The organism is Aeromonas sp. 603757 (assembly GCF_049171255.1).
Lineage (GTDB): Bacteria > Pseudomonadota > Gammaproteobacteria > Enterobacterales > Aeromonadaceae > Aeromonas > Aeromonas veronii_A.
Genome location: NZ_JAAKOE010000005.1, coordinates 1 through 56,415, shown reverse-complemented (window position 1 = coordinate 56,415; position 56,415 = coordinate 1). Strand labels below are relative to the sequence as shown.

Below are 56,415 nucleotides of genomic sequence, written 5' to 3'. Positions count from 1 at the left end.
GGCGGCGCCAACAGTTCAGCCAGCGGTGAACCGGCCAGCAGCCCGCTCTCCACCAGCAGGGTCACGAACCAGAGGCTCACCCCGAGGCTCAACCCAAGATAGACCCCCTTGCGATTGCCGTGACGCCAGTAGAGGCCGAGCAGCAGGGCCGGCGCAAACTGGGCCACCGCGCCAAAGGAGAGGTAACCGATGCGCGACAAGCTGGTGAGATCGCCGAGCCAGAGGTAGAGCCCCCAGGCCGCCAGCAAGATCAGCAGGATGGCGCCACGGCGCACCTGCAACAGCAGCCGCACCAGCCGCTCGTCACGCCCCTGCCGCCAGAAGCGGCGCAGCAGCACCGGCAGCACCAGATCATTGCTCACCATGATCGCCAGTGCGATGGTGCAGACGATCACCATGCCGGTGGCCGCCGAGGTGCCGCCGAGAAACGCCAGCATCGCCATGCCATCGAAACCGAGGGCCATCGGCAGGCTGATCACATAGGTGTCGGAGGCCATGTCAGCCCCCACCCACTGTTTGCCCGCCAGTGCCAGCGGCCAGATAAAGAGCCCCATCACGAACAGGTAGAGCGGGAAGATCCAGCGCGCCCAGTGCAGATCCTGCCCCTGATTGTTCTCCACCACAGTCACATGAAACTGGCGCGGCAGGCAGATAACGGCGCACATCGCCAGCACCGTGTAGATGGCAAGCTCCAGCAGGTTGCTGGGGCTCACCGCCACCACCTGCGCAAAAAAGTCGCGGGTCACCTGTTCGTGAGCCTCGCCCGGTTTGCTCAGGATCAGCCAGAGGGCAAAGCCCCCCACCGCGATAAAGGCCAGCAACTTGACCACCGACTCGAAAGCAATGGCCACCACCATCCCCCTGTGGTGCTCGGTGGCATCGAGATGGCGGGTGCCAAACAGGATGCTGAACAGCGCCAGCAGCAGAGTGACCCCGAGCGCCAGCTCGCTGGTATTGCTGGTCGGGCTGATGCCGCCGCTGTTGACCATCAGCAGATCCAGCCCGGTGACGATGGCTTTGAGCTGCAACACCAGATAAGGGAGGATCCCCATGATGGCGATGAGGGCGATCACCATGGCGAGCCGCTGGGATTTGCCGTAACGGGCGGCGATAAAGTCGGCGATGGAGGTGATGTGCTCGCGCTTGGCCACCAGAATAAGGCGGGCCAGCAGCCGCCAGCCAAACAGAAAGACCAGCATGGGGCCAAGGTAGATGGGCACCGGCGACCAGGGCGATTCACTCGCCTGCCCCACGGTGCCGAAGAAGGTCCAGGAGGTGCAATAGACTGCCAGCGACAGGCTGTAGAGCAGCGGTTGCCCCTTGAGACGGTGCCGTTTGTGCTTGTCTGCCATGAAGGCGATCAGAAACAGCAGCCCCAGATAGGTGAGCGACAATCCGATCAGCAGCCATCCCTGGTGCATCGATAACTCCTTGTCCATGTTGAGTTTTTGTATACAACCTCGCCAGTCTAGAGAGGCTGCTGCCAAAAGTCATCCCCTTCGGACAGATTGAAATTATCGTTTTTCAATAAGTTTAGCCTTGACTCTATATCGCAAAACGATAAACACTAGCGTCTGTTTATTGATAAACAATAATTTCATGCGCGCACGCTCCATCTTTTTTCTCTTTCAAGCAAGAGGTGAAACGATGAAACACCATACGCTCGGACACATCAGCGACCTTATCGAATGGTGCCTGCTGCTGACCCTGCTGGCAGCACCGTTCATGGCCCTAATCTTTCTGTCACATTCCATCTGGAGATAAACGATGAAACACAACAAGCTCGAACGAATGAGCGGCCTGATCGAGTGGGTTCTGCTATTTGCACTGGTGGCCACCCCACTTATGACCGTCATGGGAGCCTGGTCACACCTGTTGGGTGGCAACGACTATCTGCATCAGGAGCTGGTCGATGCCCTGGCAGTGAATGACGGTTCCACACTCAGTAATGTCCCACTGAACATGCCCTCACCAGTAGTGACCACTACGGCCCCCTCGATTGCCGACTACCCCCTCAATGTGGGTACCCGCCTGCTGGCGACCTTGGTCATGCTGCTGCCTGATGTAGTTTTCATGCTCATCCTGTGGCAACTGCTCCAGCTGTTTCGTGGCTATCGATGCGCCATGCTGTTCACCTTCGACCAGATCCGTCGTTACAAAATGATCGGACTGCTGTTGTGTGCCAGTTTCATCGCCGAGATCATCACCACGCCACTGCTGGATATAGCGCTCACTCTGCAAGGCCCTGAACTGCACGGCACCATCAATATCAGCTCCTCAAACTTTCAGTTGCTGCTGGCCGGATTGATCGTCTTGGCGCTGGCACTGGTCATGCGCGAGGCCAAACTGCTGGCCGATGAACAGCAACTGACGGTGTGAGGAACATATGCCCATTATCATCCGCCTCGATGCCCTGCTGGCCGAGCGCAAAATGACCGCCCGCGAGCTGGCCCAGCGCATCGACATCACCGAGGCCAATCTCTCGATCCTCAAGAATGGCCACGCCAAGGCGGTACGCTTCTCCACTCTGGAGGCCATCTGCCGTGAACTCAATTGCCAGCCCGGCGATCTGCTGGGCTACGAGCAGGAGCACTAACCCCTTATGAGTCGTCATATCACCCTGTTTGCCCTGTGGCTGCTGCCGCTGTGGGCCTGCGCTGGCAATGACGCGAGCGGCCCCCGCTATCTTATCGAGCGGGGCGCCAGCGCCAATGTGCTGCAAGTGCGCCTCACCATGCAGGGCAAGCCCCCTTTTACCCTGCTCCCCGCTCGTCAGTTGCCGGGCAGTGCCACGCCGGTTTCCCCCGCGCTGGTCTGCCTTGCAGACAACCAGCCGGTTGCCCTCAACCAGCCCTTCTCCTGCAAAGAGGTTGGCTGGCAGATCACGCTCACACCGGCTCCGACAGTGGGTGCGGATGCCTCGGCCCAACAGTCGCTTCTGTTCGCTCCCAACCAGTGGCTATTGACCGAATGGGGTAACTTTGTGCGCCAGCAGGGGAGCCGCCAAGGGAAGGTATGTCTGCCGGATGGCAGCTGCCAACCGTTACCGGATGTCAACCAGCCACCGCTGATCTTGCCATTTGGTCTGCAAACTGTGCCCGTCACCAAGCCGGATCCGCGGCTGGTGCTGAGCCATGACGAGACCGCCAATCAGCTCGATCTGCCGGCCTTGCAGCAGCAACTGAATGAGATCATCGACTATCTGGCCTTCCAGCTCGATGTGGATCCACCCACTCACCCGTGGCAACTGGTGTGGCTGGGGCGGGATGTGGCGACCCGCTCTCTCGGCGGCGCCGCTGGAGATCAGGTGTTTGTCGCCAACTACCCCACCGAGGCTGGCAAACCGACGCCACAGGCCCCCTTGCGCCTGCTGCGCACCTCGGCCCACGAGGCGGTGCATATCCTGAGCGCTCGCCACTCTGCTCCACAACCCACCTGGGTCAACGAGAGCCTCGCCGAGTACCTCGCCATCAAGGCGTTGCGCCGCTTTCGGCTGCATCAGGTCACGGCGGTCAACGAGCTGGCCGAGCGGGGCAAACAGCTGCCCCATAGCGAGAGCGGCCTCTATCGGGCGGCTCGCGAGGTGCTGGCTGGCTATCGCTCCTACTACCCGCTCTTTTACGTCAAGGGGAGCGCCTTCTGGGAAGCGCTGGAGCGGGAGCTGCAACACAATGACGTGACGCTGGCCCAACTGCTACCCCAACTGGGCTGGCTGCCGGATGGCCGCTTTGATGCCGCCTCCAATGAGCTGCTTGCCGGCACCATCGGCTCGGATACCTGGCGCCGTCTCAGCCGCCTCTATCTTGGCGAACAGCAGTAACGCGCAAACTGCAGCAACGAAAAAGGGAGAGCCGTGGCTCTCCCTTTTGTTAGGTAATGATTCAAATAGACAGATATCAGGCTGGAGCCCTCTCCTACGCAGAGGGTGCAAAGCGGCGCAGCCGCAGGAAAAACACTGGCAACACCACCAGCACCATCAGGAAGAAGATGCCGCCACCAAGAGGCTCGAACAGCACGCCACAGACCGCCATCAGGGCCGCCACCGTCATGCCGAGGCCAAGGGCCGCATAGAGTGCCTGGGTCGGGATCAACTGCTCGGCGGGCAGCTGGCGAGTCATGAAGCGCACCGCCCCCAGATGACTCATACCGAACGTCACCGAGTGGAGCAATTGCCCCAGCACCAGTACCCACAGCTCGGTCGAGGCCCCGAGCAATACCCAGCGCACCACACAACCGATGGCACCAGCGATAAAGAGGCTCTGGGCGCCAAAGCGCTGCAAGAACCGCTTGTCGGCGGCAAACATACAGATCTCCGCCACCACCCCGAGCGCCCACAAATAGCCGATGATGGTGCCGCTATACCCTTGCGCCTTCCAGTAGATGGCGCTGAAACCGTAATAGGCGGCGTGGCTCCCCTGCAGCAGAGCGGTCAGCAGCAAGAAACGACGTACCGGTGCGCTGCGCAGGGTTGCCAGCAAGGACGCCTTGGCCCGCTCGCCCTGACTATCCTGTGGCGCCGGATAGAGCGGCAGCCAACTGAGCAGCAGCATCAGCACCAGCCCCGCCACCATGGTGTGCAAAATCCAGTCGCTGCCGAAGTTGCCCACCAGTGCCCCCACCAGCGTCGAGGCGACAATAAAGGCAAACGAACCGCACAGCCGCACCTTGCCGTAATCGAGGTGCGCCTGCACCACCATGCGGGTTGCCAGCGCCTCCCCCACCGGCATCAGGGTCGGATAGATAAAGTTCGCCAGCAGGGTCAAACCCACCAACCACCAGAGGTGATGGCTGAGATAGAAGCCGAGAAACGCCAGCAGACTGAGCAGGGAGAGCAACCGGGTAACCGGCAGCAGATGGCCCGCCCCCTTGATCTGCCCCATCACCATCAGGTTGCCGGCAAAACGGATCGCCATCCCCGCCCCCAGCAGGAGACCGATCATCTCGGCGCTGACGCCCACCCCCTCCAGCCAGAGCGACCAGAACGGCAAGTAAGCACCGTAGACAAAATAGAAGGCGCCGAAAAAGAGCGCTAACCAGGAAAACGCGGGCATAGATCCTCTGCAACCGGATGACGGGAGCAGAATGATAACCCATCCTCCCCCGCAGATCCCGATGGAAACCCTGCGCAGAAAACGAAAAAAATTCAATAAAATTGAACTATTACCGAAGAGGTGGGGTCTACCTGGTAACACCTCCTCCTGGTTAGTGTTGCAATCCTTCCACCCGCCCATGGCGGGTTTCTTTTTTAGGCAAACATTTGCTCTGCTCCATCGTCACAACATGGCGGCGACAAAAAAGGGGCCGAAGCCCCTTTGATCATCTGCGTCTGTTGTTTGCTCTTTAGAATACGTATTTGACCCGTGCACTCAGGTTGCGACCCGGTTCGGTCATCAGGCTGTTGTCGGAACCTGCATCACGACCGGCGATGCGCTCGTAGCTGGTGTACTCCTTGTCAAACAGGTTGAAGACCCCGACGTTGAGCTGCAGATCGCTCATCGGGTTGAACTGGGCGTACATATCCACCACACCCCAACCGGCGCTCTTCACGTAATCGTTGCCTTTGCTGTCTTTACGAACTTTGTCCATGTCGTCAGCAAAGCGCAGCGCTGCGTTGAAGTTCCATTGGGCCTGTTCCAGACGCACACCGACCGAGCCGTTGAGCGGGCTCAGGCTGTTGATGTAGTTGCCATCCCCATCCTTGCCTTCGATGTAGGCGAGGTTGCCCCAGACATTGACGATGTCGTTGAGCCAGTAATCCGCCTTGGCTTCGACCCCTTTGGTGGTCGCCTTGCTCAGGTTCTGGTACTGATAGACGGCGGTGCGCCCCTCTTTGCCCACTTCCACCATCTCGATGAAGTCTTCAAACTTGTTGTAGAAGCTGGCTACTTCATAGCTGAAGCCGTTGCTGCTGCCACGCACACCAAGATCGATGCCGTCGCTGCTCTCCGGATTGAGGTTCGGGTTGGGCTCGATGCGATAGCCGTAAGCCTGATGGTTCAGGGTGGAGAAGGCGCTGTCATACATGGGGGCCTTGAAACCGTGGCTGTACTGGGCGAACAGGTTGGCCGCCTCGTGGGCCTTGAACACCAGACCCAGCTTGGGTGACAACTCCCCTTCGGAGAACTTGTGCAGCTTGTCGCCTGTGTAGGCCGGATCGTTGTCCGGGGTCATCCGGTAGTAGTCATAACGGGCACCCGGGGTCAGCACCCAGCGCTCGCCAAACTTGATCTCGTCAAAGGCCCACAGGGCGCTGCGCTCGCTGGTGGTAGCCGGGAAGCTCAGCTCGTTGTAGCCGACAAAATCACCGGGAGTCGTCGGCCCCTTGTAACGGGTACGTTCGTTGTCGGTGTGCTCGTATTCAGCCCCCCAGGCCAGGCGGTGGTTGGCGACCGCCTTGTGGAACTGCAGCTGGGCGCCGATGTTCTTCTGATCGAACACGTTGTGATCCAGCGAGTTTTTGGTCACATAGGGGTTGCCGGGGCTGACCGGATACTTGGATGAGGCGTACTGATCCATCGTCTGCTTGGTGCGGGCGAAATAGACCTTGCTATCCATCCGATCGGCCCAGACTTGATTCAGCGCGATGCCGTGATCCAGCACCACAGAGAGGTTGTCGGTCTGCTTGTCGGTGATGGGCTGATCAAAGACACGGGCAGTACCGGTACCGACCTTGTTGAGCTTGACCGCATCCGGCTCCTCGCCATCGGTCAGGTAGTCAACGGTCAGCTTGAGGAACTGCTCATCGGAGAGGTTCCACTTGCTCTTGAGCAGCAGGGCGTGGGTACCGATATCGAAGTCGTTTTTGGTGGAGTCGAAATTCTGGGTCACACCGCCATCGCGCCAGGTGTAGCGCAGCAGGTTCTCCACTTCACCAGTGCGCAGGGCGCCGGTAAAGCCCGCCATCTTCTGGTGGCTGCTGGAGGCGTAACCGCTGGTCACATCCAGATAACTATCCTTGCCCTTGAGGAAGTCGCTGGCATCCTTGGTGGTGATGGCAATCACGCCACCCAGCGCATCGGAGCCGTAGGCGGCAGACGCCGGCCCCTTGGCCACTTCTACCTGCTTGATCATGTCGGTATCGAAGTAGCTCTGGCCAACCCCGCCCTTGCTGTAGGCATCGTTCTGGCGCACACCGTCGCGCACCACCTTGACCCGGTTTTCCCCCATGCCGCGGATGATGAAGGTCTGCGCATCCCCCTGACCGCCCAGCACGGTCACACCGGGTTCGTAGCGGAACAGGTCGGCGACGTTGGTGACGACCTGCTCTTCAATCTGCTTGGCGGTGATCACCGAGATGGGGCCGGAGACATCTTCCAGTTTTTGCTCCATCCGTGAGCCGCTGACGACCACGACTTCATCCGCCTTCTGGGTGGCAGCAAAGACCTGGGAGGAGAGACCGGCCGCCACGGCGAGGGCAACCAGAGAGAGTGCGTTATGATGGGTCACAGCGAATCCTTATTGAGAACTGTTATCAAACAGGCCGCATATTACCCGGCTCTCGACAAAGATCAACAAGAAACGAAATCATTCTCATTTGTTTTGAACCAAATTGGTTTTACACTGTCGCCCTGTGTTGCCCTTATTCTCTATTAGCCCCCCGAGATGCACCGGCATCCGGGCATATCAGCCGTGAGATCCCATGATTAGACGACTTCCCCTGCTCGCCCTGCCGCTGCTACTGGCAGCCTGTGCCACCCCAACCCAGCCAACCGTGTCATCACAGTTGCAGACGCTCTATGACTACCGGCTAAGCAGCGAGGGAGATGCAGACCTGACGCTGGAGCAGGCAATCGCGCGAATTGCCGACGCCGACATCATTCTGGTGGGCGAGCTGCACAGCCATCCCGCCGTGCATCTGTTGCAATCGCGCCTGCTGAGCGGGCTCTACACCGCAGGTCAGCAGCACGGTCGGCCATTGGTCCTCTCCATGGAGCAGTTCAGCCGCGCCGATCAGAAGACGCTGGATGCCTATCTGGCGAACCAGATTGGTGAAACGGCCTTGATCCGCGAAGGCAACGCCTGGCCCAACTATCCGAGCGACTACCGCCCGCTGGTGGAGTTTGCCAAGGCTCACCGTATGCCGGTGATCGCCGCCAACGCCCCCAAGCCGCTGGTGAGCTGTGTCGGTCAGGAGGGGGCTGAGTGGCTCGACAAACTGCCAGCCACACGTCGCAACCAGCTGGCCCGCCAGCTGACGCTGGGGGATGACCCCTACCGCCAGAAATTTATGGCCTCCATGCACCACGGCGATGCCGACAGCAACGCCCGCCGCTTCGCCGCCCAGACCAGCTGGGATGACACCATGGCCGAGAGCATGGTGGATTATCTCGCCAAGCACCCGGGCCAGCAGATCATGCATATCGCCGGCAATTTCCACGTCGAGGGGGGGCTTGGGCTCGCCAGTCGCATCGCCAGCCGCAATCCTGCCCTCAAGGTGGCGCTGGTCGTGCCCCGCACAGATGAGACCTCTGTTGCAGATCCCGCAGCCGATGTGCAGGTAACCATCATGCCGCTGCCTAAGCGCTGGCAAAACAGTGACGAGATGAAGCAAGATATGGGCGCGCTGCATCAATCCCGCAGTCGTGACTGCAGCCAGTGGCTGCAACCCTAATCTTCCAGGAAACGGCGGGTAAAATATGGATGTGTTACTGATCATCGATGTGCAGCAAGGCTTGTTCAACGAGCCCCGTTACCGCCAGGAGCAGGTGCTGGCCAATATCAATCGGGCTGCGGCCCATGTCAGGCAGCAACAGGGACGGGTCATCTATATCCAGCATGACTCGCCCCCCGGTACCGAACTGGAACCGGGCACCCCGGGTTGGCAGTTGCACAGTGCGCTGCAACCGGCCAAGGGAGAGAGCCGGGTGCGCAAAACGGCCTGTGACAGCTTTCTCGACACCGAGCTCGCCTTCCTGCTGGCCGAGCAGCCGGTCGATCGACTCATTCTCTGTGGCTGCGCCACCGATTTTTGCGTCGACACCACAGTGCGCAGTGCAGCCTCCCATGGGTACGAGGTGCTGGTGTTGAGCGATGGTCACACCACCGCCGATCGCCCCCACCTTAGCGCGGCCCAGATCACCGAGCACCATCACTGGATGTGGCGCCACCTCAGCCTGCCGGAGGGGCGCAGTGTCACCCTGCTCACCACCGACGAGCTGCTGGCAGTAACACCCGCCCTGCAGCCGTGCTAATCTGCGAACCTCGCCTCGTTTCTCACTGGAGTCTGTCGTGCGCCTGTTGTCTGCCACCCTGTTGTTGATTGTTCCCCTGCTGTCGGCCTGCTCCAGCTTGCCCGGACAGAAGTATGACGGGCCGGAACCCCTGTTTCTGACCCACATCAACGAGGAGGGGAGCAAGCGGTTCACCTTTGAAGCCGCACCCAACGACACCTTGCCGCGCGGCCTCTCGGCGGCCCAGAGCCAGCGGCTGCTGGAACAGCGGGAGGCGTTACAGGAGAACCTGCTGACCGAGACCCTGGCGACCAAGCAGTATTGCCGTCAGGGGTACATCGTGCTGAGCCAGACCTCCTGGAAGGTGCGGGGGGAGTGCAACGAAACGGCCACCGACGCCGATCGTCGCGCCTTTCCCAACAAGGCCAGCTGGCAGGATTGAACAGGCCGGATGAGATAACGCAATAAAAACGGGCAGCCCAATGGCTGCCCGTTTTGTTATGACGGCTGTCGTGGTCGACAGGGATCGTCAGACCGGCGCATCGGCCGGGCTGGTGAGCTCGGCACCGGTGTCGATGCGCTTGTGCCCCTCCACCAGATGGACGAAATCAACCAGCTCGTCACCGGAGACCGCGAACGCCTGGCCGAAGCCCTTGACGAACAGCCCCTGCTCCGGCTTGAGGCGGAACAGTTTGAAATCCTTGAGGTTGGAGAGACCCTTGATGATCTCGCCAAAACGCCCCTCCAGCGCCGCCACCGCCTTGCTCCAGCGGGCGTCGTCACGGGCCACCACTTCAGCCACCGCATCGAAGGTCAAGCGCTTGCGGGCAAACAGCTCGCGGGCACCGCTCTCATCCTCGATCAGCATCAGGGATACTCGCGGCACCTGTTGCAGGTTACGGGCGTGGCGAGCGATCTCGGAGATCAGCACATAGTAGCCATCTTCCTGCAGCACGAACGGGGCATAGCTGGCGTTGGGATTGCCTTCGCCATCGACGGTGGCGAGCTGCAGGGTGCGGCAGCTGTCGCGAAACTCGCGGATCTCCGGTTGCAGACGGTTCTGCAGACGCTCCTGACGTTCACTCATGCTTTGACTTCCTCTTGAGAGTTGTGGCGCAGCGCCATGAAACGGGTGACCTGATCGGCCAGCAGCTGGCGTTTCTCGTCGCGACCCAGATAGACCTTGAAAATGCAGCGGCCGGAGTGACCGAAGAACTGGAAGGAGTGCCCCTCCTTGCCCATGAACAGCTTGCTGACCAGCGCAATCCCCACCACGTTGTCGAGCTTGAGGTGACCATGCAGCTCACCGTCTCGGCCCATCAGGTTGTAGTAGCCGCGTGCGTCCTTGCCTTTCGGGAAGGGGGCTTTTACCTCGAAGATAGAACCTTCTGATTCAACGATGGTGGTTACCGGGCCCCAGTCGGCCAGATCTTCCAGCAGACCTTGCGCACGATCGGCGGGCAGCAGGGTCACCAGCTCGGCGGGCAGATGGCGAACCACCTCCCATTCGCTGATGGCAAGCTGGGCCGCCAGGGTGGACGGATGAGCGCCGGGATCCTGCTCCAGCAGCGCGTGAATGCGTTGTGCAATGCTCATGTTTTCTCCCTCTGCGGGACCAGGTCGTCCCGCTGTTTATCATGGCGGCTACTCTAATAAAGCACTGGAATCAATGCAATTGATAATTGCTATCATTATCAGTGCATTTTTTCCAAAGCCTTGATATTCTCGGCGGCACACCCGTTTCATTCACCCCTTCGGAGGTTAGCATGGGCCGTCGTCTTGCCCTCGCCATCACCCTGCTCTGCAGTTCACTGTCCCCCTTCTCTGCCGTTGCCGCCGACGGACAGAAAGAGCGTATCGTCAGTATCGGCCCGGCCACCACAGAACTCATTCTGGCCCTTGGCGGTGAATCGAGCCTGATCGCCACCGATGTCAGCAGCCCCTTGCCAAAAGGGTTGCCCAAGGTGGGTTATCACCGGGCGCTGGCCGCCGAAGGGATCCTGAGCCTCTCCCCCACCCGACTGGTGGGCAGCGACGAGATGGGCCCGGCCCCGACCCTGGATCAGCTGCGTCGTGCCGGGGTCAAGGTGGAGGTGCTGGATACCGCGCCGACCCTCGCCAACCTCAATCAGCGTATCGACACCCTCGCCAGCCTGCTGGGCGATAAAGCCGCAGGCGATCGCCTGAAGGCAGAGATCCAGGCTCAGACCGATCAGCTGGCGGCGCAAGCCAAACAGAACAAACCGCTCAAGGTCGCCTTCCTGCTGCTGCACAAGGGGCAACCCACCAGCATCGCCGGGGGGGACACCACCGCCAGCGCGCTGGTCTCGCTGGCAGGCGGCATCAATCCGGTCGCCGAGTTGCGCAACTACAAGCCGGTATCCGCCGAATCCCTCATCGAGATGCAGCCCGATCTGGTGCTGGTCAGCGGTCGTGACTGGCAGCAGTATGCCGATCCGGCCAAGGTGCTGGCCGAAGTGCCCGCCTTGGCGGCTACCCCGGCAGGCAAGCGCAACGCCATTCACGCCATCGACGGTCACGCCCTGCAAGGGGGCCTGAGCCTCAACTCCCTGCAACAGGCGAACCAGATCGCCCAGTGGATCAAGCAGGGGTCATGATGCGGTTACCCCTCTCCTGGCTGCTGGCCTTCACCACGGCCGCACTGGCGCTGTTGCTGCTCGGTTCGCTGGCAACCGGCCCCATGACCCTCACCCTGGGCGAGAGTCTGCGGGCGCTGTTTGCCGGGCAGGAGAGCGGGATTGAGTCGCACAAACTGCTGATCGTGCAGGAAATTCGCCTGCCGAGAACCCTGCTCTGCATCGCAGTGGGGGGGATCCTCGGGCTCTGTGGCGCCGTGATGCAGGGGCTGTTTCGCAACCCCCTGGCTGACCCCGGCATCATAGGTGTCTCCGGCGGTGCGGCGCTCGGCGCGGCGCTCGCCATCGTGCTGCTGGCCCCCCTCGGCCAGCAGCTGCAAACCACCATCGGGGTTGGTCTGCTGCCGCTGCTCGCCTTTCTCGGCGGCGCGCTCACCACCACCCTGGTCTATCTGCTCGGCACCCGTGAGGGGGGCACCTCGGTCACTGTCATGCTGCTGGCCGGGGTCGCCATCACGGCGCTCTCCGGTGCAGTGATCGGCCTGCTCACCTATCTGGCGGACGATCAGATGCTGCGCAACCTGAGCCTGTGGCAGATGGGAACGCTGGCGGCAGGCAAACCGGCCGATGTGGCGCTGGCCATGCTCACCCTGGCGGCCCTGCTGTGGCTCTTTATGCGCGATGCCAATCCCCTCAATGCCCTGCTGCTGGGTGAAGGAGAGGCCCGTCATCTTGGGGTCAATGTGCAATCCCTCAAACGTCGCCTGATCCTGCTCACCGCAGCGGGCGTCGGGGTGGCGGTGGCGGTAGCCGGGATGATCGGCTTCGTCGGGCTGGTAGTGCCCCATCTGGTGCGCCTGCTGGCGGGCCCCAACCACGTCAGGTTGCTGCCGCTCTCGGCCCTGCTTGGCGCCGCCCTGCTGCTGGCAGCCGATATGCTGGCACGCACCCTGCTGGCCCCGGCCGAGCTGCCGGTGGGCATCATCACCGCCCTGCTCGGCGCTCCCTTCTTCATCTGGCTGCTGGTAAAAGGCCGCCGCGCCCTGTAATACGGACTGTTATGCAACCACTCTCATCCTCACTCTCCTCCCCCCTGTTGAGCTGCACCCGACTCAGCCTGCGTCGTGGCCAGCGCCAGATCCTGGATGGGCTCAATCTCGACCTCGAGAGCGGCACCCTGACCGCTCTGCTCGGCCCCAACGGGGCGGGCAAGAGCTCGCTGCTCAAGTGCCTGACCGGCGAGCTGGAATATGAGGGCACCATCACCCTGTTTGGCGCGGATCGCCGGCAGTGGGACAGCAACCAGCTGGCCCACCGGCTCGGGGTATTGCCGCAAAGCTCCTCCCTCAACTTCCCCTTTCTCTGCGAGGAAGTGGTTGCCATGGGGCGCTTGCCCCACAGTGAACCGGCGGCGCGGCGTGACGATATTGTGGCGGCGGCCATGACCCATGCCGGGGTCGAGCATCTGGCCAAGCGGCTCTATCCCGGGCTCTCCGGCGGCGAGCGGCAGCGGGTGCAGTTTGCCCGGGTGCTGGCGCAGATTTGGCAGGCCCCCTCCCCGACCGAGCAAGCCGAGCAACCCCGCCTGCTGCTGCTCGACGAGCCCACCTCGGCGCTGGATCTGAAATACCAGCATCAGCTGCTCACTATGGCGCGCGCCCTGGCCAGCCGCAATACTGCGGTGCTGGTGGTGCTGCATGACCTCAATCTGGCGGCGCGCTATGCCGATCGGCTGGTGATGCTGGAGCGGGGCAAGCTGATGGCCGATGGCACGCCTGCCGAAGTGCTCACCCCTGAGCTGATCGCCCGGCTCTATGACTATCCGGCACAGGTGATCCACCACCCCGAGAGCGGCCTGCCGATGGTGGTGTGACAAATTCAGAGTGCGGTAATGGTTGGCAGCGCGCGCTATTCATCCCGAAAACTGCAGCGTATAAACCGGTTTTTCACACCCCATGTCGCCCTGCTAACATTCATCATCGCCAGATATGTGGTGTGAATATCCTCACACTTTGCTCAGGCAAAACCCCCGCAGCATCACCGTCTACTTATAATGGCGCCGCCTCACAGAAGGCATAACTCATTGATGCTACGGAACAATTACAATGAAAAATATCAACAAAACCCTACTGGCTGCCGCCATCTCCCTCGGGATGCTGGCTGGCTGCAACAGCGACAACGACTCAAAGGCAGCTGATCCCATGGTTCGTTTTGCCACCTTCAACCTCTCTTTTGACCGCACTGCCGCCGGTATGCTGACAGGTGAGCTGGCCTTGACCCGCACCGAGCAGGATGCCCTGCTGGCCCGCCTCGCCGAAGGGAGCCTGAGCGGCGCCACTGAAACCAAAGCCAAGAACGTGCAGCAGATCCGCAACGTGGCGGAGATCATCCAGCGTACCCGCCCGGATGTGTTCCTGCTCAACGAGTTCGACAACGACGGCAAAGGCGAGAGCACCGCCGATCTGAAAGCCTTCAACGACAACTATCTGGCTCACGCCCAGCACGCAGAGGTGACGGCCATCAGCTATCCGGTGATGCAGAACTTCGCCACCAACACCGGCCTGATGAGCGGTTATGACCTCAATCTGGATGGCAAGGTTAACAGCGGCCCCGACGATGCCTGGGGCTTTGGCAACTACCACGGCCAGTACGCCTTTGCGGTGATGTCCAAATACCCCATCGACACCAAGCAGATCCGCACCTTCCAGAACTTCAAGTGGAAGGATATGCCGGGCGAGCAGAACCCCATCATCGATGACTGCAACAATCCCAAGGTCAAGATCCCGGCCAGCCGCCAGTGTGGTGATGCCTGGTATTCAGACGCAGCCTGGCAGCAGTACCCGCTCTCCTCCAAGAACCACGCCGATGTGCCGGTACGGATCAAGACCGAAAAGGGGGATGAGGTGATCCACTTCCTGATCTCCCACCCGACCCCGCCAATCTTTGCCAATGCGGCGCGCCACACCGTCAAACACAACCGCGCCGAGATCGCCTTCTGGAACGACTACGTCAAGGGGCTCAACTACATGACCGATGACAAGGGCACCAAGGGTGGGCTGGCCAAAAACGCCAAGTTTGTTATCGCGGGTGATCTCAACGCCGATCCACTCACCGGTGACGGCGACCTGACCGCCATTCAGGATTTGCTAAACAACCCGCTGATGAATCAGGCCATCACCAATGGCACCCTGATCCCGGTCAGCGAAGGGGGTCCGGAGTGTGTCAGCAAGGGGACCGACTGCAAACGCAACCTCAATCGCCCCAACCCGGAACGCATCACCAACTCCAGCGTGCTACAGCTGGATCACGTCATCCCCTCCGCCAACCTCAACGCGGTCAAGAGCGGCGTCTTCTGGCCTGCCAGCTTCGAGGCCGGTTATCACCTGGTCTATGATGCGAAACTCGGCATCGCCAAGGGAGTCAGTTCGGATCACCGCATGGTCTGGGTCGATCTCAAACTCGACTAACCCTGCCATGACCCCGCTGCGGCGGGGTCTTTTATTGGCGATGGTCAGCGAACTGAGCTCTGCTTATTAATCCACCAGTTGGCATTGAGTTATCCATCCATAACTCCTCCATAGCCGTTGAATGGGCCTCGCGATCACAGAACCACCTCGCCAATGGTGGTAGCATGCCTCCTCTTGCCATCCGGCCGCACGGCGGATCCGGTGGCCCTCCCTCCTCCGCTTTCACTTTTTGAGGAACGATTTGATGGAACTGCTTCTGCTTAGCAATGGTAAAGCCAACGAATTTCCGGGTCTGCTCGGCTGGGCCCGCGATCGGGTTCAAAGCCTGCTCGTGCGCAAACAGGTCAAGCGCATCCTGCTCATCCCCTACGCGGTGATCCGCAGCGACTGGGATGCCCGCGCCAACGAACTTACCGAGAGCCTCGGGATCGAGACCATCAGCATTCACCACTTCGATGATCCGGTCGCGGCCGTCAATCAGGCCGAGGCCATCTTTATCAGTGGCGGCAACACCTGGCGCCTCAACCAGATGCTGCACGAAAACGGCCTGATCGTGCCGATCCAGCGTGCCGTGCGCGAGCGGGGCGTGCCCTATGTGGGCTGGAGCGCCGGTTGCAACGTGGCGACCCCGAGCATCCGTACCACCAACGACATGCCGGTCTGCAGCGCCGCCGTGCTGCCCGCACTGGGCCTGTTCCCGCTGCAGATCAACCCGCACTATCTGGACGCCAGTATCAGCGGCCACATGGGCGAGACCCGCGACGAGCGTCTGGCCGAGTTCTGCGCCATCAACCCGAGCGAGCACGTGGTGGCCCTGCGCGAAGCGAGTCTGCTGCAAATCACCGGAGAAAACGGCAGCGAGCGTCTGGAGTACTGGAGCGCCCGCGAGCAGGACTTCAAGATCTTCAAACATGGCCAGGAGCCGCAAGCCTTTATGGATGCCGCCCCGCTGGCCGAGCTGACCCCCTTCAAGGTCGGCTGAGCTACTAAGAGCGCTTCACCACTGGCAGGCGGATAGCTCGCGAAACCGCAAAAACGAAAAAAGAGGGATGGCTCAATGCCATCCCTCTTTTTTATCGTCATCTTTCAGCTGGTTGCAGCCTGATTACTCACCCTGCAGGGTCACCAGCACCTTGCGGGCACCACCATCGACGCGATGTTCGCCAAGCCAGATCCCCTGCCAGGTGCCGAGCGCCAACTGACCATCGCGAACTGGCAGCAGCAGGCTCACCCCGAGCAGGGAGGATTTGATGTGAGCGGGCATGTCATCCGCCCCCTCATAGGTGTGGCGATAGTAGGGGGCATCCTCCGGCGCCAGCCGGTGCAGATGAGCCTCCATATCGCTGCGCACGCTGGGGTCGCAATTCTCGTTGAGGGTGAGCGAGGCGGAAGTATGTTGCAGTAGCAGGTGGGCCATGCCGAGCCGGTAATCCGCCAGCATCGGCAGTTTGGCCACCAGCTCGTCAGTCACCAGATGAAAGCCCCGCGAACGGGGCTTCAACGTCAGCAGGCACTGCTGCCACATCAGACATACTCCATAAAGACGCGGGAGGTGAGTTTGGTGATGAGTTCGTAGGGGATGGTGCCAATCTCGTCGGCCACCCGCTCCACCGGCAACCCCTCGCCCCACAGCACCGCCTCGTCACCGGCCTTGTCGGTTGCGCCGGGCCCAAGATCTACCGTGCTCATATCCATGGAGACACGCCCCACCAGCGGCACGATGCGGCCGTTGATCAGCACGGAAGTGCCATTGGGCGCCATGCGCGGATAACCGTCACCGTAGCCGATGGCGATCACCCCGAGCCGGGTATCGCGATCCGACACCCAGTTGGCGCCATAGCCCACCGGCTCGCCCGCCTTGTGATCCCGCACCGCAATCAGCTGGGTCTTCAAGGTCATCACCGGCTGCAGGTCGTAATCGGCCGCCACCGTGTTGGGGAAAGGCGACACGCCATAGAGGATGACGCCGGGGCGAACCCAGTCGCAGTGGGAGTCTGGCCAGGCCAGAATGCCCGCCGAGTTGGCCATGGCCCGCTCGCCCGCCAGCGGTGCGGTCAACTTGCTGAACAAGTCGATCTGCTCGCGGGTAGTAGGCTGCTCCAGCTCATCGGAGCGGCTGAAGTGGGTCATGATGTTGAACGGCTGCACCACGTTCTTGCACTTGCCGAGTCGTTCGATAAAGGCGCGCATCTCGTCGGCACGTACCCCGAGGCGATGCATGCCGGTGTCGAGCTTGAGCCAGGCCACCACGGGCGCTGGCAGCTCAACCTGCTCCAGCGCTTCGAGCTGCTCCCAGGTGTGAACCGCCGTCTGCAGGTTGTTGGCCGCCAGCACCGGCAGATCGTCGGCGGAGAAGAATCCCTCCAACAGCACGATGGGTTTGACCACGGCGCAGGAGCGCAGCATCAGCGCCTCTTCGATACGGGCCACCGCATAGGCATCCGCATCCACCAGGGTGCGAGCGACCGGCAGCAGTCCGTGGCCATAGGCGTTGGCCTTGACCACAGCGATGATCTTGCAAGCGGGAGCGTGGCGCTTGACCACGGCGAGGTTGTGGCGCAAGGCCGCAGTGTTGATTTGGGCAGTAGCCGCTTTCATGGTTTTCCCTTACGAGGGCACAAATGGTCTCCCCCTCATCGGGCAGAAGACCGCCACTCACTTATCGTCGTCGAAGGCCGGACCGGCATAATTGTCGAACCGGGAAAACAGGCTCTGACGGGCTGCCTTGCAGTGAATGGCAAGCGGGTCAGAGCGGTGGTGGCAATCCTGACCACAGGATTGCCATGATTGTTACTTATCAATAATCGTCGTCAAACGCCGGACCGGCGTAGTTGTCGAACCGGGAGAACTGACCCTGGAAGGTGAGGCGCACCCGGCCGATGGGGCCGTTACGCTGCTTGCCGATAATGATCTCGGCAATCCCCTTGTCCGGGCTGTCATCGTGATAAACCTCATCACGATAGATAAACATGATCAAATCCGCATCCTGCTCGATGGAACCCGATTCACGAAGGTCCGAGTTGACCGGGCGCTTGTCGGCCCGCTGTTCCAGGCTTCGGTTCAACTGGGAGAGCGCCACCACCGGGCACTGCAGCTCTTTCGCCAAGGCCTTGAGGGAGCGGGAGATCTCGCCGATCTCCAGGGTACGGTTGTCAGAGAGCGCCGGCACCCGCATCAGCTGCAGGTAGTCCACCATGATCATGGATAGGCCACCGTGCTCGCGTGCCACCCGACGGGCACGGGAACGTACATCGGTCGGAGTGAGGCCGGAGGCGTCATCGATATACATCTTGCCCTTCTCCAGCAGCAATCCCATGGTGGAGGAGAGGCGCGCCCAATCCTCGTCATCGAGCTGACCGGTACGCACCTTGGTCTGGTCGATGCGACCGACCGAGGCGAGCATACGCATGATGATCTGCTCGGAGGGCATCTCCAGCGAGAAGATAAGCACCGGCTTGTCGGCGGTGAGGGCCGCGTGCTCGCAGAGGTTCATGGCAAAGGTGGTCTTGCCCATGGAAGGACGGGCCGCCACGATGATCAAGTCCGAACGCTGCAAACCGGCGGTCATCTTGTCCAGATCGTTGTAACCGCTCGATACCCCGGTCACCCCGTTGTGGGGGGTCTTGAACAACTCTTCAATCTTGTCGACGGTCTGCTCGAGGATGAGCTTCAGGGGCTGGGGCCCCTCGTTGGCGCTGGTGCGCTGCTCGGCAATCTTGAATACCTTGCTCTCGGCAAGATCCAGCAGATCGCCGGAGGTGCGGCCCTGTGGCTCGTAGCCTGCTTCGACTATCTCGTTGGCGACCGAGATCATCTCCCGCACCACCGCCCGCTCGCGCACGATTTCGGCGTAGGCGTTGATGTTGGCGGCACTCGGGGTGTTCTTGGCGATCTCCACCAGATAGGCGAAGCCGCCCGCCTCTTCCAGCTGTTCGGAGCGCTCCAGCTCCTCCTGCAGGGTGATGAGGTCGATGGGGTTGCCCGCGTTGGAGAGGCGGGTCATGGCCTGGAAGATCAACCGGTGCGGACGGCTGTAGAAATCCTGATCGATCACCCGTTCGGCAACCCGATCCCAGGCATCGTTATCCAGCATCAGGCCGCCCAGTACGGACTGTTCGGCCTCAAAAGAGTGGGGAGGAACTTTCAGCTGTTGTGTCTTGGCGTCTTTTTTCGCCGTCACTTGCTCTGCCATACACATAAAAACCGCAGCGGGAAGGGGACGGGAATTTTACAAAAGAAAGCCAACTACGGCGAGCCCTATCTGGCGGCTCATACCATCATAAAGGGCCAAACCAGAGTCTGCTCTACCTTGACCATTTTGATTTTGCTTCGCATTTTGCGCTCCTTGCGACTCAATCTTCTGCTTTTCATCCGGTTTACTCCTCTTGTTTGACGCCGCATCGCGGCTACCTCGTTCATGAATAATTCATGCCAGAGGTGATATTGATGAATACAAGCTGCGACACAATTAGGGACAGGCAGCCTGCCATGCGCCTTGCTGAGCTTGCCAAAGCGGAGCATGCCCCACCCACAGACGAGAGTGAAAAGAGTCAAAATGAAAAAGATGCTGACCCTGTTTGCCGTGATCCTGGCCATTGGCCTGGGGGCACCTCACGCCGAAGCCAAGAAATTTGGCGGCGGCAAATCCTTTGGTAAAAGTTACAAAACTGCGCCGGCCCAGCCTGCGGCCAAACCGGTCGACAACAAGAATCCGACACTGAATGCCCAGACTCCGCCGAAAAAGAGCGGCATGATGGGTGGCCTGCTGGGCGGCCTGCTGGCTGGCGGCCTGTTTGCCTACCTGCTGGGCAGCGGTGCCTTTGAAGGTCTGCAAGGAATGGACTTCCTGCTGATCGCCCTGCTGGCGCTGGGTGCCGTCTTCCTGATCCGTACCCTGCGCAAGGGCAAGGTCGCGACGCCACAGCCACAACAGGCGGCCTATGCGGGCTATCAGCCACCGCAATCCGCGGCCCCGCAGCAGTTTGAGCAGAGCAACAGCGCACCGCAAGCCACCGGCTTTGCCGACAGCGACGTGCCGTTCCGCCTGCCGCCGGGCTTTGACATGAACAGCTTCCTAGCCGGTGCCCGCGATCACTATCGCACCCTGCAAGAGGCGTGGAACAAGAACGATCTGGAAAAAGTGCGCGAGTACGTCAGCCCCGAGCTGTTTGAGCAGCTCAAAGCCGAGCGCGCCGAACTGACTGGCGACCAGCATACCGAAGTGATGTACGTCGATACCCAGCTGGTACGCGCCGACTACGGCAGCGACTGGGCTCAGGTGAGCGTGCGCTTCAGCGGCCGCTACATGGACCGTCAGGAGCAGGTCGAAGAAGACATCAAAGAGGTGTGGCACCTCGAACGCGATCTGGCCAAGAACAATGCCCCTTGGCATATCGTCGGTATCGAGCAGCTGTAAGGTTTAGATTGTCACTACGCAGGAGGCGGCCCATGGGCTGCCTCTTTTCATTTCATACCCTCACCTGACCTCATACAGGCGATGGCTATCGTCATTGATAATTGAAGAGTTGTGACCAATCCCAAGATGACATGTCACCACGCACATAACGACAAAGGGCAGCCACCGGCTGCCCTTTCGCATCACATCTGGAGCTATGCGCCCCGCTGACGAATCAGTTGCACCCTTCGGCAGATGTTGAGTTCAGATAGGTCACCTCATTGGACGGTTGATAATCGGCCACGTTGATCACCTTCTTGATCTCGATGTACTCCTTCAGCACGGCTGCATCCACCAAGCCGGCATTGATGGTATCGATCTTCGGATAGCCGTCACCACCGGAGGCGCTGAAGCTCGGGATCGCGAAGCTGTAGGTTGCTGACGGATCAAACGCCTTGCCACCGATGCTGGTGATATTGACGCTCTTGGCCTGGCAATCCACCGCCATATCGATACCGCCAAACTGGGCATAACCACCGGTATTGCGGGTCTTGGTTGCCACCTGACCCAGATAGGTCGCCAGATCGCTTCCCTTCATGGCCGCCTTGTTGACCGTGTTGCCAAACGGGTGCACCAGCAGCACGCTGCGGTAGGTGATATCACCGGCCGGGATGCTGTCACGCACACCACCTGAATTGACGATACCAAAGTCGACCCCCAGCTTGATGCTGGTCGCCGTGGTGATGAGACGACCCAGGTTGGTCTGCTTGTTGCGAACCGAGTTGCGATCACCAACCAGCAAGCCATCTGCCGAGCCAATGACGACATTCAGCTCTTGCTGACCTTTCTCCTGATAACCCAGCAGGGTGTTATACAGCTCGGGATCCTTGGTGATCTCGTCCTGTACGAACTGCATCTTGGTCGGGTCCTTGGTTACGACGCCGTTAGCATCGATCGCCTCGCCCTTGGCGTTGCGCTTGATCAGGTTGACCGGGATCAGCTCATAGCTGGTCAGGGTCAACTTGCCATTCTGATACTCAAACTGGGCACGGCCCACATACTTGCCCCACTCGTGAGCCTGCATGATCCAGGTGCCGTTTTGCTGGTCCGGTTGGCAGTTATCACCCGGTTTGAAATTGGCGTACTTGTTGGTGGTGCCCGGTTCCATACAGACCGGATTCTGGGAGTGGCCACCAATGATGGCATCCAGAGTCCCTGCCGGCAGTGCACGAGCCATCTCTACATCGCCCGGCGCATTGCTGCCGTGCTGACCATTCTCGTAATGGCCCATGTGGGTGATGGCGAAGACCAGATTGGCCTCCTTGTTGCTGCGGATCTGCTGGCCCAGTTTGGCCGCTTCCGTAGTCGGATCGCGGAACTCCAGAGTCTGCACGTTGTTGGGGTCAACCAGCTGGGCGGTATCTTCGGTGGTCAGGCCCAGTACGGCGACCTTGAGACCGCTCTCCAGCTTGAACACCTTGTAGGGGTCAAAGTAGTGTTTGCCACTCGCCTTGTCATAGATGTTGGCCGAGAGCATGGGGAACTGGGCCCACTTGCGCTGCTTCTCCAGTACGCTGAGGGGGTTGTCGAATTCATGGTTGCCCACTGCCATGGCATCGTAGCGAATGTTGTTCATCGCCATGAAGTCAGGCTCGGCATCCTGCAGATCGGACTCCGGCACCCCGGTATTCACGTCACCACCAGATAGCACCAACACCTCGCTGCCAGCAGCCTTGGCCTCGCTACGCAGCTGCTCGACCAGAGTCTTCTGGGCAGCCATACCATACTCATTTTCAGCGTTGTGCCAGAAACGGCCGTGGGTATCGTTGGTGTGCAGGATGGTCAGTTTGCAGACATTTTCGGTGCAGGGTGCAACGGTGTCATTGCTCGAGGTATTACAGCCAGTCAGTGCAGCAAGCACGGCCAGTGCCACGCCGCCTTTGATAAAGTTATTATTCATTTCCATATCACCTTGATTGTTTTGTTATTTATCAACCCTGTCCAGCGGGTCGGGCGCCAATATAACAAACAACAGATGACCGTTTTTCATCGATGACTCACAAATTCTGCTAATTGTGATCTTCGGCCCAACATCCGGCTTCCTGCTGATTTGTCAGGTTTTTTGTTGAGCTGTCACTCACTTGATCCCCTCCCGCACCAAGGAGACGCCACCCGGACGCGCCTTTATGGCATACTCCCCAGCCAGCCATGCCCGAGGAGATGATTTGATGGCCAAGTACGACAAGATTTCCCCCGAGACCCAGCAGGAGGCGATGAAGATTGCCCGTGCCAACCAGAAGCCGGGGCAAACCAAGGAGCAGACCCAGCTTATCGCGCAAGGGATCCAGAAAGGCATCGACGAATACAAGAAACAGATGAAGGCGCGGGCCCGCGAAGCGAGCCGCCAGAAAAAATTGCAGGCCAAAGCCAGGCAGCCACAGGGCGCGCCACAACCCGCAGATCAAGACGATCAGCTGGAGCTGGTTGAAGTAAGCCATCAGCATCCCCTGCCCTGGATCTTGCTGGTGCTGAGCTGGCTGGGATTTGCGGCAACCTGGTTCTGGTTGCACTAAGACGCGCTAGCAAACCTTTATCCGGGATCCTCTTCACAGCCCGGGCCCGGGCTGCTGGTGATTACCTGCGAAGAGTGGTTAAATCCCGCGCCTCTTGCACCGGACAACCGGTTTTTTGACGATCAGTTTTCAGGAAAGATGTTATGAACCCCGCTCCGCTCTATCTGCTGGCCCCTTTTGTACTGTTCCTTGTGACCATGCTGCTCTATCGCATTTCGCCGCTGCGAGCGGTCGCCGCCGGCGGGGTACGCTGGTTTATCCTCCCCGCCTTCACCCTGTTTATTTTGCTGATCATCATCAACGGTGCCGCCGATCCCACCCTGCGCGATCCGGCATTCCACTGGTTGATGCCGGGGCTTGGCTTTGCCCTGAGCCTGTTTCCGGCCCTACCCAAGGCGCTGGTGCCACGGCTCGCCATCAAGGAGGGGGCCTTTGCCGCCCTCGGTCTGATGCTGATGAGCCTGGCCATGGTCTACTGACCAACCGGCCACAGCCGTTAGCATGATGCAAGGGGCGCTCTGTGACGTGCCCCCCTTGTACAAACAATGGCCTGCAGGCATCTTGGTGACAGGATAACCAGCAAGGAGGCCAAATGGACAATCCGCCCGATTTCATGGCGCTGTGGGATTATCAGGATCCCGCCGCCAGTGCCCTGCGTTTTCACACCCTTCTTCCCGAAGCGCGTGCCGCCGCCGACCTGCAACTCGAACTGGAGTTGCTGACCCAAATTGCCCGCACCCATTCACTGCAGCGCCAGTTTGCCGAAGCCCACCAGCTGCTCGACGAGATAGCGCCTCGCCTCACAGATACAACCCCCAGAGCCCGGATCCGGGCTCTGCTGGAACGAGGCCGCACCTTTAACTCGGCGGGCGACAAAGCCAGTGCCAAACCGCTGTTTGAACAAGCCTGGCAATGGGGGCTCAAGGAGAAGGAGACCTATCTTGCCATCGACGCCGCTCACATGATCGCCATCGCCGCACCGCTGGAAGAGCAGAGCCGCTGGCATCAACTGGCGATGGAGCTGGCGGAGCGCAGCAGTGACGAGAAGGTACGTGGCTGGCTGGCCCCCCTTTACAACAATCAGGGCTGGACTCTGTTCGAACTGGGTCGCTTTGAGGAGGCGAAAATCCAGCAGCAGAAGTGTCTGGCCTGGCATCTGCAGCATAACCAGCCGGCCAAGGCGTTTATCGCTCGCTGGAGTCTGGCTCGCCTGACCCGGGCCCAGGGTCAGCACCAGCAGGCGCTGGCAGAGCTGCACCAACTCAAGGTTGATATGGCCGAGGCAGGCGAACCTGAGGATGGTTATCTGTTCGAGGAGCTGGGGGAGAATGCTTTGGTACTCGACGATCCGCTGGCCGCGGAATACTTTTCCCGCGCCTGGTTTCTGCTGTCACAGGACCGCTGGTTCAGCGCCAACGAGGGGGAGCGACTGGCCCGCCTCAAGCGCCTCGCCAAACTCTGATCCCCAAAATAGAAAGGGCAGCACGCTAGCCGCCCTTTCTGCTGGCAAGATGGTTCAGGCCCGATTGGACTCCTCCCACCCCTGCTTTTTACGGTAAATGGTGGAGGGGCTGATCTCGAGCAGGGCCGCCGCCTTGGGAATATTGCCATCACAGCTGGCGATGGCCTGTTCGATCACCTCTTTCTCCACCAGCCAGAGCGGACGAATTGGCCCGTTGGCCACCCCGGTGGTGGCCGGAGCCGATGTCACCGCTGCCGCAATCGCAGCCGGCAACTGGGGACGAACTCCATTGAGTGGTGGCGGCAGAATATCCGGGCTCACCAACTCCTTATCGTTGAGCACCACGATATTGCGCACCACGTTTTGCAGCTCGCGTACGTTGCCAGGCCAGGGGTAGTCGAGCAGCACTCGCGCCGCCTCGACATCGAAATCCTTGAAGCGTTTGTTCTCCTCCTTGGCGTAGCTCTGCAACAGGGTACGCGCCAGCAGCAGGATATCCTCGCCCCTCTCCCGCAGCGGCGGCAGAGTGAGGGGAATGACGTGGAGCCGATAGTAGAGATCCTCGCGAAAACGGCCCGCTTTCACCTCCACCAGCGGATCCCGGTTGGTGGCGCAGATAAAGCGCACATCCACCGTCTCGAGCTTGCCGCTGCCGACTCGCTGCACTGTGCCGGTCTGGATGAAGCGCAGCAGCTTGCTCTGCAGATCCAGGTCCATCTCGCAGATCTCGTCGAGAAACAGGGTGCCACCATCGGCCAGACTGGCCGCCCCCTTGCGATCCCCCTGGGCGCCGGTAAAAGAGCCCTTCACATGACCGAAGATCTCGCTCTCCATCAAATCGTGGGGAATGGCGGCGCAGTTGAGGGCAATAAAGGGCTGTTCGCTGCGGGGACTGCACTGGTGAATCGCCTCGGCACACACCTCTTTGCCGGTGCCGCTTTCGCCAGTGATAAAGACGGTCGCCTTGCTGGGCGCAGCGCTCTCGATGATGCGATAGACCGCCTGCATCGACATGGAGGCACCGATAAAGCCGAAGAAGGAGCTACGCTCGAAGTTCTCCCGATAGTGGGCAACCAGCGAGCTCAACTGCTGGTGTTTCAAGGCATTGCGAACGGTGGCGCAGAGCCGCTTACTGTCAAACGGCTTGGTCAGAAAATCGAAGGCACCGAGGCGCATCGCCTCCACCGCCACATCCACCGAGCCGTGGGCGGTGATCACCACCACCGAGCAGGGCAACTGCTGTTCGGTGATCATCTGCAGAATATCCATACCGGACATATCCGGCAGCTCCAGATCCAGCAGCACCACGGGGGGAGGACTTGCCAGCAACTGCGCCAACGCCTGCTGACCACAATCGGCCAGCACCACCTCATACCCCTCCTGGCGCAGGTACTGTTCATAGACCACCGCCAGACTACGGGTATCTTCCACCAGCAGGACACGCGATTTATTTTCAGCCACTGGACTCATCCTTGTATTTGATTCTGCGATCTATTTTGCCTTATTTTCGCGCGCAAACCCAACGCCAAGACAGCTCTGTTATCCCGCGATTGCAGGGAATACACAAGTAAAAACGGCTCCTTAAGGAGCCGTTTTTAACTACAAGAAGGGATTACTTCTTGGCGTCGTCTGCAGTCGGCTTCTCGATAGCCAGCAGCTCAACGTCAAACACCAGCACGGCGTTCGCCGGGATGGAGCCTGCACCGTGCTCGCCATAAGCCAGCTTGGACGGCAGGAAGAACTTGAACTTGGAGCCAACCGGCATCAGCTGAACACCTTCAGTCCAACCCGGGATAACCTGGTTGAGCGGGAAGGTAGCCGGCTCGCCGCGATCGACGGAGCTGTCGAACTTGGTGCCGTCGGTCAGGGTACCGGTGTAGTGAACCTTGACGATATCGGTAGATTTCGGCTTGGCGCCAGAGCCCATCTTCTCGACCACGTATTGCAGGCCGGATTCCGTGCTCTTCACACCCTCTTTCTTGGCGTTGGCAGCCAGGAACTCTTCGCCCTTCTTCAGATTCTCAACGGCGTCTTTCTCGGCCTTGGCCTTGGTCAGCTCGTTGATCTTGGCGTCGTAATCCTGCAGTACCTTCTGGATCTCTTCATCAGTCATCTTGGCTTCTTTGCCCAGACCGTCAGTCACCCCTTTCAGGATCACGGCGTTGTCCAGTTTGATGCCCAGTTCCTGCTGACGCTCCAGGGTATTGGCGATGTAACGACCCATGGAGAGGCCAATTGCGTAGCCAGATTGCTCTTCAAAGCTCTTGGCTTCGGCCTTGGTCGCCTCTGCCGGCTTGCTGGCTTCTGCCTTCACTTCGGCGGTATTGGCCGCAGCAGGCTTCTCGTCTTTTTGGCAAGCAGTCAGACCGACGGCAACGGCCGCCGCCAACAGGGACACCTTCAGAAATTTGTTCATCAGTTTCTCCAAACTCCAAATACCGCTCTCGGTTCCATCGTGAAATGAGAGGTTTATCGTGATAAGCGCCTTATACTAACGCCGTGATCGCAGGTAACAAAAGCGTGAGACCGCAAAAATGATAAAAAGTGCCATTTATCTGGTGAGCCTCTGTTTAATGCTCACCGGTTGCGAGCAGAGCTCCCAACCCAACCAGCAAATGACCCTCGCCAGCACGGGTCTGCTGACCGCAGATCTCTCCAGTGATGGCAAGCAAGCCATCGTCTCCAGCATCAGCCAGGGCATCATCGTCTGGGATCTGGAACAGAACCGTCAACGCTGGCGCTGGAAGCAATCCGACTCGGCGGATGATCTGGTATTCATTACCCGCTTTTCCGAAGGCAACAGCCATGCCGTCACCGCCACCCCCGACACCTTTGCAACCTGGCGGCTGAGCGACGGGCAATCACAAGGCTACTACTCACTTCCTGAATCCAGGCTGAGGGACATCGCGCTCTCTGCCGACGGTCGTTATGTGCTGATCGGGCGGGAAGATGGCAAGGCCGAGTGGCTCGACACCCGAAGCGGCCGTCGCCTGCAGTTTCTGGGGCACACCGAACAGGTCAATACGGTGGATCTCTCCGCCAACGGTCGCTACGCCCTGACCGGCGGCAACGACTACAGCGCCTATCTGTGGGATACCCGTAGCGGGCAGGTGATCTGGCGGTTCAACCATGGTGGCCGGGTGATCATGGCCAGACTGGAGCCGAGCGGCCGCTACGCCTTCACCGCCGACAGCAGCCGGGCCAGCATCTGGGATCTGAAAACCGGCAAGGAGGTGAGTCAACTGCAATATGATCACCGCTTCGAGGTCTACACCAGCGCCCGCTTTGCCAACGATGGCAAGTGGCTCATCACCGGCGCCCCTTCCCGTCAGCTCTCCCTGTGGCAAGTGAGCGATGGTGCCCTGCTGCAGAGCTGGCGCGTCTCGCCGCAACCCAAGGTGAAACCGCCCAGCGCAGTAGTCTACGGCGTCGCTTTGCGCGACAATAGCCACCTTGTCAGTGCCAGCTCCAGTGGTCTGGCCGAAATCTGGACAATCAAGTAAGGACCCGAAGGCCCATGAGTCAGCAACTTAACGATCGCATCGAAACCCTGGAAACCCGTCTCGCCTATGCGGAGTACACCATAGAGCAGCTCAACGACGAGGTAACCACCCAGGGCCGTGAAATCGATCGACTCAAATACCAGATCCAGCTGCTGATCGACAAACTGCAAAGCGTACAGCCCAGCCAGATTGCCAGCATGGCCGAAGAGACCCCGCCGCCGCACTACTGATCCGGTGCCATCTCTGGTCAGGCAACATGGCTTGGCATAGCTGTCAGCCAATAAAAAAAACCCGCGTTCACGCGGGTTTTTTTATCATCGGCATGGCCGTGATCAGTGGTGATGGCCCTTGCCACCACAACCGCCGCCACCGCAGCAGCCGCCGTGGCCGTGATCCTCATCGTGGTCGTGACCATGACCACCACAGCAGCCGCCGTGATCGTGGTCATGACCGTGATCGTGACCGCAACCACCGGCACCGTGAACGTGGCCGTGGGCCAGCTCTTCGGCAGTGGCGGCACGCACGTCCTTGATCTCGACCTTGAAGCCCAGGGTTACGCCTGCCAGCGGATGGTTGCCATCCACTTTGACGAACTCTTCGGACACTTCAACCACGGTCACCGGACGGTGACCATCGTCGGTTTCAGCCACAAAAGTATCCCCTTCGGAGACTTCCATGCCGTCGAACAGCTCGCCCGGTACTTCTTGTACCAGTGTCTCGTCATATTCGCCGTAGGCCTGGCTCGGTGCCAGAGTCACTTCGAAGGCTTCACCTACCGCGCGACCTTCCAGCTCGGCTTCCAGGCCAGAGACCAGGTAACGGGTGCCGTGCAGATAGACCAGCGGCTCTTTGCCGACAGTGCTGTCGATGACTTCACCGTGCTCGTCGGTGACTGTGTATTCCAGCGTAACCACGCTCAGAGGAGCTACTTTCATGTCAGGATCCTGCGGATAGAAAAAAACGGGCTCAGAATACCCTAAAAAGCGGGCCGCGCATATGCCGTGCGGCGCCACGGAGTGACGAAAAAAACGGCAACAGCGTCAGCGAGGAGACCCGCACTCCACCCGCCGTTGCCACATCAGGGGCGAAACACCCCGATCACCTCTTCCGCCTCGCGAGTCTGCTTGTCGACCTCGGCAGGCGTTTGTACCTGGGTATCGCCACAGGCGACGCAGGTCACCTTCTCGACTCCATGCTCCAGATACAGCATCATGTTGTCCAACTTGCCGCACGCCGGGCAGACTGCACCGGCAATGAAGCGCTTTTTACGTCTGGTTTCCATATTTGTTACCTCCAGGCAGCATCATATCAGGGTTTTTACATGCATCACGCCATCGAATATCACCATTTTTCCTGCCAGGGCCTGCACGCCGGCAATCGCAAACGAACTCCGGTCGGGCAGCTGTTGCGGATCACCCGGGGCGCCGCGCTGCTGAGACTGGGCCAACATGAGCTATTGCTGCCGGCAGGCAGCAGCTTCTGGCTCTGCGCCGATGCCCTCGCTGCCTTCAGCCCCCTCAGCGGTTGCGAGTACGATCAGCTGAGCGTCTCTTTGCGCGTGGCTCAGCCGCAGCAGGCTGGCTGGCTGCAGGCCACGCCTCTGCTCGATGCCCTGCTCGACTCGCTTGCCCGGTGGCAACGTCCAAAAGAGTGGCAAGGGGCCTACGGTCAGCGACTGCAGGTGATCCTGGATGAGCTGCAACAGTGCGCCATCAGCCAGCAGGGTTACGGTAAGCTGCAAGCCTGTTGGCAAGCGCTGGCCAATGGCCAGCCGGAGTCTCTGCAACTGTGGGCACAACAAGCCGATGTGCCGGTGGAAGGGAGTGAATTGCAACAACAGTGGCAACTGCTGCAGGCGCTCAGATTGCTCAAGGGCGGCAGCAAACCCGCGCAGGTGGCCAGCAAGCTGGGTTATGCCGATGAGGCCGCATTACAAGCGACCTGCCAGCTGTGGGGTGTTGGCGAAGATGGAGCTCAATAACCGGACACAGGTATGAATGCGCCAACTAAATTGGCTGAACGAGTCCAGTTTTTTGCCAGATGGTCGTTAACAAGGAAGGGCCATCCCCCCCGTAATCCTTTATGCTAAAGGCCTGAAGTGACTGCCAACCTTTCGACCAACAGGACATCTGCCATGACGAGCAAAGCCAATCAATCCCAGGGCATGTTGCTGTTTCACCTTTCAGCCCAGCAATCCTTTGCCATAGGCACCCTCAAGGTAAAGGAGATAGTCCCTTACACCCAGCTGACCGCCATGCCGCACTCGCATCCGACCGTGCTGGGGGCCGCCAATATGCGCGGCGCCACCATTCCGGTGATCGACATGGCGATGGCGGTGGGTTATCGCCCCATCAGCAAGGAGGAGATGCCCCACTGCTTTATCATCATCACCGATTGCCGCCGCACCCTGGTGGGCTTTCTGGTGCGAGGCATCGACAAGATCACCGAGTGCAACTGGCGCGATATCGAGTCACCTCCCGCCGCCCTCGGCCACAATGTGTTTGTGACTGGTGTCACCCGGGTCAATGACCAGCTGATCCAGCTGCTGGATGTGGAGCTGATCCTCTCCCGGGTCTATCCGGACGATCCGAGCCACCTCTATCCGGTGCTGACCGATGTGCAGCGGGAGCGGATCAAGCCGATGCGGATCCTGCTGGTTGATGACTCCTCGGTCGCCCGTCGCCAGCTGATGGCAGCCCTCGATTACATCAATATCCCTTATGAGGTCTGTACCAATGGCAAGGACGCACTGACCCTGATGCAACAACGTGCCAGCCAGCAGACCCCCATCGATATTCTGGTGAGCGATATCGAGATGCCTGGGCTCGATGGCTACGAGCTGGCCTTCGAGGTACAGAGCGACAGCAAACTGGCGGGGGCCTACATCATCCTGCACACCTCCCTCTCCAGCGAGATCAGTGTGGAGCGGGCCCATCAGGTGGGCGCCCATGAGGCGCTGACCAAGTTCGAGGCCAACGAGCTGATCCAGGCCATGTTGCGCGGTGCCGAACATCACGATCGCCTGCTGAAATAAGCCAATGACTGGCGGGAGCTGAACACCTCTCGCCCCTCTATCTTCGACCCAGACCGACGACGCCATGCTGACCGAAAGCCACTTCCACGCCCCCTGGTGGGCCCGCAATCCTCATCTGCAGACCATATTGCCCAAATGGCTGCGCCGGACTCCGGCCCGATTTGTTGCCGAGCGCTTCGAACTGACTGACGGGGATTTTGTCGATCTCGCCTGGAGCGGCGAGATCACGACAGATTCGCGACCACTGGTGGTGGTCTTTCACGGGCTGGAGGGGAGCATTCACTCCCACTATGCCAAGGGATTATTCACCCATCTGCAGCAAGAGGGCAGAGAGGCCGTGCTGATGCACTTTCGTGGCTGCAGCGGCGAGCCCAATCGCCACCTGCATGCCTATCACTCCGGCGCCATCGGTGATGCGCAGGAGCTGATTGCCGAGCTGAGCCAACGCTTCCCGGGCAAACCGCTGATCGCCATCGGCTTTTCACTGGGTGGCAATATGCTGGTCAACTTGCTGGCACGGGCCTGTCCTGCGGCATTGAAAGCGGCAGTGGTAGTCTCGGCCCCGCTGCAACTGGCCAGCTGTGCCGAACGGGTCAATCAGGGTTTCTCAAAGGTCTATCAGAACTATCTGCTGCGTACCATGCGCCGCAATTTGCTCAGCAAGATCAGCCAACAGCAGAAAGCGAGTGAACGCTGGCAGCCCCGGCAAGTGGAGCAGATTGCCACCCTGCGTGATTTTGACGAACTGGTCACCGCTCCGCTGCACGGCTTTCACAGCGCCAGCCACTACTACCAGAGCTGCTCCGGCCTGCCCATGCTGCGCCAGATCCCGATCCCGACCCTGGTTATCCACGCCGCCGACGATCCCTTTATGTCACACGCGGTCATTCCCCGGCCGGATCAACTCTCGCCCACGGTGCGCTATGAGCTGAGCAAGCGCGGCGGCCATGTCGGTTTTCTGCATGGCACGCCCTGGCGGCCAAAGTTCTGGCTGGATGAGCGGATCAGTCACTGGATTGCCGAACAGACTCAGGGAGCGGTGCAGAACTGATTGCGCCCCCCAGCCTTGGCCATGTAGAGGGCCTGGTCGGCCCGCGCCAGTAGCTGCTCACCACTCTCCCCGCCTTCCAGTGTCGCGATCCCCTGACTGATGGTCACCCGACTGGCAACATCGGATGCCAGATGCTCAAGCTGCAATTCGGCCAGCCCATCCTGCAGCCGCCGCGCTACCGCAGCGGCGCTCTGCCTGTCGGCATCGGGCAGTAGCAACACAAACTCCTCGCCGCCATAACGGGCGGCCAGATCCGCCTCACTGCGCACCGAACGCATCATCAACTGCGCCACCTCCCGCAGGCAGACATCCCCCGCCTGATGGCCATAGTGATCGTTAAAGCGTTTGAAGTAGTCCACATCGATGAGGATAAGGGCAAGCGGGGCGCCGCTCGACTGACTATGGGCTTTGCAGCGTTCGAGCTCCTGACTGAAGTGGCGCCGATTGGCAAGACCAGTCAGTGGATCCTGCTTGGCCAGTGCATCGAGGCGCCGCAACAGGGCCAGATTGTCATGCTCACGCATCACGGCCAATTCAAACCAGCGATGCAGCATCCGGCGACCAACCTCCAGCGCCATTATGGTACATACCACCTCAAGCAGATAAAGCTGCGGAAAATCCACCTCCAGCCACCACAAACGCGCAACGCCAAATAGCAACGGTACACTGAGATAGGCATACAACACGCGTCGGTCGGGATAAAACGCGATCAGCGCAGCCAGTAAATTGAGGCGCATGATCCCGTTGGCATAGCTTGCCCCTCCCCGCAGCTCAACTTCACCAATGGTGAAGATATGCAGCGTCCAGACGCCCCCCCAGACCAGCATTACGACCAATGCGCACCATAGCCAGACTCGATCCTGCAGATGATTGCAGAGCAGGGCTGCAACCGGCAGCAGCAGCAGCACGACCATGACAAAGCCCAGCTCACTCTGAAAGCGCCATGGCAGAGTACCGTCACTGGCCAGGCCTGCCTGGCTGTAGACCTGGTAGCGTATCGCCAGAAACAGCACAACCAGCCAGTTCAGCAACCAGAACCAGACCATGCCGCGACTGATGGCCTGGCGACGAGCAAGATCCATGTGAGCCGATATCGTTGAGGGGGCCCGGCGTTGCTCTTCAGACAACATGTCTCACACTCCACGAAACGCGTAAAAAGAGGTTGCACTCATTTTATTGCGCACAACAATAGCTGACGGTTATACCCTTTTGCATCGAGATCCCTTCATGATAATCCCCTGGCAAGCGTTGGATGCCGATACCCTGACCAACCTGATCGAACAGTTTGTGCTGCAAGAAGGCACCGAATATGGCGAACATGATGTTTCGCTTGAAGCCAAAGTCGCTATGGTAAGGACTCAATTACAGCAAGGCATCGCCGTGATCGTCTATAGCGAGTTGCATGAATCGGTCAATATTGTGCCACGCGATCGTTTCAACGAGCCGTCTTGACCATCTCGGGTTCACGCCCGTATAACGAAACTCCCAAGGAAGAGAGCATTCTATGTCGGCCAAGCATCCCATTATCGCCGTCACCGGGTCGTCCGGTGCCGGTACCTCTACCTCCACCATCGCCTTTCGATCCATGTTCCACCAATTGGGTTATCAGGCAGCCGTGGTGGAAGGTGACAGTTTTCACCGCTACACCCGCCCCGAGATGGATGTGGCAATCCGCAAGGCGCGTGAACAAGGACGCCACATCAGCTATTTTGGCCCCGAGGCCAATGACTTCGGCTTGCTGGAGAGCTTTTTTCAGGGCTATGGCCAGGATGGCACCGGCCAGTATCGCCGCTATCTGCACAGCTTTGACGAGGCGGTCCCCTTCAACCAGATGCCCGGCACCTTCACCCCCTGGCAGCATCTGCCGAGCGACACTGACCTGCTGTTTTATGAAGGGCTGCACGGTGGTGTGGTCACTGAGGATCACAACGTAGCCCGCCACGTGGACTTTCTCATCGGCGTGGTGCCCATCGTCAACCTGGAGTGGATCCAGAAGCTGATCCGCGATACCTCGGAGCGCGGCCACTCCCGTGAGGCCGTAACCGACTCCATAGTCCGCTCCATGGATGATTACATCAACTTCATCACCCCGCAGTTCTCGCGCACCCATATCAACTTCCAACGGGTGCCGACAGTGGACACCTCCAATCCCTTCAGTGCCAAGGTGATCCCGAGTCTGGACGAGAGTATGCTGGTGATCCGGTTTCGCGGCATAAAACAGGTCGATTTTCCCTATCTGTTGTCGATGATCGACGGCTCATTCATGTCACGAATGAATACCATCGTCGTGCCGGGTGGCAAGATGGGGTTTGCCATGGAGTTGATCCTTAAGCCACTCATCCAGCAACTACTTGAAACCGGCAAGATCACTTAAGCCAAGGAGTTCACAATGCGGTTAGCGTTTATCTCTGTGGTATTGGCCGCCCTGCTTGGCGGCTGCAGCAGCGGGCCGACGGCCCCCACGCTGGAGTCCGGCACCATGCTGGTTCGTCCGATTGGCAACTGGACCTATGGCGCAACCCCGCGCTACGCCCTGGCCGAGCAGTATCAATTCGCCGGTGAGCTGGCGGAAGGGTGGCTGGAGCCGATGCAGCAGGCGGTAAGCCGGGAGCTCAATGGCAAGGGGTGGCAGAGCGCACCACTCGACGAGGCGGATCTGTGGGTCGCCATCGGCGTCGCGGGCGGCAAGGATATGAGTGACGGCGAGATTTTCGCACGTCTTGGCATGACTCCCGGGGTATATGCCTCGGCCAACCAGCGCAAAGGGTCGCTGGCCATCGTGCTGCTCGATCGCAAAACCCAGAAAGCGGTCTGGAGCAGCATCATCCAGCTGACCAGCGACGTGAGCATTGCAGACAACCAGCGTCAGGCGCTTAGCCAGCAGCTCGCGGCCGAGCTGCTCAATCGCGTCCCCACCAACTAGTGCTTGTTTAGTGATAACAGATGGATAGAAAAACGGCTTGCCTCCCGGCAAGCCGTTTTTTGTGGTCTCAACCTCTTGACCCAATCCGGCCTAGGCCAGACCGGGGCACAAAGCTGCACACCTTCAGCTATCTGTGGTCACTTATTTAAGCGTACAGGTCAGCAGTGTGACCCCTTTCTGGGTGAGGAGGGCTTGTTTGTCCTGATTCCAGAAAGTGGTGACGCTGTCGGAATATTTGGCGCCAGATTCAGACTCAACGCGCGCCAGCTTGTGGTAAACCCCGGCATAGGGGAACTGCACCATGTCAGCCTGGGCATCATAGGTAACGGCCAGCATCTCTTCACCACACTGGTATTGGCTGTATTGATACTGGGTAGGTTGCGGGCTGCTGCACGCCGCCAGGCCCAAAAGGGGAAGCAGAGCGATCAATTTTTTCATTGCACTTTCCTTATGTAATGGCTTTATGTCATGGCCTTGTGCAGTGGCCTTACGTAACGGCCTTATGCCAGGGTACCAACGAAACTATCGTTATCAAGCTTCAACAATTTGATAACTATGGGTAATTTGTACCGCTTTTTCCAACATCAGGGAAACAGAACAGTATTTTTCCATCGACAGCTCGACCGCTCTGGCCACCTGCTTCTCCGCCAATCCCTTGCCTGTCACCACGAAGTGCAGATTAATCTTCTCGAAAACCCGGGGCACGCTATCGACCCGTTCGCCACTGACATCGACATGGCATGCGGTCACCGACTGGCGCGCTTTTTCGAGGATGGAGACCACATCAATGGAGCTGCAGCCACCGACCGCCAGCAGGATCATCTCCATCGGGCTGGCCCCCTCACCGGGGTTGGCACCATCCAGGATCACCTTGTGACCGGATTCACTCTCACCCACAAACTTCATCCCTTCCACCCAGCTGACCTTGGCTTTCATCTCGCACTCTCTCCTGTTAATCATGATGATGGATCCCTAGCATAACCCAGTCGCTTATCTCTGCCGAACAGGGGGAGTTGGGATGGAAATAGATCAAAATCAACATCTCCGACCTCTATCTTCCCTAGAATGGCCGAAGCGGCGCAGCAGGCATTACTCAAAGGGCTCTGTCAAAAGCCCGCAAAGCCTTGTCAGCACAGGCAAAGGCTCTTATCCTACTGCGACCAATACAAGGAATGGCAAGATTGGCAGCTTGCCCGGACGCACAAGTCCATAAAAAGACACTACAGAGGAATTCTCATGGTCATTGGCAAACCGCAAAGCGATCCCACCCTGGAATGGTTCTTGTCGCACTGCCACATTCATAAGTATCCCGCCAAGAGCACCCTGATCCATGCGGGTGAAAAAGCGGAGACCCTCTACTACATCGTCAAGGGCACTGTGGCCGTCTTGATCAAGGACGATGAGGGCAAAGAGATGATCCTCTCCTATCTGAACCAGGGTGACTTCCTGGGCGAGATGGGGATGTTCGAGGAGAACGAGAACCCCGAGCGCTCCGCTTGGGTTCGCGCCAAAGGCTCTTGCGAAGTGGCAGAGATCTCCTACAAGAAGTTCCGCCAGCTGATCCAGGTCAACCCGGACATTCTGATGCGTCTCTCTGGCCAGATGGCCAAGCGCCTGCAACACACCAGCCAGAAAGTGGGTAACCTCGCCTTCCTGGATGTGACCGGCCGGATCGCCCAGACCCTGCTCAACCTGGCCAAACAGCCGGATGCCATGACCCACCCGGATGGCATGCAGATCAAGATCACCCGTCAGGAGATAGGCCAGATCGTCGGCTGCTCTCGTGAAACCGTGGGCCGCATCCTGAAGATGCTGGAAGAGCAGGAGCTCATCTCTGCTCACGGCAAGACCATTGTGGTATTTGGCACTCGCTGATAACCCATCCGCAGGCCTGACTGAGGCCTTGGGATAAAAAAGGCTGCTACGGCAGCCTTTTTTGATCCTCTCCCCTATAATCCCGAACGCCCTTCACTGTTCCGGCATTCGCCCAGAGAGTTACTATGCATCTTCAATGTCCCCGCTGCCGCAGTCCGCTCCATCTTCATGAAGCCTCCCAGGGGCGCTATTGCGACAACAAGCATCACTTCGATCCGGCACCGGAAGGTTATCTGGATCTCATCCCCGGCAAGAAAAACCCCAAAGACAGCGACAGCCGCGCCCTGATGCGCGCCAAACACCATTTCCTAGAAGCCGGCCACCAACTGCCGCTGGTTGAGGCCATGGCCGCTCTACTCGCTCCGCTGGCCCCGCAAGAGCTGGTTCATCTGGGATGTGGTGAAGGCTACTACTGCCGCGCGCTGGCAGAGCGCCTGCCCGGCTGGCAGTTTGCTGGGGTTGATATCGCCAAGAACACCATCTTTGCCGCCAAAAAAGCGCAGCCGGACGGCCAGTTTGTCATTGCCGATCCCGCCCGTGCACCGCTGCAACCGGGCTCTGCTCAGGTGCTGCTGGTCAACGATCTCAAGGTCAAGACCGAGCAGCTGGTCAGCTGGCTGGCCCCCGGTGGCTATCTGCTCTATCTGCAGCCGGGCCCCCGTCATCAGTGGCAACTGCGGGTCAGCCTCAATCCGGTGAGTATGGAACACCCTTTAAGCTGGCCCTCGCTTGCCGGTCTCCGACTGGTAAGCCAGGAGCGCTGCCAGTTTCCTATCTCTATGGATCAGACCATGCGCGCCTTTATTCTGGAGACAAGCCGTCTCGGCTGGCGCGCCAACGGCGAACAGCGCCATGCCTTTATCCAGCAAGGCCCGGCACAGCTGGAACAGGATTTGCTGATGACACTGTGGCAAAAAGCAAGCTGACCGCCAGACAGGAGCACGGCAAGTGCTCCTGTCCCATTTTCCTCCCGCCACTCTTCTCCCCCTTCGTGATACGCCTCACAACTTGAGTCATCGACCTTATTGGTCAGGCCAGTTTTAATGTCAAAACAGCCAATAGAGAATAATTCATTGAATTTAATCTCTTTTTAACCTGTCAAAAAACGTCATATCCAGTATCAACAGCGCCCTTCAGCACCAAATTAAACGACGACAGATTCAGGCCCAGTCAAGGTTCAAGCGCCTACCGTGTGGCTATCGGACCCTTTCCGATTTCCATAGAACCGACCACAGGTTCGGAAGTGTTTACATCAGAGGAAATAAGGATATGAAAAAGTCTGCACTGACTATGGCCATCTCCAGCTTGCTGCTGGCCAGTGGCGCCCACGCTGCTACCGTTTACAACCAGAACGACACCAAGCTGGATATCGGTGGCCGTGCCCAGGGTGCCTACTACGGCACTGACAACAACAGCGCCGAAGGAGATCAGAGCTACTTCCGTCTGCACGTTGCTGGCGAGACCAAGATCGCTCCCGAGATGAAGGCATTCGGCTTTGCCGAATACAACCTGCCGACCTCCGGTTCTGACAACGATGAACTGCGTTACGCCTATGCCGGCATCCAGCACGATCGCTTCGGTGCCTTCAGTTATGGCCGTCAGGATGGTCTGTTCACCAAGGCCGTAAACAACTATACCGACGTACTGCCCGAATGGGGTGGTGATGGCCTGGGCAAAGATACCGAAGTATTCGGTACCGGCCGTACCAACGGTCTGGCTCAGTACATCTTCAACTACGAAGGTCTGACTCTGGGTGCCCAGTTCACTGGTAACAATACCCCGCAAAATGCTGGCCGCAGCGCCATTGCCGAGTCCTTCAACGGTAACCTCTACAACGGTGAGAGCTGGAACAGCACTGGTTCCAAAGAGGGCTTTGCCTTCTCTGCCAACTATGACTTCGATATGGGTCTGAGCCTGGGCGCTGCATACAACCAGGCTGGCAAAACTGCCGAACAGGCCCGCTACGCAGCCTTTGGCGGCGAGAAAGATGCCAAGCTGATGGGCTTCGGTGCCAAATATGCTGCAGGCGACCTCTATCTGGCGGCAACCTATTCCCACGGTGAGAACCACCTGTTCGTCAACAACGGCTACGCCGAGAAGATGGATGGTTACGAAGCCGTTGCCCAGTACACCATCGGCAAGTTCAAGCCTTCTCTGGCTTACCTGCGCACTGACGTCAAAGATACTGCCCACGGCATTGACGACACCTACACCGAGTACGTATCCATCGGTGCCTGGTACAACTTTACCGAGAACTTCAACGCCTACGTTGACTACAAGCTGAACCTGCTTGACTCTGTTGATGGCAAGTCCACCAACTCTCTGGGCAAGAACACCGACGACGTTGTTGCTGTCGCCCTGCAGTACAACTTCTAAAAGGTTGACTGTCGGTTATACCCTGTGAAACCAATGTCTACTGTTTGAATTTCTTCCGGCCGCTCTGCGGCCGGTTTTTTATTGCGCGTTTTCAGCACCTTGCATATAACTATCGAGCGGATAGCTGTAATTTCAGCCCGTTGGACAAGCAAGGATGCGCAAAGAGGGGAGCAGGGATGACAGAGTTACTCGGAAAACGGTGGGGGCCACTGTGGCCAGTGTTACTGTTGCTGGTGAGCATCGGCTGGAGCGGGAATAGCGCCGCCAGTAGTGAGCGCAACCTCTATCAGCAGCTTGGGCTGGCCGGCAAACTCGACAGACAAACCTTTCAAAAAGCCCTTGTTAGCTATCAAAGCGTACGCAGCAAGCAAAAATCCATCCTGACCATCATTGATTACAGCAAGCCTTCGACTCAGCGCAGGCTGTTCGTCATCGACATGAAACGTCACAAACTGCTTTATCACACCTGGGTAAGCCATGGCCGCAACTCAGGTGAACTAGCCGCAGAGCGCTTTTCCAACCAGCTCAACTCCCGACAAAGCTCCCTCGGCGTCTATCGTACCGCAGAAACCTACTTGGGCAAGCATGGCTACTCCCTGCGGCTGGATGGGCTCAGCCCCGGCAAAAACTGCAATGCCCGCAAACGTGCCATCGTGGTGCATGGCGCCGCCTATGCCAGCCCAAACCATCTGCGCAAATATGACAAACTGGGCCGCAGCTGGGGCTGTCCCGCCCTGCCAAAGGAACAAGCCAGGGCCATCATAGATACCATAAAAGGGGGCAGTGTCATCTACGCCCACGGCTAACGGGCACAACACCATAAAACACAAGGCCAGCAATCGCTGGCCTTGTTTGTCACGCTCTCACACTAAACGGGACGAGTTATTGGCGCACCACCAGGACCGGGCACGGAGCATGACGCACCACGGATTCGGCAACGCTGCCTACCAGCAGATGGCTGATGCCGGAGCGGCCGTGACTCCCCATAACGATCAGTTCAACCTCGTCTTCCTTGGCCTGGATAATGATTTCATCCGCTGCCCTGCCAAAGCGAATATCAAACGTTGCCGGAATAGGCAGGGTGGCAATCAGCTCTTTGAGTTGGGCTCTGGCCTGACGCTCCATTTCGTGAGTGATCTCAACGGCTGTCATATGAAGAATTTTGTAACTGTCAAAGCCGTGCAGTTGGTCTACGACATGGATCAGCTTGAGCTGGGCCTCATGGCTCTGCGCCATGAATACGGCATAGTCGAGTACCGCCCGGGACATTTGGGAAAAATCGACAGGACAAAGCAGAGTTTTGATCGATGGCATAATGCAGTCTCCTCTACTGATTGGGGTACTATTGAATCTTGAGTTCATCATAACCATCAGATTGAAAATAACTCTCGACCCTGTCGCAAAATGAACATCAGGGATTTTTTCTGTACGCCGTCGCCATCAATGCCATGGTATAAAGTAGGGTATCAGTGTTTTTTCCTCTGCCCCAGCGAGGCCAGCTCTGACCATGCTACGCATCTGTCTGTTGCTCTGTTGTCTGTTCACTGCGGCGAATTGCCGGGCAGAGTCTATTGACGTTTATTGCGATGATTGGCCCGGTTTTTGTCAAAAGGATGGCAAAGGCCTCTATCTAGATCTGGTGCGAGCCATCTACCAGCCTCACGGCTATCAGGTAACCCCCCATATTGTGCCCTATAAGCGCGCTCTCGCTGTCATTGCAAAAAAAGGGGGAGATATCGCCATGGGGGTATATCGCGATGAAGTATCCGGCGTCCAGCAATCTCGCTATCCGGCATCAGCGGATGACCTGACCGTGTTCATGCTCAAGAAATGGCAACCCCAGTGGCAAGGGGAGAAAAGTCTGGAAGGGCAAACCGTGATATGGCGGCGGGGCTGGGCATTCGACAAGTACATTGCGGTCACCATGCAGTGGCATGAAATTGACAGCGATGAGCTGGCCCTGCAACTGCTTGGTAAAGAGCGATATCGCTTTTACCTCACTGCCGGCGTGCTCTATGTGGATGAGGCTATCCCTCCCGAGCTGCATCGCGTCTTCCTGCGCTGGATCCCGACCTATCCCATTTTTGCCGATACCCAGCAAGGCAACCGGATGTTACAGCTCTGGGATAAGGGAATGGTTGAGTTGATCCGCAGCGGGGGTCTGGCAGAGATCTATAAGCACTATCAGCTCTATGACTACTATCAGGGTTTTATCGAAGAACTGGAACAGAAAGTGGCTGCCAGTCCTGCAGACTGAATGATAACGTTGCGCTAATTACTCTCCCCTCATTCCCTTGGCCAAGCGGTCGTAGAGGATCACATTGACCGAGGCCGCCAGATTCATACAGCCACTGGTCGGCACATAAACCACATCTTTCACCGCGCCATAGAGGGCAGGATCGAGCGTACCATCCTCCGGCCCGAAGATATAAAAAGCGCGTTCCGGATGGACATAGTCGGGGAGCGGTGTAGCGCCGTCGATCAGATCGACCACCACGGGCACGCATCCCTGCGGGATAAACGCCATCAGATCATCCACCCCGAGCAGCGGGATCTTCTCCACCATCTGCTTGGTATCAGTGGCAAAGCGGCGCGCCAGCTCGAAGCGGTTGCCGGTGTAGTAGACCTCGTCCACCCCGTAACAACCCGCAGCCCGCATCACGGAACCGACATTTTCCGGGGACTTGGGATTGACCAACCCCACGCAGCAGAATGCACTCTTTTCCATCATCTCTCCTCATCTTGCGACGGCCATTATAAGCCGTTGCAGGGCCACCGACCCGTTAAAAGTCCCCTCTCCAGCTAAACCGCTTGCCAACCCAGCTTTGAATGTCGATTTTTTGTGCGCAAGCCGACAAATTTTGTACAAGCCGATAGCCAGCAAACGTTTCCCAGCAATAATGGACAAACGTTTGTAAATGGATGTTTGTCTATGACTGAGCGTGAACAAGAGATCCTAGCCCTGCTGCGTCAGGATCCCATGATTGCCCAGCAGGATCTGGCCGATCGCCTCGGCATCAGCCGCTCCGCGCTGGCCAGCCACATCTCCAGCCTGATCCGGCAGGGATATGTGCAAGGCAGAGGTTATGTACTGCGAGAAGGCCCCTACGTAGTGGTGATCGGCGGTGCCAATATGGATATTTGTGGCACCAGCCATGACAACCTGCTGCTCGGCGACTCCAACCCGGGCAAGGTGCGCACCTCGGCAGGTGGTGTTGGCCGCAATATCGCCGAGAATCTGGCGCGGCTCGGCAGCGACACCCGGCTGCTTACAGCGGTCGGCAACGACCAGTATGGTCATCATCTGCTGGAGGTAAGCCAGCGGGCCGGCGTCGATGTGCGCCAGACCCTAGTGCTCGATGGCCACACCACCTCCTGTTATCTCAGCCTGCATGATGGCAGCGGCGAAATGAGCTGTGCCATCAATGACATGGCCATTATCGAGCAGCTCACGCCTGCCCGCCTGACACCCCTCGCAGGCTTTCTCGGCGGTGCCCGGCTTTGGGTGCTCGACACCAATCTGGCCATCCATACCCTCGACTGGCTGTTCGAACGGCAGGGGGATCACGCCATCTTTGTCGATACCGTTTCGGTGGCCAAAGTGGAGAAGATCCGCCCCTGGCTCGGCAAAATCCACACCCTCAAACCCAATCGCAGTGAGGCCGAACAGTTGTGCGGCATGACCATCGCCGGGCCCGAAACCTGGCCCATGGTGGCCGCCTGGTTCCACCGCGCCGGGGTCAAGCGACTGTTCCTCAGTCTGGGTGAACAGGGGATCTTTTACAGCGATGGCGAGCAACAGGGCCACCTGCCTGTGCTGGGTAGTCCGGTGCTCAACGTCACCGGCGGCGGGGATGCCTTTATGGCTGGCCTCGCCCACGCCTGGCTGCAAGAGCTCGACATTGCCCAAACCACCCGCTTTGCCTTGGGCTGCGCCGCCCTCACCGTCAATTGTTCCGATACCGTTTTTTCCGGTCTGAGCAAGACCGCCGTTGACCGCATACTGGAGGAGTACTCATGCTGAACGCTTACCTCGATATCCAACCGGAAGTGGCTGCCGCGCTAGCTGCTGGCAAACCGGTGGTTGCCCTCGAATCCACCATCATCTCCCACGGCATGCCCTATCCGCAGAACGTGGAGACGGCCCGTCAGGTGGAGCAGGTGGTGCGCGATAACGGATCCATTCCAGCCACCATCGCCATCCTCGATGGCCGCCTCAAGGTGGGACTGGATGCCGGTGCGCTGGAGGCCCTCGGTCGGGCTGGCCATGCGGTTACCAAGTGCAGCCGCCGCGACATTCCGTTCGTGCTGGCACGCAAGGGGATGGGGGCCACCACGGTCGCCTCCACCATGATCATCGCCGCCATGGCGGGGATCCGGGTCTTTGCCACCGGCGGGATCGGCGGGGTACATCGCGGTGCGCAGGAGACCTTCGATATCTCAGCCGACCTGCAGGAGCTGGCACAAACGCCGGTGGCCGTAGTCTGCGCCGGAGCCAAGTCGATACTCGATATCGGGCTGACCCTGGAGTATCTGGAGACCCAGGGCGTACCGGTGATCGGCTATCAAACCGAGGAGCTGCCAGCCTTCTACACCCGCGAGAGCGGCTTCAAGGTCGATTATCGCCTCGATACCCCGGCGGCCATCGCCGAGGCGCTGCGCCTCAAGTGGGAGCTGGGACTGGCGGGCGGCGCCGTGGTGGCCAACCCCATCCCGACCGCACACGCCATGCCGAAAGCTGATATCGACGCAGCCATTGCCCAAGCGCTGCGTGAAGCGGATGAGCAGGGGATCAAGGGCAAGGCGTCAACCCCCTTCCTGCTGGCCCGCGTCTGCGAGCTGACCGGCGGCAACTCGCTGGCGGCCAACATTCAGCTGGTACTGAACAACGCGGCGCTTGGCGCCCGCATCGCCGCCGCGCTTTAATTGCACACCGATACCTCGCCATGTAAAAGAGGGCCTCGCGGCCCTCTTTGTTGTTTTTGCTATCTGCAGCGCTATTGCAACGCTGTGTTATTGCAGTACCACGCGCCCATTGAGGGGCTGCACCGGTCGGTTGTTGGGGTGGTGCATCACCGCCTTGAAGGCGTCGATCTGGGCCTGACTGACCTCAACCGGCTGCTTCATCACCAGCCAGCGCACCCCTTCCGAGCAGGGAGGCGTTGTAAGGGAACCGCTGAAGCGATAGTAGTCATGGCTTTCCGGCAGCAGTTGCTCAGCAGAGAGCGGCGCCTTGAGGGCCTGGATCTCCCCCACCTTGGCAGGTAATGCACTCCAAGCTGCCGCCAGCGCAGGATTGGCCTTGCCAGCCTCGAACATCACCGCCACCACGGCGATCTCTTCCTTGTCACTGACGTGCACCAGATGCCCTTCCAGCGGATAGGATTTGCCCTCGATGAGGTTTTCACTCGGGGCGTGGAAGTGGAACTGCTTGAGCTCAAACCTGGTGCCATCGAGTTGCAAAATGCTGCCCGGGGCATAACCGACCTGCACGGTATGACCATTGTTGACCACTGTGTTGCCACCCGCCTGATAGTGGAGTACCAGCGGGGCCAGTTTGGCCTCGACCAATCCGTTCAGGTCAACCGGCGACTGATTGCTACCCGCACACTGGCCAAACTCAGGGGTCAGCTTGGCCCAGTGGGTAGGCCCCGCCTCACCGCTATATTCCCAATGGGGGGTGGCAGCAAACACGACAGGGCACAGCAACAGGGAGCAGGCCAACAGAGACTTTCTCATCATACATCCTTATCTTGATTGAAAAGCACGACCATCCCCTACCCCGGATTGCGGGGCATGCAGAGATGGCATATCTGATACGCGGGATACAGAGCGGTAGAGCGACTTTCTAATGGTAACGAGCACGAGTTGGTCAATCGGTTTGACCGCGGCTCAATACAGAGTCGTTTGGCAAGTATATGGTGAGGGATCGGCAGAAACAGTGAAAGAGGGGGAAATTAATCAGCCGGCTATCCACTCATCGTCTGGCAGGCGCGGGGCAAGGTTCAGGGCGTCACGCTTTCATAACAACCATCCATAACAATCATCGCGGGAGTCCGGACTCCCGCGATGATTGCCGATAACGACAATTAACGGTCGCGATTCAACGCGATCAGACGATCAAGAATCTCTTCACCATCGGCGCGCAAACCGTTGTGCTCATATTCATTGGTGATCCAGGCACGACTGTTGCCAAGGCCACGCAGAGTTTCGCGACTGTAGTCAAACTCCACATACATATCCTCGGGATAGACGGCGCAGGCTACCGGCACCTTGTTGCGGGCAAGCTGTGCCGAGTCATAGAGCGCCCCCCAGTCCGCCTTGTTGGCCAACTGATGGGCAGCCTCTTTCAGGGGCAGCAACTCGCGGAACTGCTCGAACATCCAGGGGTAAACCATCTCGCCGGTGAAGGCGAAATCCTTGCCGGGTGCCCAGTTCACCGCCGGGAATTCCCCCCTGACCCGGGCGGCGGCCCAGCGAGTCGCCTCCCCTTCGGCATAGATAGCTTCGTGCAAGATGGCAAACAGCGGGTTGGTATTGAATGGCTGCATGCTCTGCACCTGATAGAGAAAGGCCGGGCTCAGCTTGTCACCGATAAAGGCCTCCTCCAGCAGGTAATAAAGCTCCTCAAAGGCACCCGTAGCGCCGAGATCCAGCCCTTGCTGCTGGAACTGCTCCACCGTCAGGCGCTGGCCGTTGGGCAGTCGCACATCGTGCTGGTGCAGATGGTTGGCCAGCCGGTTGGCAATCCCCTGAGCGTGGGGGAAGCGGGCGAAGAAGGCGCGGTTCTTGTCGGCCACCCGCTGGTAGGTGGCGCGGTAAACCTCCTCGGCACTGCGGCCGATCGGCGCGATACCGCCGGTGATATAGACCTCCCGCAGACTGTCAGGGAAAAACGAGAGATAGGTCAGGCAGCAAAAGCCGCCAAAGCTTTGCCCCAGCAGGCTCCAGCGATGCTTGGGGCTGAGCTCCTGCCGGATGAACTCGGCATCTTGCACTATGCTGTCGGCGCGAAAATGGCTGAGATACTCCGCCTGCTCGGTCGGTGTCATTTTGGCCAGAATATGCCCATGGATGGGGCTCGACATCCCGGTGCCACGCTGATCCAGCAGCAGCACTCTGAACTCCTGCAACGCCCGCTTGAGCCAACCACTGTTAGCCGTCGGGCGCGGCGCCCCGAATCCCGGCCCCCCTTGCAAAAACAGCAGCCAGGGCAACTTCTCATCGAGCTTGTCTTTACGGCAGAGGGTACGGGCAAACAGGGTAATGCTGTCACCATCCGGCTCATCATGATCGAGGGGAACGGTAAAAAAGTGCGGCTCGCAATGAATGCCGTCCAGTACATAGCTCAAGGGGCTGCTCATCTGGGATCTCTCCGTCAGGATGGGAACATCATTGATCCCATCATATCCCCGCCCTGCCTTGGGGTCACTCAGGTTTTCCAAAATGTTAACAATGGCTTAAAGGTCGAAACATCACCCGACAAGCCGCTCTTCAACGGTGCTGAATTAATTGTTTTGCGAGGGAGATTGACGCCATGGCGCCATTCAACAAAGATGGCTCGCCTGCACAGGAGTGCAGCCATTCAGGCCGACAAAATAGATAAGGGAATGTGATGAAACCGAAGTGGATCAGGGCCAGAAAAAGAGAGAAGAAGCCATGCCCTGGCAGCATGCTGCAGACCGGAATGCTGCTGTTCAGTGCCACCTGTGGCGCAACGCTCTTTTTGGCAGCATGCAACAGCAACTAGAAATGAAAAAGCCCGCTCGATTGAGCGGGCTTTTCGAATTTGGCTCCTCCTACTGGACTTGAACCAGTGACATACGGATTAACAGTCCGCCGTTCTACCGACTGAACTAAGGAGGAATTGTGGTGCCCAGAGACGGAATCGAACCGCCGACACGGGGATTTTCAATCCCCTGCTCTACCGACTGAGCTATCTGGGCAACGGCGCGCATTAAACCCTTTCCAGCGCAGGGTGTCAACCATGATGGCACGATAAAAAGCACGTTCGCTCAACAACTGAACGCAATGAACGGTTATTAGCCGTTTCGGAGCAGAAATCTGCCTAACCGTGACCCGTCTCATATATGAATGATCACCAAACTGCGGGAAATCACGGCCTCTATAGCTTTGCCACATTGAGCCGAATCCACTCTGCGAGTATGCTTTGCCGCAATGATACCGCCTGGAGGCAACATGAGTCTGAATATGCAAGAGTGGCGTGAAGAGACCACCGAGATCGTCAACGAACTGCTAGCCGATGGCAGTAATCCCGATGCGGATTACGACATCGAACACCACTTCGCCTGCCAGGATTTCGACCGTCTGGAAAAAGCAGCGGTTGACCTGTTCAAGGCCGGTTTTGAAGTGACCGATGCCGAAGAGATGGAGCTGGATGACGGCGCCACCATCTTCTGCTTCGATGCCACCATCGAGTGCAAGCTGAATGTCGAAGCGATCGTTGCCGATATCGCCAAGATGCTGCCCATCCTGGAAAAATATGGGGTGGATTACGATGGCTGGGGCACCTACTTCCAGGATTGATCCCTGCCACAAACAGAGAGGCCACCTGCGGGTGGCCTCTCTGTTATTGCAGACTGTCACAAATAACTGGCGGCAAACTGCTCGGGCGGCAACGGGGGGCTGAACAGATAACCCTGTAGCCGATCACACCCCGCCTGGGTCAGCCACAACTGTTGCTCGACGGTTTCCACCCCTTCTGCAGTAATGCAGATCCCCAGCTCATGGCCAAGTCCGATGACCGATCTCACGATGGCGGTGGTGGCACTGTTGCTGACCAACCCCTGGGTGAAGCTGCGATCCAGCTTGAGCGTGGCGACCTTGAGCCTTGGCAGATAGGCCAGCGAGCAATACCCGGTACCGAAATCATCGATGGCCAGTTGAAAACCGGCGGCGATCAGGTTATCCAGGTTGGTCTCGATCTCATCGGCATTCTCCATCAAGACTCCTTCAGTGATCTCCAGCTCCAGCTGGCCTGCATTCAGACCATGACGTGCAATGCAGCCCTGCACCAACTTGCAGAGCGCCGGATCACGAAACTGCAACGGCGAAAGGTTGATGGAGAGTACCATACCCGGCTGATCGGTTTGCCACTGGGCCAACTGAGCACACCCCAACTCCAGCATCAGCTGACCAAGTTGGCCAATGATCCCCATCTCTTCGGCCAGTGGAATAAATTCTTCCGGCGAGATCATGCCAAGTTCAGGATGCGGCCAGCGGCAAAGCAATTCTGCACCACAAAGCTGATGGGTTGTGCTGCTGATAATGGGTTGGTAGACGGCAACCAGCTGGGATGACTTGATGGCGAGCGGTAACTGGGCGGCGATCAGTTGACGCCGCTTGAGCCGGGCGTGCAGCGCCGGATCAAACAGAGTGCAGTACTGCTGCTGCCGCTTGCCCTGCGCCAGCGCCGCTTCAGCATGGCTGAGCAACCGCTCGGCATCGCTTGCCCGCCCCTGAGCCAGCCCCAGAAACACCGGGATCTGGATACGATGCTCTTCCACCTGATAGTACTCCATCAACTGCTGCTGCAGATGCTGGTTCCATTCCTGCAACGGCTCGTTGAAATCGGGGAGTAACAGACAGAAGTCATCGGCAGCCACCCGGCAGAGCAAGGTTCGCGGCGGAACCAATTGCTGTAGTCGCTTGGCCACCTGGCTCAGCAGGCGATCAGCAATCCGGATCCCGAAGCGATCGTTAACCTCACGAAAGTGGTGCAGATCGACCAGCACCAGTGTGGCGCTGCGGCCCCCCAAATGGCGGCTGGTCTGCAAGAAACGGGAGAGTTTGAGCAGCCCGGTGAGGCTGTCGTAGTGCTGCTCCTGCTGCAACTGTGCCTGAGTGGTGCGCAAGCCAGTGATATCGCGCCCCAGCGTCAGGATCCCGAGGGAGTGACCATCCCCATCGGGGACATCGACCCGGGTGATCTCGATATGCCGTCCCTGCCCTCTGGCATCCAGCAGACAACATTCGCCGTGGCCCATCCCTTGGGGTGCCGCCAGCCGGAACGGCAGCTGCTGACCCAGCACCTCATCCGCCCCCTGACCAATAAAGTCGAGAAACGCCTGGTTGCACTCCAGCAACACCCCGTTGTGATCATCGAAACGGATCAGGTCAGGGATGGCATCGAGCAGAAAACGCTGCAGCACCTGCTGTTTTTTGACCGTCTGTTCCAGGTGCTTGCGCTGGGCAATCTCGTTGACCATTCCGAATACGGCATATGGCTCACCCTGAGCCGTGTAAAGCGGGATCTTGTGCACCTCCATCCAGCAGGTCTCACCACCCCGATTACAGTGCAACTGTTGATGAAGCAAGGGAACGCCCCCCGTCAGCAACTGCGCGTCCTCGGTACGAAATACATCGCCCCATGACATCTCTGCATCACTCTTGCCGACCACCTCGGCGGGTGAACCCAGCTTGGCCTCAATGGCAAATTCACGATTGGCAAACAGGTAGCGACCATGCCTATCACGACAGAAGATACTCATTGGCAACTGGTCGATGATCTGCTGAAGCAGATCCGGGGTAAGCATGTTGGTCACAGGGGCGCTTATGGAGGAATTTCGAGCAAATCTATGATAGCAAACCAATTTTGTAAAGCACCCCCGGTAACCCCTCCGTTTACACCGATGCAGCACGCATGCTGACAGAGGTTGTCGCTCAGGTGATAATAGGCACCGGTTGGCCAATGGCCTGATAAATGGACGAGAGAAGCAAGATGAAAAAGATGATGGGGTGCGCATTGGCGCTGCTGCTGGCAGGTTGTGCTGGCGACAATAACGGTGGTGAGGAGTATCGCTACAACCCGCCGGTCGCCAAGGCGACCAACAATACCCAGGAGATGGCGATCCCGGTGGATCTGGTGTGGGCTCGCGCCGAAAAGTGGTTCACCGACCACGGCCTCACCATCGAAAACAGTCAGCGCGGTGCCGGCCTGATGACCGCCAATGTCAACCAGTCGGCCGACGGACTTGAGTGGCTGGACTGCGGCACCATGGGTTCCAAAGTAGCACTGGGCAACCCTGACCTGCAGATCAACCTGATCATCACCCAGAGCGGCAACAGCAGCGTGGCCACCGTCAACGTCAAAGGCAACACCGAGCTGTTCTTTGTGGAATCCTCAGGCGAGCGCGTATCAGCCCCGTCCATCAAGCCGGTCTGCGTCTCCCGCGGCACCCTTGAGCAGAGCCTGTTTGCCACACTCGGCAACTAATTTCGCCTCCCTGCCAAGATAAAAAAAGCGGCAGATTGCTCTGCCGCTTTTTTACTGTCCCGAGTTGGGCTTACTTGTCGATATCGAGCATGTTGTTGGTCAACATGTAATCGATCACTTGGTTGGCAGTAGTACCTGCCCCCCCCGTCAGACTATCGAAAGTATGGTTCATCAGCACTATTTCCTGAGTCACCGACGCAGTACTGCTCTCCTTGACCTGTAGATGTACCCCTTCATTGTCCTGGAACACCGACAGCAGGCTCTTCAGATCGTTCTGGTTACGAGAACCGTCGTGATCCAACAGGTCGCTCAGATCCAGCTTGTCACCTTCCGCCTTGGAGAAGTCGACCACGTAATCCTTGGCAACGCTGCCTGCGGCGGTATCGCCCTGCAGCCAGGTGGAGGTATCGGCACCGCTATCCCCCTTGAGAATGTCATTGCCAAGCCCGCCAACCAGGATGTCATTGCCCAGACCACCGATCAGGTTATCGTCGCCAATACCACCAAACAGGGTATCGTTGCCGCTGCCACCGTACAGGGTATCGTTGCCGCTCTCGCCATACAGGGTGTCGTTGCCGGCACCACCGAACAGGATGTCGTTGCCGGCACCACCGAACAGGAAGTCATCGCCACCCTGACCGAACAGGATGTCGTTGCCATCCCCGCCAATCAGCACGTCCGCCTTGTCATTGCTGGAGGACTGATCGAACTCGCTGGCATGGTCCGTGATGTAGTCATGGACCTGGGCATCGGTCACCGAGCCTGCGCCCAGCTTGCCGGCCACATACTGCTTGATGGCCGCGTAGCCTTCACCGTTGATACTGGCGAAGTGGATGGCATCCCCGAACAGGATGTCGTCGCCAGCACCGCCGTCGATCCGGTCACTGCCCGGCAGGTTATTCACCGAGGTGCCCAAGATGGCGTTGGCCAAATCGCTGGCGTTGACGCCGGTCATGATGACGCCGTCAGAGTCATAGGACTTGAGATCGTTGTAGGAGATGTTGGCCCCCAGTCCGATCGCTTCTACCGTAACCCCCATCCCAGTAAGCAGCCCAAAACCTGCTACCGAGTTATTGATAGTTGAGCTGGAGGTAGTGCCGCCATCACCATCCAGTGTTGAGTAGGTATATCCCCCCCTACCATCCGGACGCATAAAACCGATCGGGTTGCTGTATCTACCATCGGCATACACTCGGCCAGCGCTGTCGATGATGGTGTAGCCATTGGAGCTATATACCCGACCCGGAATATAGGTGCCACCAAGCAGACTGTTGAGATAGACGTCATAGCTGCTACCTGAGAAATTCAATACCCTCGGGTTGGAGCCTTCGTTACCGAGGTAATAAGTTGGCTGACCATCGGTAATGAAATAGGACAGATTCTTGGCATTACTGTTACTTTGAGCCGTAGAACTACTGAACCAGTTAGCAACCGTCTTGAACACATCTTCATAGTTGGTCCCCCCTCCGCTACTCATGGAATCGATTACAGCCTGCAGCTGATTCAAGGCATTGCTGTCTTTCAGGTTCACACTAATACTGGCATTCGACAGAGCATCAAAGTCAACCAGCATGATGTTGACTGTACCAGCCCCTTCGCTACCTGCGCTCGCTTTGAGGCTGGCGAAGATCTGTGCCAACTGGCTCTTGATGGTGTTCATGGCGCTGGTGCCGATACTGCCCGAGCTGTCGACCATAAAGGCGATGTTGTAGTTCTGGCCCGGCAGTACCACGCTGCCATCCAGATCCCCGACCACGATATTGTGCTCGTTGCCATAGCTGCGGTTCTGATCGCCCGGCTCCCCTTCGGTGGAAAGGAAGTAGCTCATGCGGATCGAATCCTGATCCGATGCACTGCTGGTCTGATCGGTCGCCACTTCCTTGGCAATGGCTTCTACCTTGAGGTCGAACTGGCCGGCACTGCTGCCCGGCACCCGCAGGGTCAGACCGGTCAGTTTGACGTCCAACGCGCTCTGGTTCCACAGACCGGTCAGCGTCAGCGTGCCATCGGCCCCCACGGTACCTAGCACGGTGGAGCCCTGATAGAGGGTCGACCCCGTCGGCATGCCGGTCAGCACCAGGCTGTCGAACTGCTCGCTACCATCACGGTCGGTCAGGGAAGCAGTGATCTCGAGCGGGTAATCCACCACACTCGGCTGTACCGCCGTCAGGGTGCCGTCGGTCTGGTTGAACTGGTAAATGCCGTCATCAAACTGCACCAACTCGATGTCGTAGAGCGACTTGCTGATGGTGACGCCGTTCTCCTTCACCAGGAAGTTGAAACCGCCGTCACTTCTGCGCTCGATGACATAGTTGGCACGCGAGCCCATCAGTACGGCCAGGTCGGTACCGGCGCCGCCAAACAGGGTGTCGCCACCCAATCCGGCCACCAGGATATCGTTGCCGGTACCGCCGTCGAGGGTGTCACCTGAGGTGGAGTTGCCACCGACCAGCACGTCATTGCCAGCACCGCCGACGAAGTAATCGCCGCCGCCCTTCACGCTGACGATATAGTCATTGCCGTTGCCGCCCACCACTTGATCCTGACTGGTGGTGCTGTCGGTCAGACTATTGGTGATGCCAAAGTTGCCCTTGTTGAAGTTGCTGCTCTGGAACGCCCCGGTGGAGATGCCGGACGACGGGTACTGGGTATAAAGCGGGACGCCGTTGCCGGTCAGGCTGATGTCGACCACCGGCTTGTCCGCGACCGCCGTGATATCGATCACCAGCTTGCCTGAGTTACTCAGGTTGGCACCATCGCTGATCTGGTAACCCAGAGTGGCGTAGTCCCCTTGCTGGTTGCCCGTCGTCGTACCGCCACCATTGAGGGCATTGCTGCTGGATTCATTGAGACTAGGCACGAAGCGCAGGTGGCCGCTGTCGATATCGGCGTAGGAGACAAGATCCCCCACCTTCACCGCAATCCACTGGCCGGCTGCGTTCAGGTACTCCAGCTTGCCGTTCAGCGGCAGGGTGTTGATCTGCACGCTCAGGTCAGAAGCGGCCTGATCATCGCTGGCACCAAACTGGGCCCACTTCAACACCAGCGGCGCGTCCTCCTTGCCGGCACTGTAGCCACCCGTGGTCACCGGCGCCCGATCGTTGTCCACTATGGTGCCGGTCCCGCTCTGCCCACCGATGGTCACCGAGAGGGTCTCGTTCGTTTCGACCAAGCGATCGTTCACCGTCGGGATGGTCACAGTAAAGTCCGACACGCCGGCTGGTACCGTGATCTTGCCGGTAGTGCTGTTATAGGTCACACCATTGCTGAACTGGGCATTGCCCCAATCCTGGTTGGAGGCGGGGTTGTTGCCCGAACCACGAATGGCGAAATCGTATTCAGTCGCTTCCTGGGTCGCATCTGACAGGGTGACTTTGTGCAGCAGATTGCCCCCTTCGGTTACGCTCTCGCTGGAGACTCCCTGAACCAGCGGCGTGAAGAGAGGCTTGGTTGCAAAGGAGCCAATGCTGGCGTCGCCGTCACCATCCACCACCCGGACCTGGAAGTCGATGTCGCCATCACCCAGAGGTTTGGACATGCGCTGATACTGGAAGAACTCCCACTTGCCTGTGGCCGGCGTAAACTCCAGCTTGAAGATGAGGTTGCCGTCCGCATCCTTCCCGACCAGGGTATTAGCGCCGCTGGCGGTGATGGCGATGGCAGAACCGGAAGCCGTTCGCAGACCATTTTCGAAGGTTGCCGGGTCCATTACCAGCCCGATGGAGCCCTTGCCATCCGCCCCCCACTGCGGGGTCACGGTGCCAGAACCATAGGCGATTGCCTGCGCCGTGTTGGAACCGAGGAACTCGATGCTCTGTACGGTGAAGTCGCTGTTGTCGGAGGTATTGGTGCTGCCGTTGTTGGTCGCCTTGATCACCATGGTATCAAAGCCACCCTGCTGCACCTGGAAGTTCTGGTTGAACTCCCCACCCGATGCGTTGGAGTTGAATACCAGGGTACTGATCAGTACACCACCGCGATAGAACTCCACGACCCCGCTCTCCAGCTCGCCGCCAAACATCTTGCTGAACTTGATGTTGGCGCCGTAGGCAACCTTGCCCGCATCCAGCCTGACGATCAGCTGCTCGGAGGCGGACGATCCGTCGGCAAAGTGACGGAAGTCAATCTCGTTGGCGAGGTTGTGGTAAGGCGCAGCTCCGCTGGCCACCCCCAGCCCCGAGCTGGAACCGTTGACCACCGCCGTTACCAGTGAGGAGTCTGTTGCCGACTTGAAGCCCAGGGCGCTGATAGTAAAGCCCGCCATGTTCAGAGTGCTCTGGTTGCCACTGTACTTGGTCAGGTCAAAGAGCCCGGTCAGCACGTTCGGAATATCGGTCTTCACCACGGAAACGGCATCGCTGTTGTCAGCAATGGGGGAGTCGTCCTCAACGCTGACATCCAGCTTGTCCTTGGTGATGCCGCTGCCATCGGAGACCTCCACATCCAGCTGGAACGACAACTTGTCTTCCGAGGTCGTATCCCCGTGGTCGAGGGGACCTTTGAGGGTCACGTCATAGGTCCACTCACCCTTTCCACTGGCATTGGGTGCCGTCAGCTTGACCTCGACCACAGCCTTGTAATCGGCGCCGCCAATCACCCCTGTGTAGCCAACCAGCGTCTTGCTGCCCGCATCCCAGCTCCACTGGACCTTTGCCCCACCGGACGTCAGCCCGGCCGGTCCATTCAGGGAAATGTTGAGTGTGCTGCTGTCGATGTCGCCCACCGAGAGGGTACCGGACGCCTTGATGGCATTGGTGGTATCCGGATTGCCGACCGTGTCGGCAATGCCGTTTGCCAACCCCTCTTCAGAGACGATAACCCCGTTGGAGATGGTCAGCGTCGGCAGGTCGTTGACCGCATCCACCTTGATGGTCACGGTTGCGGGACTCGCATCCACGGCGCCGTCGTTGTCTACCGCCGCATAGTTGAAGCTGGTGTTGCCGTTCCAGTTCGCATTCGGAGTGAAGGTGAGGTTGCCGGCGTCCGCCACCGCAATGCTCTGATCCACGGTCACCGCCACACCGTTCAGATAGAGGATGCCGTTGGCAGGCAGGCTCTTGATAGTGAAACTCACCACGTTGCCATCAATGTCGCTGCCACTGAGGGTCGGAATGGCGATGCTGGCTGCATCTTCCTGGCCGTTTGCCTGCTTGTTCGCCGTCTCCGGCGCTTCATTCAGGATCTGCGCGTTGTCGCTGCCCGGCAGTGAGACGTTGCCCGCCTTGTCGGTCTGGGTCGCCGTCACCGTCAGCGACTTGCCGTTGGCCGGGGTCGTTTCCGTCCAGCTGATGGTGCCGTTCTGATAGCCGTAGCTCTTGCCATTGCTTGCCAGCAGGGTGCCATCGGCCTTGAGCGTCAATTGGACAGTGCTGTTCACCCCACCATTGTTGATGGTAAGCGTCACCTTGCCGCCCGCAACCAAGTCAGCATGATTGACCTCTGCCCGAACCTGGATCTGATCATTGCCAATCTCGCCCTTGGTCAGCATTTGGTCATTATTGGTGTCATCAACGATGATCACGGTCGGTGCTGAGGAAGCTACGCTGTCCAGGATCGCATTTTCGCTGTCGCTCGCCGGGTTGCCCGCCTGGTCGGTCACATCCGCCTTCACGGTGAACTTGCCATCCGCCAGGCCACTGGCCCCCAGGTCTACGGTGGTGCTGAACTTGCCGCCGCTCACGGTCGCCTCGAAGGTCACCGACTTGCCGTTCACGTCGGTCACGGTCAGGGTGACCTTCTGGCCATCTTCCACG

General features: G+C 58.9%; 54 protein-coding genes and 2 tRNA genes (1 of these 56 only partly in view). 32 read left to right on the top strand and 24 right to left on the bottom strand.

Translation table 11 applies throughout. The features are described 5' to 3' along the window. Positions 1-1,421, bottom strand: the beginning of a protein-coding gene (locus tag G5332_RS06485) for a NahK/ErcS family hybrid sensor histidine kinase/response regulator (RefSeq protein ID WP_421249382.1). The gene continues 2,035 nt to the left of window position 1, outside the view; 1,421 of the gene's 3,456 nt are visible here — the first part of the coding sequence; it begins with the start codon at positions 1,419-1,421; the stop codon falls past the left edge of the window. 346 nt (positions 1,422-1,767) lie between these two features. Here G5332_RS06485 and G5332_RS06480 point away from each other — a divergent pair, with 346 nt between their 5' ends. Genes G5332_RS06480 through G5332_RS06470 form a run of 3 tightly spaced genes read left to right on the top strand, consistent with a single transcriptional unit; the run spans position 1,768 to position 3,820 of the window. Continuing rightward, positions 1,768-2,379, top strand: coding sequence for a DUF2975 domain-containing protein (locus G5332_RS06480; protein WP_421249381.1), 612 nt, complete (start codon positions 1,768-1,770; stop codon positions 2,377-2,379). A gap of 7 nt (positions 2,380-2,386) precedes the next feature. Next, positions 2,387-2,596, top strand: a complete 210-nt coding sequence (locus G5332_RS06475) for a helix-turn-helix domain-containing protein (protein ID WP_201949611.1) — start codon at positions 2,387-2,389, stop codon at positions 2,594-2,596. A gap of 6 nt (positions 2,597-2,602) precedes the next feature. After that, positions 2,603-3,820 (top strand): hypothetical protein, encoded by a 1,218-nt coding sequence (locus G5332_RS06470; protein WP_421249380.1) that lies wholly within the window; start codon positions 2,603-2,605, stop codon positions 3,818-3,820. Between the two features lie 94 nt (positions 3,821-3,914). On the opposite strand, the gene G5332_RS06465 is transcribed toward G5332_RS06470, so the two are convergent. Together G5332_RS06465 and G5332_RS06460 are read right to left on the bottom strand one after the other, a co-directional pair. Further along, entirely contained in the window at positions 3,915-5,051 is a 1,137-nt protein-coding gene (locus G5332_RS06465; protein ID WP_421249379.1) for a 3-phenylpropionate MFS transporter, read from the bottom strand. 289 nt (positions 5,052-5,340) lie between these two features. Beyond that, the gene (locus tag G5332_RS06460) at positions 5,341-7,446 is read right to left on the bottom strand and encodes a TonB-dependent hemoglobin/transferrin/lactoferrin family receptor (RefSeq protein WP_421172139.1); all 2,106 of its coding nucleotides are present in this window, start codon (positions 7,444-7,446) and stop codon (positions 5,341-5,343) included. Between the two features lie 193 nt (positions 7,447-7,639). Here G5332_RS06460 and G5332_RS06455 point away from each other — a divergent pair, with 193 nt between their 5' ends. Genes G5332_RS06455 through G5332_RS06445 form a run of 3 tightly spaced genes read left to right on the top strand, consistent with a single transcriptional unit; the run spans position 7,640 to position 9,612 of the window. Further along, on the top strand, positions 7,640-8,611 hold the full coding sequence (locus G5332_RS06455; RefSeq protein WP_421172140.1) for a ChaN family lipoprotein: 972 nt from the start codon (positions 7,640-7,642) through the stop codon (positions 8,609-8,611). A 25-nt stretch (positions 8,612-8,636) separates the two neighbouring features. Further along, positions 8,637-9,191 carry a cysteine hydrolase family protein gene (locus G5332_RS06450; protein ID WP_005348211.1) on the top strand — a complete coding sequence of 185 codons (555 nt, stop codon included), beginning with the start codon at positions 8,637-8,639 and terminating at the stop codon, positions 9,189-9,191. Positions 9,192-9,228: 37 nt separating this feature from the next. Continuing rightward, positions 9,229-9,612 (top strand): hypothetical protein, encoded by a 384-nt coding sequence (locus G5332_RS06445; protein WP_005335256.1) that lies wholly within the window; start codon positions 9,229-9,231, stop codon positions 9,610-9,612. Between the two features lie 87 nt (positions 9,613-9,699). On the opposite strand, the gene hutZ is transcribed toward G5332_RS06445, so the two are convergent. After that, on the bottom strand, positions 9,700-10,257 hold the full coding sequence (gene hutZ / locus G5332_RS06440; RefSeq protein ID WP_042658521.1) for a heme utilization protein HutZ: 558 nt from the start codon (positions 10,255-10,257) through the stop codon (positions 9,700-9,702). Continuing rightward, entirely contained in the window at positions 10,254-10,766 is a 513-nt protein-coding gene (gene hutX / locus G5332_RS06435) for a heme utilization cystosolic carrier protein HutX (protein WP_204384005.1), read from the bottom strand. Before hutX ends, hutZ begins: the two co-directional genes overlap by 4 nt. Before the next feature lie 170 nt (positions 10,767-10,936). On the opposite strand from hutX, the gene G5332_RS06430 reads away from it, so the two are divergent. The 5 genes from G5332_RS06430 (at position 10,937) to pepE (ending at position 16,216) form a co-directional block, all read left to right on the top strand. Beyond that, complete coding sequence (locus tag G5332_RS06430) at positions 10,937-11,788, top strand: heme/hemin ABC transporter substrate-binding protein (protein WP_103250392.1); 852 nt, start codon at positions 10,937-10,939, stop codon at positions 11,786-11,788. Continuing rightward, entirely contained in the window at positions 11,785-12,816 is a 1,032-nt protein-coding gene (locus G5332_RS06425) for a FecCD family ABC transporter permease (RefSeq protein ID WP_216978133.1), read from the top strand. The genes G5332_RS06430 and G5332_RS06425 overlap by 4 nt, the downstream gene beginning before the upstream one ends. A gap of 11 nt (positions 12,817-12,827) precedes the next feature. Further along, positions 12,828-13,640: a heme ABC transporter ATP-binding protein gene (locus G5332_RS06420; protein WP_216978132.1), complete on the top strand. Its 813-nt coding sequence runs from the start codon at positions 12,828-12,830 to the stop codon at positions 13,638-13,640. Between the two features lie 232 nt (positions 13,641-13,872). Then, a complete protein-coding gene (locus G5332_RS06415; protein ID WP_227342039.1) occupies positions 13,873-15,234 on the top strand; it encodes an endonuclease/exonuclease/phosphatase family protein in 1,362 nt (453 codons plus the stop codon). 244 nt (positions 15,235-15,478) lie between these two features. Further along, on the top strand, positions 15,479-16,216 hold the full coding sequence (gene pepE / locus G5332_RS06410; RefSeq protein WP_421172141.1) for a dipeptidase PepE: 738 nt from the start codon (positions 15,479-15,481) through the stop codon (positions 16,214-16,216). Positions 16,217-16,339: 123 nt separating this feature from the next. On the opposite strand, the gene G5332_RS06405 is transcribed toward pepE, so the two are convergent. From G5332_RS06405 to dnaB, 3 genes are all read right to left on the bottom strand, one after another. Next, positions 16,340-16,759: a secondary thiamine-phosphate synthase enzyme YjbQ gene (locus G5332_RS06405; protein ID WP_040067976.1), complete on the bottom strand. Its 420-nt coding sequence runs from the start codon at positions 16,757-16,759 to the stop codon at positions 16,340-16,342. After that, a complete protein-coding gene (gene alr, locus G5332_RS06400) occupies positions 16,759-17,832 on the bottom strand; it encodes an alanine racemase (protein ID WP_421172142.1) in 1,074 nt (357 codons plus the stop codon). The genes G5332_RS06405 and alr overlap by 1 nt, the downstream gene beginning before the upstream one ends. A gap of 199 nt (positions 17,833-18,031) precedes the next feature. Next, complete coding sequence (gene dnaB / locus G5332_RS06395) at positions 18,032-19,426, bottom strand: replicative DNA helicase (protein ID WP_026035132.1); 1,395 nt, start codon at positions 19,424-19,426, stop codon at positions 18,032-18,034. Between the two features lie 363 nt (positions 19,427-19,789). Between dnaB and G5332_RS06390 the strand changes: the two genes are divergently transcribed. Beyond that, the gene (locus G5332_RS06390) at positions 19,790-20,650 is read left to right on the top strand and encodes a Tim44 domain-containing protein (protein ID WP_005335275.1); all 861 of its coding nucleotides are present in this window, start codon (positions 19,790-19,792) and stop codon (positions 20,648-20,650) included. A gap of 214 nt (positions 20,651-20,864) precedes the next feature. Here the strand turns inward: G5332_RS06390 and ushA are convergent, their stop codons facing one another. After that, a complete protein-coding gene (ushA, locus tag G5332_RS06385) occupies positions 20,865-22,589 on the bottom strand; it encodes a bifunctional UDP-sugar hydrolase/5'-nucleotidase UshA (RefSeq protein WP_421172143.1) in 1,725 nt (574 codons plus the stop codon). A 268-nt stretch (positions 22,590-22,857) separates the two neighbouring features. On the opposite strand from ushA, the gene G5332_RS06380 reads away from it, so the two are divergent. The 3 genes from G5332_RS06380 (at position 22,858) to G5332_RS06370 (ending at position 24,664) form a co-directional block, all read left to right on the top strand. Next, positions 22,858-23,202 (top strand): DUF2956 domain-containing protein, encoded by a 345-nt coding sequence (locus G5332_RS06380; RefSeq protein ID WP_421249377.1) that lies wholly within the window; start codon positions 22,858-22,860, stop codon positions 23,200-23,202. 143 nt (positions 23,203-23,345) lie between these two features. After that, positions 23,346-23,681 (top strand): hypothetical protein, encoded by a 336-nt coding sequence (locus tag G5332_RS06375; protein ID WP_005335280.1) that lies wholly within the window; start codon positions 23,346-23,348, stop codon positions 23,679-23,681. A gap of 113 nt (positions 23,682-23,794) precedes the next feature. Next, on the top strand, positions 23,795-24,664 hold the full coding sequence (locus G5332_RS06370; protein ID WP_421249376.1) for a hypothetical protein: 870 nt from the start codon (positions 23,795-23,797) through the stop codon (positions 24,662-24,664). A gap of 54 nt (positions 24,665-24,718) precedes the next feature. On the opposite strand, the gene G5332_RS06365 is transcribed toward G5332_RS06370, so the two are convergent. Both G5332_RS06365 and fkpA read right to left on the bottom strand, forming a co-directional pair. Next, positions 24,719-26,125 (bottom strand): sigma-54-dependent transcriptional regulator, encoded by a 1,407-nt coding sequence (locus G5332_RS06365; RefSeq protein ID WP_005335282.1) that lies wholly within the window; start codon positions 26,123-26,125, stop codon positions 24,719-24,721. A 151-nt stretch (positions 26,126-26,276) separates the two neighbouring features. Then, positions 26,277-27,080 (bottom strand): FKBP-type peptidyl-prolyl cis-trans isomerase, encoded by an 804-nt coding sequence (gene fkpA, locus G5332_RS06360; protein ID WP_216952987.1) that lies wholly within the window; start codon positions 27,078-27,080, stop codon positions 26,277-26,279. A 118-nt stretch (positions 27,081-27,198) separates the two neighbouring features. Here fkpA and G5332_RS06355 point away from each other — a divergent pair, with 118 nt between their 5' ends. Next, a complete protein-coding gene (locus tag G5332_RS06355) occupies positions 27,199-28,167 on the top strand; it encodes a vegetatible incompatibility protein HET-E-1 (RefSeq protein WP_043820853.1) in 969 nt (322 codons plus the stop codon). Positions 28,168-28,181: 14 nt separating this feature from the next. After that, a complete protein-coding gene (locus tag G5332_RS06350; RefSeq protein WP_216952985.1) occupies positions 28,182-28,397 on the top strand; it encodes a SlyX family protein in 216 nt (71 codons plus the stop codon). Positions 28,398-28,499: 102 nt separating this feature from the next. Here the strand turns inward: G5332_RS06350 and slyD are convergent, their stop codons facing one another. Together slyD and G5332_RS06340 are read right to left on the bottom strand one after the other, a co-directional pair. Next, the gene (slyD, locus tag G5332_RS06345) at positions 28,500-29,102 is read right to left on the bottom strand and encodes a peptidylprolyl isomerase (protein WP_160881135.1); all 603 of its coding nucleotides are present in this window, start codon (positions 29,100-29,102) and stop codon (positions 28,500-28,502) included. 143 nt (positions 29,103-29,245) lie between these two features. Then, complete coding sequence (locus G5332_RS06340; protein WP_005335287.1) at positions 29,246-29,449, bottom strand: YheV family putative zinc ribbon protein; 204 nt, start codon at positions 29,447-29,449, stop codon at positions 29,246-29,248. A gap of 39 nt (positions 29,450-29,488) precedes the next feature. On the opposite strand from G5332_RS06340, the gene G5332_RS06335 reads away from it, so the two are divergent. From G5332_RS06335 to G5332_RS06325, 3 genes are all read left to right on the top strand, one after another. Beyond that, on the top strand, positions 29,489-30,148 hold the full coding sequence (locus G5332_RS06335) for a hypothetical protein (protein ID WP_421172145.1): 660 nt from the start codon (positions 29,489-29,491) through the stop codon (positions 30,146-30,148). A gap of 153 nt (positions 30,149-30,301) precedes the next feature. Further along, positions 30,302-31,201 (top strand): chemotaxis protein, encoded by a 900-nt coding sequence (locus G5332_RS06330; protein WP_227342036.1) that lies wholly within the window; start codon positions 30,302-30,304, stop codon positions 31,199-31,201. A 64-nt stretch (positions 31,202-31,265) separates the two neighbouring features. Further along, entirely contained in the window at positions 31,266-32,252 is a 987-nt protein-coding gene (locus G5332_RS06325) for a hydrolase (protein WP_337072491.1), read from the top strand. Here the strand turns inward: G5332_RS06325 and G5332_RS06320 are convergent. Then, entirely contained in the window at positions 32,231-33,334 is a 1,104-nt protein-coding gene (locus G5332_RS06320) for a GGDEF domain-containing protein (protein ID WP_227342034.1), read from the bottom strand. The genes G5332_RS06325 and G5332_RS06320 overlap by 22 nt on opposite strands. 145 nt (positions 33,335-33,479) lie before the next feature. Between G5332_RS06320 and G5332_RS06315 the strand changes: the two genes are divergently transcribed. From G5332_RS06315 to G5332_RS06305, 3 genes are read left to right on the top strand one after another with little or no spacing between them, the layout of a single operon-like run. Further along, on the top strand, positions 33,480-33,704 hold the full coding sequence (locus G5332_RS06315; protein ID WP_216952980.1) for a YheU family protein: 225 nt from the start codon (positions 33,480-33,482) through the stop codon (positions 33,702-33,704). 52 nt (positions 33,705-33,756) lie between these two features. Continuing rightward, positions 33,757-34,626, top strand: coding sequence for a phosphoribulokinase (locus tag G5332_RS06310; protein WP_157162054.1), 870 nt, complete (start codon positions 33,757-33,759; stop codon positions 34,624-34,626). 15 nt (positions 34,627-34,641) lie between these two features. Then, positions 34,642-35,175 (top strand): DUF4136 domain-containing protein, encoded by a 534-nt coding sequence (locus tag G5332_RS06305; RefSeq protein WP_421172146.1) that lies wholly within the window; start codon positions 34,642-34,644, stop codon positions 35,173-35,175. A gap of 141 nt (positions 35,176-35,316) precedes the next feature. Here G5332_RS06305 and G5332_RS06300 read toward each other — a convergent pair whose 3' ends face one another. Further along, positions 35,317-35,613, bottom strand: a complete 297-nt coding sequence (locus G5332_RS06300; RefSeq protein WP_040067985.1) for an MliC family protein — start codon at positions 35,611-35,613, stop codon at positions 35,317-35,319. Between the two features lie 93 nt (positions 35,614-35,706). After that, the gene (locus G5332_RS06295; protein WP_019446908.1) at positions 35,707-36,111 is read right to left on the bottom strand and encodes an OsmC family protein; all 405 of its coding nucleotides are present in this window, start codon (positions 36,109-36,111) and stop codon (positions 35,707-35,709) included. Positions 36,112-36,411: 300 nt separating this feature from the next. Between G5332_RS06295 and crp the strand changes: the two genes are divergently transcribed. The 4 genes from crp to G5332_RS06275 all read left to right on the top strand — a co-directional run bounded on the left by crp (position 36,412) and on the right by G5332_RS06275 (position 40,232). Further along, the gene (crp, locus tag G5332_RS06290) at positions 36,412-37,050 is read left to right on the top strand and encodes a cAMP-activated global transcriptional regulator CRP (protein ID WP_005335304.1); all 639 of its coding nucleotides are present in this window, start codon (positions 36,412-36,414) and stop codon (positions 37,048-37,050) included. A gap of 125 nt (positions 37,051-37,175) precedes the next feature. After that, positions 37,176-37,976, top strand: a complete 801-nt coding sequence (locus tag G5332_RS06285; RefSeq protein ID WP_247823346.1) for a putative RNA methyltransferase — start codon at positions 37,176-37,178, stop codon at positions 37,974-37,976. A gap of 343 nt (positions 37,977-38,319) precedes the next feature. Continuing rightward, entirely contained in the window at positions 38,320-39,426 is a 1,107-nt protein-coding gene (locus tag G5332_RS06280) for a porin (protein WP_227342031.1), read from the top strand. A 176-nt stretch (positions 39,427-39,602) separates the two neighbouring features. Then, positions 39,603-40,232 (top strand): murein L,D-transpeptidase catalytic domain family protein, encoded by a 630-nt coding sequence (locus tag G5332_RS06275; protein ID WP_216952974.1) that lies wholly within the window; start codon positions 39,603-39,605, stop codon positions 40,230-40,232. A 76-nt stretch (positions 40,233-40,308) separates the two neighbouring features. Here the strand turns inward: G5332_RS06275 and G5332_RS06270 are convergent, their stop codons facing one another. Further along, complete coding sequence (locus tag G5332_RS06270; protein ID WP_216952973.1) at positions 40,309-40,740, bottom strand: universal stress protein; 432 nt, start codon at positions 40,738-40,740, stop codon at positions 40,309-40,311. A gap of 193 nt (positions 40,741-40,933) precedes the next feature. Here G5332_RS06270 and G5332_RS06265 point away from each other — a divergent pair, with 193 nt between their 5' ends. Then, the gene (locus G5332_RS06265; protein WP_216961110.1) at positions 40,934-41,683 is read left to right on the top strand and encodes a substrate-binding periplasmic protein; all 750 of its coding nucleotides are present in this window, start codon (positions 40,934-40,936) and stop codon (positions 41,681-41,683) included. An 18-nt stretch (positions 41,684-41,701) separates the two neighbouring features. Here the strand turns inward: G5332_RS06265 and G5332_RS06260 are convergent, their stop codons facing one another. Beyond that, positions 41,702-42,154, bottom strand: a complete 453-nt coding sequence (locus G5332_RS06260) for an RNA methyltransferase (protein WP_216954310.1) — start codon at positions 42,152-42,154, stop codon at positions 41,702-41,704. A 204-nt stretch (positions 42,155-42,358) separates the two neighbouring features. On the opposite strand from G5332_RS06260, the gene G5332_RS06255 reads away from it, so the two are divergent. Next, the gene (locus tag G5332_RS06255) at positions 42,359-43,450 is read left to right on the top strand and encodes a PfkB family carbohydrate kinase (RefSeq protein ID WP_247823347.1); all 1,092 of its coding nucleotides are present in this window, start codon (positions 42,359-42,361) and stop codon (positions 43,448-43,450) included. Next, positions 43,444-44,352 carry a pseudouridine-5'-phosphate glycosidase gene (locus G5332_RS06250; protein ID WP_216952970.1) on the top strand — a complete coding sequence of 303 codons (909 nt, stop codon included), beginning with the start codon at positions 43,444-43,446 and terminating at the stop codon, positions 44,350-44,352. The genes G5332_RS06255 and G5332_RS06250 overlap by 7 nt, the downstream gene beginning before the upstream one ends. An 87-nt stretch (positions 44,353-44,439) precedes the next feature. On the opposite strand, the gene G5332_RS06245 is transcribed toward G5332_RS06250, so the two are convergent. From G5332_RS06245 to G5332_RS06230, 4 genes are all read right to left on the bottom strand, one after another. Next, positions 44,440-45,165 (bottom strand): carbonic anhydrase, encoded by a 726-nt coding sequence (locus tag G5332_RS06245; RefSeq protein WP_216954309.1) that lies wholly within the window; start codon positions 45,163-45,165, stop codon positions 44,440-44,442. Positions 45,166-45,515: 350 nt separating this feature from the next. Beyond that, on the bottom strand, positions 45,516-46,790 hold the full coding sequence (locus G5332_RS06240) for an alpha/beta fold hydrolase (RefSeq protein ID WP_421311187.1): 1,275 nt from the start codon (positions 46,788-46,790) through the stop codon (positions 45,516-45,518). A gap of 426 nt (positions 46,791-47,216) precedes the next feature. Beyond that, positions 47,217-47,292: transfer RNA gene (locus G5332_RS06235), tRNA-Asn, on the bottom strand. A 4-nt stretch (positions 47,293-47,296) separates the two neighbouring features. After that, positions 47,297-47,372, bottom strand: a tRNA-Phe gene (locus G5332_RS06230). Between the two features lie 265 nt (positions 47,373-47,637). Between G5332_RS06230 and rraB the strand changes: the two genes are divergently transcribed. Further along, positions 47,638-47,973, top strand: coding sequence for a ribonuclease E inhibitor RraB (gene rraB, locus G5332_RS06225; protein WP_033114697.1), 336 nt, complete (start codon positions 47,638-47,640; stop codon positions 47,971-47,973). A 56-nt stretch (positions 47,974-48,029) separates the two neighbouring features. On the opposite strand, the gene G5332_RS06220 is transcribed toward rraB, so the two are convergent. Beyond that, positions 48,030-49,982, bottom strand: a complete 1,953-nt coding sequence (locus tag G5332_RS06220) for an EAL and GGDEF domain-containing protein (protein ID WP_421311201.1) — start codon at positions 49,980-49,982, stop codon at positions 48,030-48,032. A 185-nt stretch (positions 49,983-50,167) separates the two neighbouring features. Between G5332_RS06220 and G5332_RS06215 the strand changes: the two genes are divergently transcribed. Beyond that, entirely contained in the window at positions 50,168-50,662 is a 495-nt protein-coding gene (locus tag G5332_RS06215; protein WP_216952967.1) for a hypothetical protein, read from the top strand. A 70-nt stretch (positions 50,663-50,732) separates the two neighbouring features. On the opposite strand, the gene G5332_RS06210 is transcribed toward G5332_RS06215, so the two are convergent. Further along, positions 50,733-56,415, bottom strand: a 5,683-nt coding sequence (locus tag G5332_RS06210) for a type I secretion C-terminal target domain-containing protein (RefSeq protein ID WP_421311186.1), incomplete at its 5' end; no start/stop codon positions are given.

Excerpts from the sequence above, each read along its gene's own strand:
- G5332_RS06390 (WP_005335275.1), top strand. The coding sequence starts at position 19,790 with ATGAAAAAGATGCTGACCCTGTTTGCCGTGATCCTGGCCATTGGCCTG.
- G5332_RS06420 (WP_216978132.1), top strand. The coding sequence starts at position 12,828 with ATGCAACCACTCTCATCCTCACTCTCCTCCCCCCTGTTGAGCTGCACC.
- G5332_RS06415 (WP_227342039.1), top strand. The coding sequence starts at position 13,873 with ATGAAAAATATCAACAAAACCCTACTGGCTGCCGCCATCTCCCTCGGG.
- G5332_RS06260 (WP_216954310.1), bottom strand. The coding sequence starts at position 42,154 with ATGGAAAAGAGTGCATTCTGCTGCGTGGGGTTGGTCAATCCCAAGTCC.
- G5332_RS06270 (WP_216952973.1), bottom strand. The coding sequence starts at position 40,740 with ATGCCATCGATCAAAACTCTGCTTTGTCCTGTCGATTTTTCCCAAATG.
- crp (WP_005335304.1), top strand. The coding sequence starts at position 36,412 with ATGGTCATTGGCAAACCGCAAAGCGATCCCACCCTGGAATGGTTCTTG.
- G5332_RS06245 (WP_216954309.1), bottom strand. The coding sequence starts at position 45,165 with ATGAGAAAGTCTCTGTTGGCCTGCTCCCTGTTGCTGTGCCCTGTCGTG.
- G5332_RS06220 (WP_421311201.1), bottom strand. The coding sequence starts at position 49,982 with ATGCTTACCCCGGATCTGCTTCAGCAGATCATCGACCAGTTGCCAATG.
- G5332_RS06250 (WP_216952970.1), top strand. The coding sequence starts at position 43,444 with ATGCTGAACGCTTACCTCGATATCCAACCGGAAGTGGCTGCCGCGCTA.
- G5332_RS06405 (WP_040067976.1), bottom strand. The coding sequence starts at position 16,759 with ATGTGGCAGCAGTGCCTGCTGACGTTGAAGCCCCGTTCGCGGGGCTTT.
- G5332_RS06320 (WP_227342034.1), bottom strand. The coding sequence starts at position 33,334 with ATGGATCTTGCTCGTCGCCAGGCCATCAGTCGCGGCATGGTCTGGTTC.
- G5332_RS06295 (WP_019446908.1), bottom strand. The coding sequence starts at position 36,111 with ATGAAAGCCAAGGTCAGCTGGGTGGAAGGGATGAAGTTTGTGGGTGAG.
- G5332_RS06340 (WP_005335287.1), bottom strand. The coding sequence starts at position 29,449 with ATGGAAACCAGACGTAAAAAGCGCTTCATTGCCGGTGCAGTCTGCCCG.
- G5332_RS06380 (WP_421249377.1), top strand. The coding sequence starts at position 22,858 with ATGGCCAAGTACGACAAGATTTCCCCCGAGACCCAGCAGGAGGCGATG.
- G5332_RS06355 (WP_043820853.1), top strand. The coding sequence starts at position 27,199 with ATGATAAAAAGTGCCATTTATCTGGTGAGCCTCTGTTTAATGCTCACC.
- G5332_RS06300 (WP_040067985.1), bottom strand. The coding sequence starts at position 35,613 with ATGAAAAAATTGATCGCTCTGCTTCCCCTTTTGGGCCTGGCGGCGTGC.
- G5332_RS06455 (WP_421172140.1), top strand. The coding sequence starts at position 7,640 with ATGATTAGACGACTTCCCCTGCTCGCCCTGCCGCTGCTACTGGCAGCC.
- G5332_RS06425 (WP_216978133.1), top strand. The coding sequence starts at position 11,785 with ATGATGCGGTTACCCCTCTCCTGGCTGCTGGCCTTCACCACGGCCGCA.
- rraB (WP_033114697.1), top strand. The coding sequence starts at position 47,638 with ATGCAAGAGTGGCGTGAAGAGACCACCGAGATCGTCAACGAACTGCTA.
- G5332_RS06450 (WP_005348211.1), top strand. The coding sequence starts at position 8,637 with ATGGATGTGTTACTGATCATCGATGTGCAGCAAGGCTTGTTCAACGAG.
- G5332_RS06280 (WP_227342031.1), top strand. The coding sequence starts at position 38,320 with ATGAAAAAGTCTGCACTGACTATGGCCATCTCCAGCTTGCTGCTGGCC.
- G5332_RS06430 (WP_103250392.1), top strand. The coding sequence starts at position 10,937 with ATGGGCCGTCGTCTTGCCCTCGCCATCACCCTGCTCTGCAGTTCACTG.
- G5332_RS06475 (WP_201949611.1), top strand. The coding sequence starts at position 2,387 with ATGCCCATTATCATCCGCCTCGATGCCCTGCTGGCCGAGCGCAAAATG.
- G5332_RS06310 (WP_157162054.1), top strand. The coding sequence starts at position 33,757 with ATGTCGGCCAAGCATCCCATTATCGCCGTCACCGGGTCGTCCGGTGCC.
- hutZ (WP_042658521.1), bottom strand. The coding sequence starts at position 10,257 with ATGAGTGAACGTCAGGAGCGTCTGCAGAACCGTCTGCAACCGGAGATC.
- G5332_RS06350 (WP_216952985.1), top strand. The coding sequence starts at position 28,182 with ATGAGTCAGCAACTTAACGATCGCATCGAAACCCTGGAAACCCGTCTC.
- G5332_RS06470 (WP_421249380.1), top strand. The coding sequence starts at position 2,603 with ATGAGTCGTCATATCACCCTGTTTGCCCTGTGGCTGCTGCCGCTGTGG.
- G5332_RS06305 (WP_421172146.1), top strand. The coding sequence starts at position 34,642 with ATGCGGTTAGCGTTTATCTCTGTGGTATTGGCCGCCCTGCTTGGCGGC.
- G5332_RS06315 (WP_216952980.1), top strand. The coding sequence starts at position 33,480 with ATGATAATCCCCTGGCAAGCGTTGGATGCCGATACCCTGACCAACCTG.
- G5332_RS06275 (WP_216952974.1), top strand. The coding sequence starts at position 39,603 with ATGACAGAGTTACTCGGAAAACGGTGGGGGCCACTGTGGCCAGTGTTA.
- G5332_RS06465 (WP_421249379.1), bottom strand. The coding sequence starts at position 5,051 with ATGCCCGCGTTTTCCTGGTTAGCGCTCTTTTTCGGCGCCTTCTATTTT.
- slyD (WP_160881135.1), bottom strand. The coding sequence starts at position 29,102 with ATGAAAGTAGCTCCTCTGAGCGTGGTTACGCTGGAATACACAGTCACC.
- hutX (WP_204384005.1), bottom strand. The coding sequence starts at position 10,766 with ATGAGCATTGCACAACGCATTCACGCGCTGCTGGAGCAGGATCCCGGC.
- G5332_RS06375 (WP_005335280.1), top strand. The coding sequence starts at position 23,346 with ATGAACCCCGCTCCGCTCTATCTGCTGGCCCCTTTTGTACTGTTCCTT.
- G5332_RS06370 (WP_421249376.1), top strand. The coding sequence starts at position 23,795 with ATGGACAATCCGCCCGATTTCATGGCGCTGTGGGATTATCAGGATCCC.
- G5332_RS06265 (WP_216961110.1), top strand. The coding sequence starts at position 40,934 with ATGCTACGCATCTGTCTGTTGCTCTGTTGTCTGTTCACTGCGGCGAAT.
- G5332_RS06285 (WP_247823346.1), top strand. The coding sequence starts at position 37,176 with ATGCATCTTCAATGTCCCCGCTGCCGCAGTCCGCTCCATCTTCATGAA.
- dnaB (WP_026035132.1), bottom strand. The coding sequence starts at position 19,426 with ATGGCAGAGCAAGTGACGGCGAAAAAAGACGCCAAGACACAACAGCTG.
- pepE (WP_421172141.1), top strand. The coding sequence starts at position 15,479 with ATGGAACTGCTTCTGCTTAGCAATGGTAAAGCCAACGAATTTCCGGGT.
- G5332_RS06215 (WP_216952967.1), top strand. The coding sequence starts at position 50,168 with ATGAAAAAGATGATGGGGTGCGCATTGGCGCTGCTGCTGGCAGGTTGT.
- G5332_RS06335 (WP_421172145.1), top strand. The coding sequence starts at position 29,489 with ATGCATCACGCCATCGAATATCACCATTTTTCCTGCCAGGGCCTGCAC.
- fkpA (WP_216952987.1), bottom strand. The coding sequence starts at position 27,080 with ATGAACAAATTTCTGAAGGTGTCCCTGTTGGCGGCGGCCGTTGCCGTC.
- ushA (WP_421172143.1), bottom strand. The coding sequence starts at position 22,589 with ATGAATAATAACTTTATCAAAGGCGGCGTGGCACTGGCCGTGCTTGCT.
- G5332_RS06330 (WP_227342036.1), top strand. The coding sequence starts at position 30,302 with ATGACGAGCAAAGCCAATCAATCCCAGGGCATGTTGCTGTTTCACCTT.
- G5332_RS06240 (WP_421311187.1), bottom strand. The coding sequence starts at position 46,790 with ATGAGCAGCCCCTTGAGCTATGTACTGGACGGCATTCATTGCGAGCCG.
- G5332_RS06480 (WP_421249381.1), top strand. The coding sequence starts at position 1,768 with ATGAAACACAACAAGCTCGAACGAATGAGCGGCCTGATCGAGTGGGTT.
- G5332_RS06255 (WP_247823347.1), top strand. The coding sequence starts at position 42,359 with ATGACTGAGCGTGAACAAGAGATCCTAGCCCTGCTGCGTCAGGATCCC.
- G5332_RS06325 (WP_337072491.1), top strand. The coding sequence starts at position 31,266 with ATGCTGACCGAAAGCCACTTCCACGCCCCCTGGTGGGCCCGCAATCCT.
- alr (WP_421172142.1), bottom strand. The coding sequence starts at position 17,832 with ATGAAAGCGGCTACTGCCCAAATCAACACTGCGGCCTTGCGCCACAAC.